Source organism: Shewanella basaltis (assembly GCF_023283885.1).
Lineage (GTDB): Bacteria > Pseudomonadota > Gammaproteobacteria > Enterobacterales > Shewanellaceae > Shewanella > Shewanella basaltis.
In genome coordinates, this window is record NZ_JAKILA010000015.1 from 1 (window position 1) to 57,671 (window position 57,671).

At 42.3% G+C, this 57,671-nt stretch carries 55 protein-coding genes and 1 pseudogene (1 of these 56 running past the window's edge); 34 read left to right on the forward strand and 22 right to left on the reverse strand.

Annotated elements, in window-relative coordinates; translation table 11 throughout:
• Positions 1-323 precede the first annotated feature (323 nt).
• Positions 324-875 carry a gamma carbonic anhydrase family protein gene (locus L2703_RS11625; RefSeq protein ID WP_248971261.1) on the forward strand — a complete coding sequence of 184 codons (552 nt, stop codon included), beginning with the start codon at positions 324-326 and terminating at the stop codon, positions 873-875.
• Positions 876-1,052: 177 nt separating this feature from the next.
• A complete protein-coding gene (locus L2703_RS11630; protein WP_248971262.1) occupies positions 1,053-2,270 on the forward strand; it encodes a sensor domain-containing diguanylate cyclase in 1,218 nt (405 codons plus the stop codon).
• A gap of 15 nt (positions 2,271-2,285) precedes the next feature.
• Here L2703_RS11630 and L2703_RS11635 read toward each other — a convergent pair whose 3' ends face one another.
• The 4 genes from L2703_RS11635 to L2703_RS11650 are packed head-to-tail and all read right to left on the reverse strand — an operon-like array spanning position 2,286 to position 6,042.
• On the reverse strand, positions 2,286-2,543 hold the full coding sequence (locus tag L2703_RS11635) for a DUF1488 family protein (RefSeq protein ID WP_248971263.1): 258 nt from the start codon (positions 2,541-2,543) through the stop codon (positions 2,286-2,288).
• Complete coding sequence (gene aroE / locus L2703_RS11640) at positions 2,543-3,376, reverse strand: shikimate dehydrogenase (protein ID WP_248971264.1); 834 nt, start codon at positions 3,374-3,376, stop codon at positions 2,543-2,545. The genes L2703_RS11635 and aroE overlap by 1 nt, the downstream gene beginning before the upstream one ends.
• A 30-nt stretch (positions 3,377-3,406) precedes the next feature.
• The gene (locus L2703_RS11645) at positions 3,407-4,648 is read right to left on the reverse strand and encodes an amidohydrolase family protein (protein ID WP_248971265.1); all 1,242 of its coding nucleotides are present in this window, start codon (positions 4,646-4,648) and stop codon (positions 3,407-3,409) included.
• An 11-nt stretch (positions 4,649-4,659) separates the two neighbouring features.
• A complete protein-coding gene (locus tag L2703_RS11650) occupies positions 4,660-6,042 on the reverse strand; it encodes an amidohydrolase (protein WP_248971266.1) in 1,383 nt (460 codons plus the stop codon).
• Positions 6,043-6,201: 159 nt separating this feature from the next.
• On the opposite strand from L2703_RS11650, the pseudogene L2703_RS11655 reads away from it, so the two are divergent.
• Positions 6,202-6,620 (forward strand): annotated as a pseudogene (locus L2703_RS11655) (group II truncated hemoglobin).
• A gap of 41 nt (positions 6,621-6,661) precedes the next feature.
• Here L2703_RS11655 and hemF read toward each other — a convergent pair.
• The 6 genes from hemF to L2703_RS11685 all read right to left on the reverse strand — a co-directional run bounded on the left by hemF (position 6,662) and on the right by L2703_RS11685 (position 11,504).
• On the reverse strand, positions 6,662-7,594 hold the full coding sequence (gene hemF, locus L2703_RS11660; protein ID WP_248971267.1) for an oxygen-dependent coproporphyrinogen oxidase: 933 nt from the start codon (positions 7,592-7,594) through the stop codon (positions 6,662-6,664).
• 4 nt (positions 7,595-7,598) lie between these two features.
• Positions 7,599-8,165 carry an L-threonylcarbamoyladenylate synthase type 1 TsaC gene (gene tsaC / locus L2703_RS11665; RefSeq protein ID WP_248971268.1) on the reverse strand — a complete coding sequence of 189 codons (567 nt, stop codon included), beginning with the start codon at positions 8,163-8,165 and terminating at the stop codon, positions 7,599-7,601.
• Between the two features lie 39 nt (positions 8,166-8,204).
• Positions 8,205-8,768: a DNA topoisomerase family protein gene (locus L2703_RS11670; protein WP_248971269.1), complete on the reverse strand. Its 564-nt coding sequence runs from the start codon at positions 8,766-8,768 to the stop codon at positions 8,205-8,207.
• Positions 8,769-8,821: 53 nt separating this feature from the next.
• The gene (locus tag L2703_RS11675; RefSeq protein ID WP_140232873.1) at positions 8,822-9,295 is read right to left on the reverse strand and encodes a DUF494 family protein; all 474 of its coding nucleotides are present in this window, start codon (positions 9,293-9,295) and stop codon (positions 8,822-8,824) included.
• A 2-nt stretch (positions 9,296-9,297) separates the two neighbouring features.
• Positions 9,298-10,314 carry a DNA-processing protein DprA gene (dprA, locus tag L2703_RS11680; protein ID WP_248971270.1) on the reverse strand — a complete coding sequence of 339 codons (1,017 nt, stop codon included), beginning with the start codon at positions 10,312-10,314 and terminating at the stop codon, positions 9,298-9,300.
• 83 nt (positions 10,315-10,397) lie between these two features.
• Positions 10,398-11,504 carry a LysM peptidoglycan-binding domain-containing protein gene (locus L2703_RS11685; RefSeq protein WP_248971271.1) on the reverse strand — a complete coding sequence of 369 codons (1,107 nt, stop codon included), beginning with the start codon at positions 11,502-11,504 and terminating at the stop codon, positions 10,398-10,400.
• Positions 11,505-11,630: 126 nt separating this feature from the next.
• Here L2703_RS11685 and def point away from each other — a divergent pair, with 126 nt between their 5' ends.
• From def to L2703_RS11710, 5 genes are read left to right on the forward strand one after another with little or no spacing between them, the layout of a single operon-like run.
• Entirely contained in the window at positions 11,631-12,137 is a 507-nt protein-coding gene (def, locus tag L2703_RS11690) for a peptide deformylase (protein WP_248971272.1), read from the forward strand.
• A gap of 8 nt (positions 12,138-12,145) precedes the next feature.
• Positions 12,146-13,102 (forward strand): methionyl-tRNA formyltransferase, encoded by a 957-nt coding sequence (fmt, locus tag L2703_RS11695; protein WP_248971273.1) that lies wholly within the window; start codon positions 12,146-12,148, stop codon positions 13,100-13,102.
• Between the two features lies 1 nt (position 13,103).
• Positions 13,104-14,387, forward strand: a complete 1,284-nt coding sequence (gene rsmB / locus L2703_RS11700; RefSeq protein ID WP_248971274.1) for a 16S rRNA (cytosine(967)-C(5))-methyltransferase RsmB — start codon at positions 13,104-13,106, stop codon at positions 14,385-14,387.
• A gap of 16 nt (positions 14,388-14,403) precedes the next feature.
• On the forward strand, positions 14,404-15,813 hold the full coding sequence (gene trkA / locus L2703_RS11705) for a Trk system potassium transporter TrkA (protein WP_248971275.1): 1,410 nt from the start codon (positions 14,404-14,406) through the stop codon (positions 15,811-15,813).
• A 6-nt stretch (positions 15,814-15,819) separates the two neighbouring features.
• Positions 15,820-17,262, forward strand: coding sequence for a TrkH family potassium uptake protein (locus tag L2703_RS11710; protein ID WP_248971276.1), 1,443 nt, complete (start codon positions 15,820-15,822; stop codon positions 17,260-17,262).
• Between the two features lie 5 nt (positions 17,263-17,267).
• Here the strand turns inward: L2703_RS11710 and hemG (L2703_RS11715) are convergent, their stop codons facing one another.
• The gene (hemG, locus tag L2703_RS11715) at positions 17,268-17,810 is read right to left on the reverse strand and encodes a menaquinone-dependent protoporphyrinogen IX dehydrogenase (RefSeq protein WP_248971277.1); all 543 of its coding nucleotides are present in this window, start codon (positions 17,808-17,810) and stop codon (positions 17,268-17,270) included.
• Between the two features lie 194 nt (positions 17,811-18,004).
• On the opposite strand from hemG (L2703_RS11715), the gene L2703_RS11720 reads away from it, so the two are divergent.
• Entirely contained in the window at positions 18,005-18,310 is a 306-nt protein-coding gene (locus L2703_RS11720; RefSeq protein WP_248971278.1) for an ArsR/SmtB family transcription factor, read from the forward strand.
• A 24-nt stretch (positions 18,311-18,334) separates the two neighbouring features.
• Here L2703_RS11720 and hemG (L2703_RS11725) read toward each other — a convergent pair whose 3' ends face one another.
• The 4 genes from hemG (L2703_RS11725) to pepQ all read right to left on the reverse strand — a co-directional run bounded on the left by hemG (L2703_RS11725) (position 18,335) and on the right by pepQ (position 22,325).
• Positions 18,335-18,868, reverse strand: a complete 534-nt coding sequence (hemG, locus tag L2703_RS11725; protein WP_248971279.1) for a menaquinone-dependent protoporphyrinogen IX dehydrogenase — start codon at positions 18,866-18,868, stop codon at positions 18,335-18,337.
• Positions 18,868-20,325 carry a TrkH family potassium uptake protein gene (locus tag L2703_RS11730; RefSeq protein ID WP_248971280.1) on the reverse strand — a complete coding sequence of 486 codons (1,458 nt, stop codon included), beginning with the start codon at positions 20,323-20,325 and terminating at the stop codon, positions 18,868-18,870. Before L2703_RS11730 ends, hemG (L2703_RS11725) begins: the two co-directional genes overlap by 1 nt.
• Before the next feature lie 73 nt (positions 20,326-20,398).
• Complete coding sequence (locus L2703_RS11735) at positions 20,399-21,013, reverse strand: YigZ family protein (RefSeq protein ID WP_248971281.1); 615 nt, start codon at positions 21,011-21,013, stop codon at positions 20,399-20,401.
• On the reverse strand, positions 21,006-22,325 hold the full coding sequence (pepQ, locus tag L2703_RS11740) for a Xaa-Pro dipeptidase (protein ID WP_248971282.1): 1,320 nt from the start codon (positions 22,323-22,325) through the stop codon (positions 21,006-21,008). Before pepQ ends, L2703_RS11735 begins: the two co-directional genes overlap by 8 nt.
• Before the next feature lie 234 nt (positions 22,326-22,559).
• Between pepQ and fadB the strand changes: the two genes are divergently transcribed.
• The 5 genes from fadB to L2703_RS11765 all read left to right on the forward strand — a co-directional run bounded on the left by fadB (position 22,560) and on the right by L2703_RS11765 (position 30,297).
• Positions 22,560-24,710: a fatty acid oxidation complex subunit alpha FadB gene (gene fadB, locus L2703_RS11745; RefSeq protein ID WP_248971283.1), complete on the forward strand. Its 2,151-nt coding sequence runs from the start codon at positions 22,560-22,562 to the stop codon at positions 24,708-24,710.
• Between the two features lie 22 nt (positions 24,711-24,732).
• Positions 24,733-25,896, forward strand: coding sequence for an acetyl-CoA C-acyltransferase FadA (gene fadA, locus L2703_RS11750; RefSeq protein ID WP_248971284.1), 1,164 nt, complete (start codon positions 24,733-24,735; stop codon positions 25,894-25,896).
• A 248-nt stretch (positions 25,897-26,144) separates the two neighbouring features.
• Entirely contained in the window at positions 26,145-26,390 is a 246-nt protein-coding gene (gene tusA, locus L2703_RS11755) for a sulfurtransferase TusA (protein ID WP_248971285.1), read from the forward strand.
• Between the two features lie 3 nt (positions 26,391-26,393).
• Entirely contained in the window at positions 26,394-26,837 is a 444-nt protein-coding gene (locus L2703_RS11760) for an MOSC domain-containing protein (protein WP_248971286.1), read from the forward strand.
• Positions 26,838-27,114: 277 nt separating this feature from the next.
• Positions 27,115-30,297, forward strand: coding sequence for an amidohydrolase family protein (locus L2703_RS11765; RefSeq protein WP_248971287.1), 3,183 nt, complete (start codon positions 27,115-27,117; stop codon positions 30,295-30,297).
• A 65-nt stretch (positions 30,298-30,362) separates the two neighbouring features.
• Here L2703_RS11765 and L2703_RS11770 read toward each other — a convergent pair whose 3' ends face one another.
• On the reverse strand, positions 30,363-30,926 hold the full coding sequence (locus L2703_RS11770) for a DNA-3-methyladenine glycosylase I (RefSeq protein WP_248971288.1): 564 nt from the start codon (positions 30,924-30,926) through the stop codon (positions 30,363-30,365).
• A gap of 112 nt (positions 30,927-31,038) precedes the next feature.
• On the opposite strand from L2703_RS11770, the gene glyQ reads away from it, so the two are divergent.
• Together glyQ and glyS are read left to right on the forward strand one after the other, a co-directional pair.
• The gene (glyQ, locus tag L2703_RS11775; protein WP_248971289.1) at positions 31,039-31,944 is read left to right on the forward strand and encodes a glycine--tRNA ligase subunit alpha; all 906 of its coding nucleotides are present in this window, start codon (positions 31,039-31,041) and stop codon (positions 31,942-31,944) included.
• Between the two features lie 9 nt (positions 31,945-31,953).
• Positions 31,954-34,038, forward strand: a complete 2,085-nt coding sequence (glyS, locus tag L2703_RS11780; RefSeq protein ID WP_248971290.1) for a glycine--tRNA ligase subunit beta — start codon at positions 31,954-31,956, stop codon at positions 34,036-34,038.
• A 218-nt stretch (positions 34,039-34,256) separates the two neighbouring features.
• Here glyS and L2703_RS11785 read toward each other — a convergent pair whose 3' ends face one another.
• The 5 genes from L2703_RS11785 to dnaA form a co-directional block, all read right to left on the reverse strand.
• Positions 34,257-35,309: an HDOD domain-containing protein gene (locus tag L2703_RS11785; protein WP_248971291.1), complete on the reverse strand. Its 1,053-nt coding sequence runs from the start codon at positions 35,307-35,309 to the stop codon at positions 34,257-34,259.
• Between the two features lie 98 nt (positions 35,310-35,407).
• Positions 35,408-37,825 (reverse strand): DNA topoisomerase (ATP-hydrolyzing) subunit B, encoded by a 2,418-nt coding sequence (gene gyrB / locus L2703_RS11790; RefSeq protein ID WP_248971292.1) that lies wholly within the window; start codon positions 37,823-37,825, stop codon positions 35,408-35,410.
• A gap of 15 nt (positions 37,826-37,840) precedes the next feature.
• Positions 37,841-38,923 (reverse strand): DNA replication/repair protein RecF, encoded by a 1,083-nt coding sequence (gene recF, locus L2703_RS11795; RefSeq protein ID WP_248971293.1) that lies wholly within the window; start codon positions 38,921-38,923, stop codon positions 37,841-37,843.
• Between the two features lie 88 nt (positions 38,924-39,011).
• Positions 39,012-40,112, reverse strand: a complete 1,101-nt coding sequence (dnaN, locus tag L2703_RS11800) for a DNA polymerase III subunit beta (protein ID WP_248971294.1) — start codon at positions 40,110-40,112, stop codon at positions 39,012-39,014.
• An 18-nt stretch (positions 40,113-40,130) separates the two neighbouring features.
• On the reverse strand, positions 40,131-41,516 hold the full coding sequence (gene dnaA, locus L2703_RS11805) for a chromosomal replication initiator protein DnaA (RefSeq protein WP_248971295.1): 1,386 nt from the start codon (positions 41,514-41,516) through the stop codon (positions 40,131-40,133).
• Positions 41,517-41,961: 445 nt separating this feature from the next.
• Here dnaA and rpmH point away from each other — a divergent pair, with 445 nt between their 5' ends.
• The 6 genes from rpmH to L2703_RS11835 all read left to right on the forward strand — a co-directional run bounded on the left by rpmH (position 41,962) and on the right by L2703_RS11835 (position 46,426).
• Complete coding sequence (gene rpmH / locus L2703_RS11810) at positions 41,962-42,099, forward strand: 50S ribosomal protein L34 (protein ID WP_011070423.1); 138 nt, start codon at positions 41,962-41,964, stop codon at positions 42,097-42,099.
• A gap of 12 nt (positions 42,100-42,111) precedes the next feature.
• Positions 42,112-42,468 (forward strand): ribonuclease P protein component, encoded by a 357-nt coding sequence (gene rnpA / locus L2703_RS11815; protein WP_248971296.1) that lies wholly within the window; start codon positions 42,112-42,114, stop codon positions 42,466-42,468.
• Positions 42,435-42,689, forward strand: coding sequence for a membrane protein insertion efficiency factor YidD (gene yidD / locus L2703_RS11820; RefSeq protein ID WP_188739966.1), 255 nt, complete (start codon positions 42,435-42,437; stop codon positions 42,687-42,689). The genes rnpA and yidD overlap by 34 nt, the downstream gene beginning before the upstream one ends.
• 3 nt (positions 42,690-42,692) lie before the next feature.
• Positions 42,693-44,321 (forward strand): membrane protein insertase YidC, encoded by a 1,629-nt coding sequence (gene yidC / locus L2703_RS11825; RefSeq protein WP_248971297.1) that lies wholly within the window; start codon positions 42,693-42,695, stop codon positions 44,319-44,321.
• Positions 44,322-44,416: 95 nt separating this feature from the next.
• The gene (mnmE, locus tag L2703_RS11830; protein WP_248971298.1) at positions 44,417-45,778 is read left to right on the forward strand and encodes a tRNA uridine-5-carboxymethylaminomethyl(34) synthesis GTPase MnmE; all 1,362 of its coding nucleotides are present in this window, start codon (positions 44,417-44,419) and stop codon (positions 45,776-45,778) included.
• Positions 45,779-45,805: 27 nt separating this feature from the next.
• Positions 45,806-46,426, forward strand: coding sequence for a 3'-5' exonuclease (locus L2703_RS11835; RefSeq protein WP_248971299.1), 621 nt, complete (start codon positions 45,806-45,808; stop codon positions 46,424-46,426).
• A 1-nt stretch (position 46,427) separates the two neighbouring features.
• On the opposite strand, the gene L2703_RS11840 is transcribed toward L2703_RS11835, so the two are convergent.
• Positions 46,428-47,294 (reverse strand): LysR substrate-binding domain-containing protein, encoded by an 867-nt coding sequence (locus tag L2703_RS11840; protein WP_248971300.1) that lies wholly within the window; start codon positions 47,292-47,294, stop codon positions 46,428-46,430.
• 415 nt (positions 47,295-47,709) lie between these two features.
• On the opposite strand from L2703_RS11840, the gene L2703_RS11845 reads away from it, so the two are divergent.
• The 12 genes from L2703_RS11845 to atpH all read left to right on the forward strand — a co-directional run.
• A complete protein-coding gene (locus tag L2703_RS11845; RefSeq protein ID WP_238107395.1) occupies positions 47,710-48,840 on the forward strand; it encodes an S-(hydroxymethyl)glutathione dehydrogenase/class III alcohol dehydrogenase in 1,131 nt (376 codons plus the stop codon).
• 69 nt (positions 48,841-48,909) lie between these two features.
• Positions 48,910-49,755 (forward strand): S-formylglutathione hydrolase, encoded by an 846-nt coding sequence (gene fghA, locus L2703_RS11850; RefSeq protein WP_248971301.1) that lies wholly within the window; start codon positions 48,910-48,912, stop codon positions 49,753-49,755.
• Positions 49,756-49,966: 211 nt separating this feature from the next.
• Positions 49,967-50,416 carry an FMN-binding protein MioC gene (mioC, locus tag L2703_RS11855; RefSeq protein WP_248971302.1) on the forward strand — a complete coding sequence of 150 codons (450 nt, stop codon included), beginning with the start codon at positions 49,967-49,969 and terminating at the stop codon, positions 50,414-50,416.
• Between the two features lie 461 nt (positions 50,417-50,877).
• On the forward strand, positions 50,878-52,767 hold the full coding sequence (gene mnmG / locus L2703_RS11860) for a tRNA uridine-5-carboxymethylaminomethyl(34) synthesis enzyme MnmG (RefSeq protein WP_248971303.1): 1,890 nt from the start codon (positions 50,878-50,880) through the stop codon (positions 52,765-52,767).
• Positions 52,768-52,878: 111 nt separating this feature from the next.
• A complete protein-coding gene (gene rsmG, locus L2703_RS11865) occupies positions 52,879-53,499 on the forward strand; it encodes a 16S rRNA (guanine(527)-N(7))-methyltransferase RsmG (protein WP_248971304.1) in 621 nt (206 codons plus the stop codon).
• A 62-nt stretch (positions 53,500-53,561) separates the two neighbouring features.
• The gene (locus L2703_RS11870; RefSeq protein ID WP_248971305.1) at positions 53,562-54,350 is read left to right on the forward strand and encodes a ParA family protein; all 789 of its coding nucleotides are present in this window, start codon (positions 53,562-53,564) and stop codon (positions 54,348-54,350) included.
• Between the two features lie 9 nt (positions 54,351-54,359).
• The gene (locus L2703_RS11875) at positions 54,360-55,244 is read left to right on the forward strand and encodes a ParB/RepB/Spo0J family partition protein (protein ID WP_248971306.1); all 885 of its coding nucleotides are present in this window, start codon (positions 54,360-54,362) and stop codon (positions 55,242-55,244) included.
• Between the two features lie 225 nt (positions 55,245-55,469).
• Positions 55,470-55,853, forward strand: coding sequence for an ATP synthase subunit I (locus L2703_RS11880; protein ID WP_346347549.1), 384 nt, complete (start codon positions 55,470-55,472; stop codon positions 55,851-55,853).
• 12 nt (positions 55,854-55,865) lie between these two features.
• Positions 55,866-56,660 (forward strand): F0F1 ATP synthase subunit A, encoded by a 795-nt coding sequence (atpB, locus tag L2703_RS11885; protein WP_188739954.1) that lies wholly within the window; start codon positions 55,866-55,868, stop codon positions 56,658-56,660.
• A gap of 65 nt (positions 56,661-56,725) precedes the next feature.
• Positions 56,726-56,977 carry a F0F1 ATP synthase subunit C gene (gene atpE / locus L2703_RS11890; protein ID WP_011639455.1) on the forward strand — a complete coding sequence of 84 codons (252 nt, stop codon included), beginning with the start codon at positions 56,726-56,728 and terminating at the stop codon, positions 56,975-56,977.
• Positions 56,978-57,014: 37 nt separating this feature from the next.
• Entirely contained in the window at positions 57,015-57,485 is a 471-nt protein-coding gene (gene atpF, locus L2703_RS11895) for a F0F1 ATP synthase subunit B (RefSeq protein ID WP_248971308.1), read from the forward strand.
• Between the two features lie 14 nt (positions 57,486-57,499).
• Positions 57,500-57,671, forward strand: the beginning of a protein-coding gene (gene atpH / locus L2703_RS11900) for a F0F1 ATP synthase subunit delta (RefSeq protein WP_248971309.1). Its footprint extends 362 nt past the window's final position; only the first 172 of its 534 coding nucleotides appear in the window; its start codon is at positions 57,500-57,502; its stop codon lies off the right edge, out of view.

Here is a 57,671-nt window from a genome sequence, read left to right on the forward strand (position 1 = left end):
TGCCGTGTTTCGTGCATCGCCTTTGACGCTAGGTCGTCGGCTTGGGCTGCGTATTCTACGCTTTCCCATCTTCGCGTCAAGTGTTTTTTCAAACTTTCTTTTCGCGCTGAACCTTGTGTTTTGAAGCACTTGGTTCAACTCACTCGGTGACTGCTTTCGCTGTCTGCCGTGTCAGTGGATGCGCATTATAGGCAGCAAAAGATTTAGTGCAACCCCTTTTTTAAGGTTATTTGTAGTTTTTGGCTTGTTTGCAGATAATTTAGCCTGACCAGCTAGTTTTTAAGCATTATACTGTCACAAACCATGAATATATAAGGATTGTTATGTCTACTAATGTGAGAGCTTACCAAGGAATACACCCTGATTTAGCTGATAGTGTCTATGTTGATGAGTCAGCTGTGCTTGTAGGCGATATAAAATTGGACCATGATGCTAGTATTTGGCCACTTGTTGCCGCTCGTGGTGATGTTAATAAAATATGTATTGGTAAGCGTAGTAATGTGCAAGATGGCAGCATATTACATGTCACTCGCAAATCTTTAGCAAATCCAGATGGGCACCCACTGATTATTGGTGATGATGTCACTATTGGTCATAAGGCAATGTTACATGGCTGTAAGATTGGTCATCGTGTTCTTATTGGCATGGGGGCTATTTTACTTGATGGCGCTGTAGTAGAGGATGATGTCATTGTGGGAGCGGGCTCATTAGTCCCGCCTAATAAAGTACTGCAAAGCGGCTTTTTATATGTTGGCAGCCCTTGCAAGCAAGCGAGACCTCTAACTGAAGCAGAACGAGCCTTTTTGCCTCAGTCTGCTGATAATTACGTTCGCTTAAAAAATGAGTATCTGGTTGATTTGCAGCAATCTAGCTAATTGTATTATCTAAATGGGCATGACGCATTATGCCCGTTTTATTTTTTGTTGCGATAAAATGGGTTATAACCCCGAACCAAGACATTTTTGCTTTATTAAGCTAACTTGCTTTATATAATAGTTTATCTTGGATGGATTATTTATTTGATAGCCGATTTTTAAACAAGGATGAATTAGGTGCGCCCAAAGAATCGAGAGTCAAACACAAACAATAGGGATATCAGTGTTAAGCAGCATTTATTATTGCTGGTTATCCCATTGCTATTGATTAGTCTTGTTATCTTTGTGTTAGTTGAGACAGTAAACGCCTACTTGTATTTATCGTTAGTGTGTATCGGCTATATCATCAGTTATCTGCTGACCTATTTTATTCACAAACAAAACATACAGCGCCTTTGGCAACATCTTGATCAGGTGGTGCGAATAAATGACACAACCTATGAGCTAGTTAATTTATCTAGTCAGTATGATTCTGAAAAAACCTTTTTAGATGCTTTACTGCAAAAAGCAGTTAATGCGATTGATGATGCCGAAATGGGCAGCATTATATTAGTGGATCATTCGGCCAACCGATTGGTGTTTGAATCTGTTGTTGGATTAAACATCGATTTGCTTAGAAGCATTCATTTTACTCTTGATGAAACCTTTTTATACCGAAAAACCGAAGGTCGTGTAGACAAGACTGTTCTGATTAATAATATGCGCCTTATCAATTCTAAAACAACACTAACTGATGATGAGCAGTTTGTGTTGTTAAACGCTTCAGAAAAACCGATTTGCTCTACTTTATCAAGCCCAATTAGAATTGATGGCGAGCTATACGGCATGATGAATTTGGATAGCAGCAAAATGGAGGCCTTTGGTGAGTATGATATCAATCTTGTTAATATCCTGACCTCAGAGGCAGCCAATGCGATTTCTTTGTATCAAAAATCTAAAAAAATCGAAGTCATGGCTAGCGTAGACGGTTTAACTGAATTATATAACCGCAAAAAATTTGATGCTGCTATTTCGCAATGGCAGCATGACCCGAATTTAGCGAGCTATGTTGTCATTTTAGATATGGATAATTTAAAACCTCTTAATGATTTACACGGTCATCATGCTGGTGATTCAGCATTAAAAACGTTTGCACAGTCTTTAAAGTCGATGTGGCATCCAGATTATTTGGTTGCTCGATATGGCGGAGATGAATTTGTTGCTTTATGTCTTGGACCTTTAGACAAACTGGAGGCGCAGATAACCCAGTTAGCACAAGATTTAAGTCAATTAACTCCTGCAATTCAGTTTAGTTATGGCATTGCTCAATATCAGCACGATTGGCAAAGTGCATTTAAGTTGGCTGATAGTAATATGTATCATCAGAAGCGACTCAAAAAAGCGGCAGCTAAATAACCTAATCAACCGCTTTTAATAGAGTTCAATATCTCCATTATCATTAAACGATTCTTGGCCAATTAACGCTTCAGCTTTGTCTTCTATATCGAAGCGACAGAGCTCGAATACGTCAGCCGCATTAGACTGATTAATACCTTGTTGTTCACAAAATTGGCCCATCGCCGTAAAGCTCACATAACAATTAATATTCACCCCTTGTTGTTGAGCAATAAACCTTACTCTATCTTGTTCAATAAATAACTGATCGGTAAAAATAATACTTTGATTCATTAATCCACAGCCTTTTTTGCGAGTAACTCACGAAGTTTACGCATTACAGGACCTTGATCTGGTGTAACGCCTCGCCATAAATGAAAACTAGCGGCCGCTTGCCCTACTAACATACCCAAACCGTCTGCCGTTTTGCGCGCGCCCTGTGCTTGAGCCCACTGATTAAATGGCGTGGTTTGTTGGCTATAAGTCATGTCGTAAGTATCGGTTGTTCCATCAACTATTGTGTCAGGTAGTGCAATCAGTTGTCCTGTTAATCCGGCTGATGTTGAGTTAATCACCAAATCAAATGGCGAACTCAGCTCCGAAATGGGTTTAGCAAAAAAGTTACCATACTCATTAAACCGCCTTTGCAATTGCTCGGCTTTGTCATGTGTACGATTACAAATAACCAATTGCGCGACGTTTTGCTGCAATATAGGTAATATGCAGCCTCTTGCCGCGCCACCAGCGCCCACGAGTAAAACACGTTTACTCTTTAGTGGACCAAACAGCCTTTCGACATCATTGACCAAACCAACACCATCAGTGTTATCGCCAGCAATTTTGCCATTAGGTAAATTAACCAACGTGTTAACTGCTCCTGCTAATTTAGCCATTTCGCTTAGTTCATCGCACATGGCAAAGGCTTGCTCTTTAAATGGCGCAGTAACATTGGCGCCTTGCCCACCATTGGCAAAGAAGGCAGTTAATGAAGAAGAGAATTGATCAACCGGCGCTAATATGGCCTCGTAACTCATATCTTGGTCAGTCTGTAATGCAAACTCGCTATGAATTAAGGGCGACTTGCTTTGTGCGATAGGGTTACCAAAAACAGCATATTTATCGGTCATCAAAACTCTCTTCATTTATATTAATTACGTCTAGCGATAGGCTGCAGGCATATCTGTTTTTTTCAAATAACGATCTCGCAACTCATCTTGACGACTTTGTAAGCCTTGTTCATCGCCTGCAATCCACATCATCTGAACTTTAGAGCGATATTCAAACGGGTCACCGCTCCATAATACTAAGTCAGCAGGTTGACCTACGGCAATACGTCCACCTTCTAGATGAAAAATATCTGCAATGTTAGCCGTTATTGCCGCCAGTGCATCGTGATAATCCATACCATTAGCCACCGCATTACCGGCACTGTATCGCAATGCATATACCCCATGGCTGTCGCCTGGTAAGGCTATCGCCACTTTTACTCCCGCGCTTGCCAGTTTAGCGGCGTTATCAAGCGAGTTATGAAGCGCATCAAAGCTTTCTGGTAGGTTGCGCATAACATCAATGACAACCGGAATATTTGCCTTTGCCAATTGCTCTGCAACCAAAACCGCATCTGCTGCGTTAACAATAACCAGATCCAAATTAAACTTCTGTTTAAGGTTAACCATATGCAAAATATCGCTTGCACGGTCAACTGCAACAATCAATGGTTTTTTGCCTGCTAAAACCGATGCGATGACGGTATCCTCACGGCTTACTTCATCATCTTTATCTTTTGATTTTTTCCCCTCAGATAAGGCTTTTTTAACATCATCTAATTTATGGATGAGTTGTTGCATACCAATAGCTCGAGACCCTTCATCAGCGGCGCCTAATTGAACAAATAACCCGGTATTGGTGGCCAGCACACTATCAAAATCACCGGTTAAATTGACAACAAATGTTTCTCCAGCAAATACACTCTCACCACCATCTGATGTAACGATATTACGGGTTATTCCCCCCTTACGCGCAAACGGGATAGTGGTAGCTTTAGGATTAAATGCAAGGCTTGGATCAAAGATAATATCGGCTTCTTTATCGCTTGCATCTCGAGATGTTGCCACGGCACCAACCTCAACTAATCCCATATCATTCATCGCGGCAATAAAGCCTGGCGTCAAGGTTGCACCTTTAGCATCAACGACACGATCAAATGACATATTTTGTGGATTGATTGCTGAAATAATACCGTTTTCGAATACTACTGTTGCTTGGTTTAATACGCCTTGTTCGGTGGCTGTATGTACCGTGGCATTAATGATGGCAACACTTTCAGCTTTTACAGCACAACTTAATAACAGGCCGACCGATAAACTTAAAGCAAGTAAAGATTTGTTAAATAGCGTCATTGTCTTGCTCCTTATTGTTGACCTAACATAAAGTCACTTTGTGCTTGATAGGCGGCATCGTGGCGGTCAAAAACTTTGGCGCCATCAATAAACACTTTTTCAGCCTGGGCGTATACACTAAACGGATTCGTATTCCAAATAACCACATCTGCATTTTTACCCACTTCAAGCGAGCCAGTTTTATCACTTATGCCTAATGATTTAGCCGCATTAGCGGTAATCCAAGCAATGGCATGTTGTTCTGTTATCTCAAAACCGTTGTCGTTTGCCGCATGCATAATTTTGGCGGTTTCTTGATTAAGGCGCTGAATAGTCACCCCAGAATCAGAGTGCACAATGGCACATGAATTTTTCACTGCATCAACCATGGCAACATTTTCAAGTACCATGTCGTAAGCTTCAAGCTTAAAACCCCACCAATCTGGCCACATCGCGGCACAGTTGCCATTTTCTGCCAATAAATCTGCAATTTTGTAAGCTTCGACGGCATGGTGAAATGTTCCAGCGTGATAACCAAACTCTTTGCCTAAGTCGATCATCATTGCCATTTCTTCAGCTTTGTAGCAGTGATTATGAATCAAAATATCGCCTTCAAGCACACCTTTAAGTGTATCTTTCATTAAGTCACGCTCTGGGGCTATTGGGTTTTTACCTGCTGCGTAATCGGCATTGTATTTGTCCCAGGCACGCTTATATTCTGTGGCCTGGATAAATGCGGTACGGTAACCTGCCATATTTCCCATACGGGTCATGGGTAATTCATTACGACCTCCGTAAAGGTTTTTGGGGTTTTCCCCACAGGCCATTTTTAATCCATAAGGGGCTTGGGGGAACTTCATCGCTTGCATTGTCGTGGCAGGAATGTTTTTTAACGTAACCCCACGGCCACCAATTAAATTGGCTGAACCTGGCAAAATTTGTAACGTCGTAATCCCGCCTTCACGTGCACGATTAAAGCCTGGGTCTTGCGGCCATACGCTGTGTTCTGCCCAAACCTCAGCGGTAACGGGATTCGTCATTTCGTTACCGTCATTATGAGATTCCGCATTAGGGCTAGGATAGACCCCTAAATGCGAGTGCACATCAATAATACCTGGAGTAATCCATTTCCCTTTCGCATCAATAACCACAGCGCCCTCTGCAGGCAGTTGTTGACCAACAGCACTAATTTTACCGTCTTTTATCAACACATCAGCGTTATCAACTCGCTCACCAGTACCCGTTAATACGATGGCATTTTTAAGTAGCGTTGTGGCATTAGGTAACGCATGGTAGGTACTTGGGTATGGGTTGGTGTTGATGATAACTTGCGGATCTTGTTGTTCTGCAGGGTTGCAACCTGACAGCGCAATACATAATGCAACAGCAACCAAAGAAGGCGTGAGTTTTACCATTGATTGAGTTCTCCTTTCTTATTTTGCGCCCAATCTACCCCAAGTTAGCGACTGAAATACAGCGCAATCGTTAATTAATTGGTATCAAAACGTTAATAATACAATGCTCTTATGCAATAATGGGATTGATAAATATCCACAACCCCTTCGATGAGCACTATGCACTGGTTACGAAAATTATTTGCTAAACAACCTCAAGATGACAGAGACGCCTCTCAATCAAACGCCTACGACATTATTGGTGGGGATGAAGTAATCAGATTAATTGCGCATGATTTTTATCAACAAATGCAAACTCGCCCTGAAACTCAGGCTTTATTGGCAATACACAGAGCGCCAATTGCTGACTCTGAACAAAAGTTATATGAATTTTTAAGTGGCTGGCTTGGCGGTCCACAGCTCTATCAACAAAAATATGGTCACCCGGCGCTTAGAGCAAGACACATGCCTTTTTCGATTGATGAATCGATGCGTGATCAATGGTTAATTTGCATGCGCGCTGCCATTATCAACTCAATAAAAAAGCCTGAACATCACAGGCTATTTCGACGTTAGCCGACAATATGCGTAACCGATAATCGCTAACGCAATGTCGCTAATTCATGTTACTCACTCACAGTTAAGCCTGTGCTAACCAATCTTGAGGCTTGAGATACACATCATACAACTCAGCCTCTGGCGTGCCTTCTTCTGGGGTAAATGAATATTCCCAGCGGACTAATGGCGGCATTGACATGAGTATTGACTCAGTACGCCCACCGGTTTGTAAACCAAACAAGGTGCCTCTGTCATAAACTAAGTTAAATTCAACATAACGACCACGGCGATATAGCTGGAATTGGCGCTCATCATCGCCATATTCTAACGCTTTATTGCGCTCAACGATTGGTGCATAAGCTTCAATAAACCCATTACCGACCGCTTGCATAAACGCAAAGCTACGCTCAAAACCAGGCTGGTTCAAATCATCAAAAAATAGCCCACCTACACCACGGGTTTCATTGCGATGTGGTAAGAAAAAGTATTCATCACACCACTTTTTGTATTTAGGGTAAACCTCTTCACCAAATGGGTCGCAAATATCTTTAGCCGTTTGATGCCAGCTAATCACATCTTCTTTAAATGGATAATAGGGCGTTAAATCAAAACCACCACCAAACCACCAAACCGGATCGGCGCCTTCTTTACGGGCAATAAAAAAACGCACATTTGCATGGGTTGTGGGTACATAGGGATTATTAGGATGGATAACTAACGACACCCCCATCGCTTCAAAACTACGGCCAGCCAATTCTGGTCGATGCGCGGTAGCAGATGCAGGCATAGCAGCTCCCATCACATGCGAAAAATTGACTCCGGCTTGTTCAAAAACATGACCTTTTGTCATCACACGGCTAGTGCCACCACCGCCTTCTTCTCGTGTCCATGAATCGGCTTTGAAGCTCGCTTTTCCATCGAGTTGTTCTAAACGTTGACAAATATTTTGCTGTAGCGCTAACAAAAAAGACTTAACCTGTTGTGCATCGGGCACCGTTGATTGGGTATTAGGCATATAATTAGCTTCCACTTCGAAGAATCTGGCCACTGCGAGCATCAATAATGGTCGATGGCTGACGTTGTTCACCGAGTTGACCTATGATTAACGCCTCAATTTTATCGCTAAAATCAGTGATAATTTGTTGTGCATCCACTACAGGAGGCTCACCGGCTAAATTAGCACTGGTGGACACTAATGGTTTATTGAGTGTGTCGCACAATTCCCGCACGACCGGATGAGCAGACACTCTCACGGCAATTGAATCAAAATCACCACACAATAACTTTGAAACCTGTGGTTTTACAGGCATCACAAAGGTGAATGGTCCCGGCCATTTAGAATGAGCAAATTGCAATTGAGATTCTGTTAATTGCTGCAAATCTAGATAGGGTAATAATTGCTCAAATGAACTGGCCACTAAAATAAGGCCTTTTTGCCACGGACGCTGTTTAACCATCAGCAATTTTTCAATGGCTTTATCATTATCAGGATCACACCCTAAACCAAATACGGCTTCGGTTGGATAAGCTATAACGCCACCTTGTTGTATCGTGGTAGCGACAGCCGAAGGCTGCAATTGCAACATTGGATTTCCTTTCATCTAATTAATGGTGGTAACAACAAATTACTTTGCTCGCTTATATTTACAGCTTTTTTGCGGGCACTCAAGACGGCTACCCGCGGCCCCTTTGCGTTCGACTAAAATACCAAACCCGCAATCGGGACAAGCTTCATTATAAGGTGGATAGTTTACGATAAACTTGCATTTTGGGTAGGCGCTGCAAGCATAAAAAACCTTACCATAGCGGCTGGTTCGCGATTCTAGATGACCATTGCGACAATGGGGACATGTTATTTGTGCGAGTGCGTTGCTGTGATCGTGTTTTTCAATGTGAGTGCACTGCGGATAATGCGTACACCCAATAAAAATACCAAAACGCCCTGATTTTACCGCTAATTCGTTACCGCATTCAGGACATTCAGAACCCGTTATCACTTGCGTTTCTATTGACTCGTGCTGAACCAATGGTCGAGTATAGTCGCAAGCAGGATAATTGTTACAGCCAATAAAACTGCCATGCTTACTGTGCTTAACCGACAGCTCAGAGCCACAAACAGGACAAAGCTCAAACTCTTTTTCCAATGCATGTTCATGAACAGTAAACAGCTGCTGATCAATTTTAGACATGGTGCTCTCAAATAATCTATAGATCTAAAAAAGGAGGCTATGCCTCCTTTCTGTTATGAATGTAAGCGCCCTTCTGGCTGCTCAAAGATTAAATCTTCCATTTGCTCGTAGGCTGATTCATTACCGGGCACATTAAATAGTACCATTAATACCACCCATTTGAGATCTTCAAGCACCAATGTTGGTTCGTCTAATTCCATGACACGGTCAATCACCATTTCACGGGTTTCAACACTGAGCACTTGGATTTGCTCTAAGAACAGTAAAAAACCACGGCTCTCAACATCTAACTTAGCCATTTCCGCTTTAGTATAAATACGGAATGAGTGCTGAGCATGATTGCACAAGTATGGTTTATCGCTTTCTTGTAGATCAGCTAAGTGCTCTAACCAAGAAAGGGCTTTGATAATATCAACTTGATGAAAACCCGCTCGAGTTAACTCTTTGGTGAGCTCATCTTCATCAACTAATAGTTCAATTTCACTATGAACATAATTTTCAAATAAATACATGAGGATATCAAACATGGCTAACTCCTCTTTAGTCTGACGTAACCACCGGGCACAGCTGCAACCCACCCTTGTAATTCAAGTTCAAGCATTTGTACTAACACCAGATCTATTGGCTTCCCACTATCCTCAACCACAGCATCAATCGAAGTGGTTTCATATCCTACACTAGCTAACAGCGAGGGAAATGGCAAATCACAACTGTCATTATCCTGTATATGGTGCCTTTGATGCAATTGTTCAAGGTGATATTCCGATAAACACCCTAACTCTTCTATTATATCGGCAGCAGACTCAACAAGTTTTGCCCCATTTTTAATTAAATCGTGACAACCTTGGCTATAGCCACCTAAAACAGACCCTGGCACAGCGAACACTTCACGATTTTGTTCAACGGCTAATCGAGCACTGATTAATGATCCGCTTTTACGACTGGCCTCCACCACCACAGTCCCTAAACTTAAGCCACTGACAATACGATTGCGTTTAGGAAAATTACCCGCGTAGGGCCCAATATGCGGCCAATACTCGCTCATAACACAACCAGAATGAACAATATCGTGATACAAACAGTGATGTCGTTTTGGGTAAATGCGCTCAACACCTGTACCTAATACCGCTACAGTTGTTCCATTGGCGGCCAACGTGGCCTTGTGTGCAGCGCCATCAATGCCACTTGCCATTCCACTGGTAATGGCAAAACCTTGGGAGGCGAGGTTATAAGCCAATTCGGCAGCCGTGTCTAACCCACCACGTGATGCATTACGACTTCCAACAATGGCAATACTCGGTATCACTAACGACTCAATCGCGCCTTTAACAAATAACACAAGGGGAGCATCGCTAATTTGCAGCAATAATGGTGGGTATAAGGGATCTGATGGGGTTAAAATATAATGATTGGGTTGTAACTCTTGCCACGCTAAGGCCTGCTCCACCTTTTCAACATCAATATGGCACTTTGCCAGCAAGCTTGCCGATAGCGGCAAACTCTCTGGTTCAAACTCAAGACGTTGACGAAGTTCTTCAACGTCCATCTGAGTTAATAATTGTTGAATCCGAGTCGGTCCTAACCCAGATACTGCACAAACAACTAGCCAGTCGACCAGTTTATCCGAAATTAGTCACCCTTTAAGGTTAACGGCTCTGGCTTAACTAACTTATCACCCACGCGAGCAGGCCGTTCATTAAACATGATTAAACCTAAACTGGTTTTATCGAACACTTTGAAAACTAATAAATTACCATGAAATATATCAGGCATTTTATGTATCGTGTCTTCAGAGAAATGAGCCAATACTTTATCATAAGAAGAACGGTCTAAAGTCCGAACCGGCATGCCATCATTATCAATCGTAATGTCTTCACCATCGCGATACATTGAGAATACATGACCAGTTTTAACACCGTCTTCGCTACCTCTATCAAGGTAAACCACATCTAATTTACCAGCCTCACGAATATTACCATTAATGGCAATAATCGCAGCAGGTACAGCAAGGTCAGCGGCTTTAGGCACAAAGTAAGCCGACATTAAGGCTTCATCTTCTACCGGCGCGACTTTAAACCCGCCTTTAGTTTCACGTAAGCTACTTAACAACTCTACTTTTGATATAGGACCAGACTCAATAACGCGGCCACTAGAGGTTAAAATCATTTCTTGGCCCAATAACGCGTCACGCTCTAGCGAGAAAAACTCACGGCCAGTTTCATACATTGCTACCTTAAGCCCAAGTTCAAGTTGCGCATTGACATAAATAATATCACTCACAACATGGTGAAGAGACGGACTCTCGCCACTCATAACGATAGGTAAAGCAGCAAAAACAGCAGGGTCAACCACCCTATTTTGTGTCAAATAAGGCTGAATAAGTGATAAATCTACCGCTGGGATTGGGCCATCTTTTGATGCTATCCGGCCTTCAGGGCTTTTTTTAATGTGCTGTTTTACCACTAAACGAGGTTGACCGTCGATAAAGACTAATGTCAATCTATCGCCGGGATAAATTAAATGTGGATTAGCGATTTGTGGGTTAACGCCCCACAATTTAGGCCAACGCCATGGATCATTTAAAAAGTAACCCGAGATATCCCACAAGGTATCGCCTTTTTTAACGACGTACGTTTCAGGATGCCCAGCCTTTAATGTTAACGTATCAGCGTTAACACTAAATAAATTTAAAGATAAAAAAGCAAGTAAAAGTAAGCGTTTCATGGTGTAGTCCATGTTGTTTAGCTCTTTATTAGAGCTTTTTACTGTTATTGATAAGCGGTAAGGATTAAAATTACACTAATCGCAACAGCCAGTATAGCTAACTGGCTGAAATTTGACAGACTTGTTAAGAGTTTATATATGCCAATATTAAATGTTTTACGATTTCCAGATGAACGTCTACGCACTATTGCTGAGCCAGTAACGGATTTTGGCCCAGAATTACAGACTCAAATAGATAACATGTTAGAAACAATGTACGAGGAAAAAGGCATTGGTCTTGCTGCAACCCAAGTCAATTTCCACAAACAGCTCATCGTAATGGATTTACAAGATGATGTTGAACGCCCAACCGTATTCATCAATCCACAAATCATTAAAAGCAGTGGCGACTTTACTAACGAAGAAGGCTGTTTGTCTGTGCCTGGTGTATATGCAAAAGTGGATCGCTCAGAATTTGTGACGTTAAAAGCATTGGACCGTCATGGTAAAGAATTTACCGTAGAAGCGGACGAGCTGTTTTCAATTTGTATTCAACACGAAATGGATCACCTGCAAGGTAAGCTGTTTGTTGATTACTTGTCACCACTTAAACGCCAACGCATAAAAACCAAACTCGAAAAAGAAGCGCGTTTAGCCGCTAAATAGGACACGATTTGAAACCGTTAAAAATTATCTTTGCCGGTACTCCGGATTTTGCCGCCAGACATTTACAGGCACTGATAGACTCTCAACATGAAGTCATTGCCGTATACTCCCAACCAGACCGACCGGCTGGTCGTGGAAAAAAACTGACAGCGAGCCCGGTTAAAGTTCTGGCTCAAGAGCATAATATTGCGGTTTTTCAACCTGCATCCTTGCGCAATGAAGATGCCCAGGCCGAATTAGCCAGCCTCAATGCCGACATTATGGTCGTGGTCGCTTACGGACTGATTTTACCAAAGATAGTACTTGATACACCAAGATTGGGCTGTATTAATGTTCACGGTTCTATATTGCCTCGCTGGCGTGGAGCTGCGCCAATCCAGCGTGCCCTATGGGCGGGGGACACCGAAACTGGCGTCACTATAATGCAAATGGATGTTGGCCTTGATACGGGTGACATGCTGCTAAAAACACACTTACCCATAGAAGCGAGCGACACCTCTGCCAGCCTATATGAAAAATTAGCGATACAAGGCCCTCTAGCATTAGTTGAAGCTCTAACAGGCTTAAGTGATGGTAGCCTTAAAGCACAAACACAAGATGAAACCTTAGCAAACTACGCAGAAAAGCTAACCAAAGAAGAGGCTCGCCTTGATTGGCACAAAAGTGCCAAGCAGTTATGGCAAGAGATCCGCGCATTTAACCCCTGGCCCGTTAGCTACTTTGAACACCAACAAAGCGTAATTAAAGTATGGCAGGCAACCTATGACCCTAAACCTTGTGCAAAAGCACCAGGTACAGTGATTGCAGCAACCAAACAGGGGATTGAAGTAGCAACCGCTGATGGCACGTTAATCATTGAAACAATGCAATTGCCAAACAAGAAGCCACTGGATGTGGCAGATATTCTCAATGCACGTAGTGATTGGTTTGCCCCTGGTGTGTGTTTAAACCAAGAGGCTAACTAGCATGAATGTGCGAGCGCTTGCAGCTAAAGCGATATATGAAGTACTTGAAAAAGGCATGTCACTGTCGGTTGCCCTGCCAGAACAACAGCAACACCTGCAAAGCGGTAAAGACAAAGCCTTATTGGCCGAGCTCTGCTATGGTGTTATGCGTCAATTGCCGCAACTAGACAAATGCGTAAGCGACTGTTTAGCCAAACCGTTTAAAGGAAAACAACGGATACTACACCAGCTATTAATCGTTGGCTGTTATCAACTCTACTTTACTCGAATACCAGCCCATGCAGCGATTTCTGAAACAGCAGAAGCCTGTCGGCAACTGCGATTTGACGGGCTAGTCAAAGTCGTAAATGGCGTATTACGCAATATTCAACGCCAAGAAGCAGCACTTAATACCGATTCAGACACGTTACGTTTCAATACCCCGGCCTGGTTTATTAAGCGCTTACAACAAGCCTACCCAAGTAACTGGCAAGCCATTATTGAACAAAGCCACCAGCGCCCACCTATGTGGCTACGTAATAATCGTTTATCACAATCACGAGAAGATTATTTAAACGCATTAGCAGCAAAAGACATTGATGCCGAAGCGGGCCCAAGCCCAGATTCAATTTTGCTTGAAAGCCCTAAAGATGTCGCCAACTTGCCAGAATTTATGCAAGGCGCAGCATCAGTACAAGATGGTGCCGCTCAATGGGCTGCCACATTGCTCGCCCCAACAGCAAATGAGCTGGTGTTAGATGCCTGCGCAGCTCCTGGTGGTAAAAGCTGCCATTTAATCGAACTTGCGCCAAGTATTAACCTTGTGGCGGTCGATTTTGATGAAAAACGCCTTGCACGAGTGCAACAAAATCTGGACAGACTGCATTTAAAAGCGCAAGTTATTCACGGCGATGCCGCCAACATAGACTCATGGTGGCAAGGGCAGCAATTTGACCGTATTTTACTGGACGCACCCTGCTCTGCAACGGGTGTTATACGCCGTCATCCAGACATCAAATGGCTGCGTAAAAACAACGACATTGAAGAGCTAGCAAGGTTACAGCAACAAATTTTAGACCATTGCTGGCAGTGGCTTAAACCAGGCGGCACATTGTTATATGCAACCTGCTCTATTTTACCGCAAGAAAATAGCCAGCAAGTTGAACAGTTTTTAGCACGTACGCCAGGCGCCAAATTAGTGCCCATCGCACAACAGTCACATCCCGATGACATTGGCTGGCAAATATTACCAGGCCAAAACAATATGGATGGCTTTTATTACGCGCGCCTAGTTAAAGCAATTTAAGGATGTACCCAGAGCCATGAAAATTATTATTTTAGGAGCAGGACAAGTTGGTGGCACGCTTGCCGAAAACTTGGTCGGTGAAAATAATGACATAACCTTAGTCGACAGCGACCGAGCACGATTAAGGCTACTACAAGATAAATTCGATTTACGCGTGGTAGTCGGTCATGGCGCACACCCTAGCGTACTAAAAGAAGCCGGTGCAGAAGATGCCGACATGCTTATTGCCGTCACCAACAGTGATGAATGTAATATGTCGGCATGCCAAATAGCTTATAGCTTATTTGGTACACCGACCAAAATTGCCCGCATTCGCTCCGAAGCCTACCTGGATTTGCAGGATAAACTGTTTATTAGCAGCGAAATAAAAACCAGTGACGCGAAACCGCGTGGTGGCTTTATTATCGATGAGCTCATTGCACCTGAACAGTTAGTAACCACTTACATACAAAGACTGGTTGAATACCCAGGCGCTTTGCAAGTTCTTGAATTTGCTAAAGGTAAATTAAGTTTAGTAGCTGTTAAAGCATACTATGGCGGCCCATTAGTTGGTAATGCCTTAGCCACACTGCGTGAGCACATGCCCAACATTGATACCCGAGTTGCGGCGATTTTTAGGCAAGGTAGGCCGATTATGCCGCGAGGCACCACCATTATTGAAGCTGATGATGAAGTATTTTTCGTTGCAGACAGTCGCCATATTCGCGCGGTAATGAGTGAAATGCAAAAACTCGATAACTCATACCGCAATATTATGATTGCCGGTGGCGGTAACATTGGTTTTGGCCTCGCGCAAAAATTGCAACGTACCCACTCAGTAAAATTAATTGAACATCGCCAAGAACGCGCCGAACAACTGTCAGAAAAACTCGAAAAAACCACGGTTTTTTGTGGCGATGCATCCGATCAAGAATTACTTCTTGAAGAACACATTGACCAAACCGATGTGTTTATTGCCGTTACCAATGATGACGAAGCCAACATTATGTCGGCATTACTGGCAAAACGTATGGGCGCCAAAAAAGTCATGGTGCTGATCCAACGCGAAGCCTATGTCGACATTGTGCAAGAAGCCAATATCGACATTGCCATTTCACCACAACAAGCCACCATTTCGGCACTACTGACGCATATCCGTCAAGGCGATATATGTAATGTTTACTCACTGCGTCGCGGTGCCGCTGAGGCCATAGAAGCTATCGCTCATGGCGACTCAAGCACCTCAAAAGTGGTTGGTAAGCAAATCGGTGAAATCAAACTCCCACCTGGCACAACCATTGGTGCGATTGTGCGCAATGATGAAGTGCTCATGGGTCATGACAAAACGGTTATCGAGCAAGGCGACCATGTGATTTTATTTTTAGTGAATAAAAAGTTTATTGGCGATGTAGAAAAACTGTTCCAACCGAGTGCATTTTTCTTTTAGGTTTTTATGTTTAACATAAAACAACTTATCTTTATTCTGGGTATTTTTCTCTCAATACTCACCGGGTTTATGTTGGTGCCAATGGCATTTGCGCTATTTTATAGCGAAGAAACCATTGGCGATTTTATGATTTCGGGCCTATTCACTGGCCTAATAGCTATACTTTGCCTGCAAAATGGTCGGAACCATCAGTTTACCCTCAACATCCGTGACATGTTCATGTTAACCAGTGCCACCTGGTTTATCGTCAGTCTATTTGCAGCATTACCATTCACCTTGTATCACGGCATCAACTATACCGATGCTTTTTTTGAAACCATGTCAGGTATCACCACTACAGGCTCGACCGTATTAAGCGGCTTAGACACCATGGACCACAGTATTTTAGTGTGGCGCTCACTGCTGCAATGGTTAGGCGGTATTGGCTTTATTGTAATGGCGGTAGCGGTATTACCGTTTCTTAACGTCGGTGGTATGCGGTTATTTAGAACAGAATCATCCGACTGGAGCGACAAAACCATGCCGCGCACCCAGCACATGGCCAAACACTTATTTCAGGTTTATTGCGTACTCACATTGCTGTGTGCACTTGCCTACCACTTAGCAGGAATGCACTGGTTTGAAGCCATCAACCACGCAATGACAACCTTATCAACTGGCGGTTACTCAACATCAGACCGCTCCATGGCGGCATTCTCACCACAAGCCCATTGGGTTGGTATCGTATTTATGCTGGCTGGAGGTCTGCCGTTAATGATGTTTGTCCAATCAGTCCAACAACGTAGTATACGTGTATGGCATGATCAGCAAGTAAAAGGCTTTTTATTGTTTGTATTGCTGGTGTCTTGTTCATTAGCATTTTGGTTATGGCAACATCAGCACATGGACTTTATGGATGCTCTGAGGCTATCTAGCTTTAACGTGATATCAGTAATTACAACAACAGGATACGGGTTAACAGATTACCAATCCTGGGGTGCCGTCGCCAGCGTAGCGTTTTTATTCTTAATGTTTATTGGCAGCTGTTCAGGTTCGACATCTGGCGGGATTAAAATTTTTCGCTTTCAAATCGCCTTTTCTATTATGCGTCAGCAAATAAAGCAACAATTTCATCCAAATGGTGTGTTTAAAGAAAAATACAACGGCCACCGAATTAAAGATGACATTGTCCGCTCTATTATGGCGTTTTTTATGTTGATGTTTATTGTGATTATTGGGTTGTCGCTTATTTTAGTGCTAACAGGATTAGACCCAATGACCAGTTTTACGGGTGCTATTACAGCCGTCACAAACGTCGGCCCAGGGCTTGGGCCAATTATTGGCCCTGCGGGTAACTTTGCCCCCTTACCCGATATTGCCAAATGGGCCCTAGCAATTGGAATGCTATTAGGCCGTCTTGAAATCCTGACTATAGCAGTATTATTTCATCCTAAATTTTGGCGCTTTTAGCTCAACTAAACCTTCGCTAAACAGGCAATATGATCACCATAAGCTTTTACATCTTGCCAATCTGTGTAGTCAATAATGGCGGTGGGATCTGTGGGTCCGTTAGTCATCTTCATGATCAATCTAATCATTAAACTGTCGTACCAAGGCCAGGATGGGTAATCTACTTTTCCGGCAATGATCTTAACATCTTGAGGTTTCCAAGCCGACAAGGTTAAAAACTTCTGTAAGTATTTATTGTTTTCTGGGATGCGCTTTTCAGGATTACGTGCCACCACATTGACACAAAAAAAGCTATTTGGCATGTTCGCTAACGCCTGTTGATGCTGCTGAATAAACTCAAACACAGACTTATGATATGAACCATAAAGTACACAGGCCCCCAACGCAACAGCATGGTATTTTGACCAGTCTATGGGGTGTTGTTTACTGTCATGAATGCTCATCACATCACACTGATCACCATTAGCAAGTATTTGTTTAGCGATGGCATCGCTAATTAGAGCGGTATGACCGCCCCGAGAATAGTAAAGGACTAATATATTGGCCATAAAACGCTCTCAGTGCTGTTAAATTGGCCTCAGTGTGGCAAAAATGCGCTTTATAAACCTCTGCAATGATCACAAATTAGAAATAGCTCATATATTTAATAGTTAAAATTGAGATCTGCAAAGCGCGGCAGTATGATGACTTTAGATAGGCAGTTATGATTAAACTGACCCACGTTCAACAGATAGGAACACACATGCAACAAGATATCGATGTCGCGACCATGCTTACCAATGCAGAGACAGCCGCGCAATGGCTCAAAGCGATTGCTAACCCTTATCGATTAATGATTTTGTGTTTGTTGCTGGAAAAAGAACACAGTGTCACTGAGTTAAATGAAACGGTTCCACTCAGTCAGTCGGCCTTGTCACAACATTTAGCAGTACTGCGCACACAAGACTTAGTAAATACACGCAAAAGCTCACAGGTGGTGTATTACACCCTTAAAAATGAGCAAGTCACCGAGGTGATATCCATTCTTCATCGTCGTTATTGCGCCTAGCCATGCTTATAGGCGCAATTTTTGTTAACATTTTTGCGCTGCGACCTGCTTAGCAAAGTCGTCAACCTTAGCCCAATCGGTAAATTCAAAAGTGCCACTGGTATCTGTCGGCCCCTTCGTCATCCACATAATAAAACGGATCATAACCTTGTCGAAAAAACGGTAACGTGGATAGTCAATCTTACCTGCAAAAACCCCTAACATCTTTGGCGTCCACGCCGACAGCGTTAAAAACTTTTGCATATAAGGATTAGTTTCTGGGGTGTTTTTAAGGGCTTTTCTCGCCACAACATTGACGGTAAAAAAACTGGTTAACTTACTATCTAGTAAGTCCTTATGTTGTTCTACAAACTTAAATAATTCGGGTCGGTGTTTGCCGTAACGAATACTGGCGCCAATCACTACTTTATCTACATCAACTAACTGTTCAGGCGTCATGCTCGCAAGATTAACCAAGCTAGTTTGTTCGCCACTTTCTGCGAGTACTTGCCCAATGCGTTGACAAATAGCTTGGGTTTGCCCATCAACCGTCGAATATAAGATGACTGTTTTTAACATTAATTTTTCCAAAATGTCGGTGTGAATAACACCAATAAGGTAAACACTTCTAAACGGCCAAACAGCATGGCAACAACCAATACCCATTTTGCACCATCAGACACATTGGCGTAATTTGATGCAACATCCCCTAAGCCAGGACCAAGGTTATTTAAACTTGCTGCGGTGGCACTAAATGCTGTAATCGCATCCATATCCATTGCCATTAAAATGACCATACAGACAACAAACACTAAAGCATAAGCAGAAAAGAAGCCCCATACCGCATCAATAATCCTGTCTGGTAGTGCGTTAGAGCCAATTCGAATTGAGTACATGGCCTTGGGGTGTATTAAACGCTTTAACTCGCGAGAGCCCTGTAAAACCAGCAAAATTAAACGAATAACCTTCATCCCGCCACCAGTAGAACCCGCACAACCACCAATAAAGCTCGAAAAGATAAGTAAAATAGGCAAGAACAATGGCCAGGAATGGAAGCTTTCAGTACCAAACCCCGCTGTTGTCGAAATAGAAACCACTTGGAAAAAAGCATAATCTAGGGTTTGTTCTGCAGAGTCGTAAATACCTGACTGATATAGGGTAATAAAACATATGGCCGTTAATACCAATTGCACCGCAATCAGCACTTTAAATTCGGCATCCCTGAAATAGATTTTAAAGTTAATGCCACGCCAACTAAATGCGGCAAAATGCAGACTAAAATTCACAGCTGCTATCAGCAAAAAGACCGCACAAATCACATTAATTAATGGGCTGTCAAAATAACCTAAACTGGCATCATGGGTAGAAAACCCACCAATAGCAATCGTAGAAAATGAGTGGCAAATAGCATCAAAAGCATCCATACCTGCAAAATAAAATGCTAATGCACACGCCGTTGTTAACATAAAGTAGATATACCACAATGCTTTAGCTGTTTCGGCTATTCGTGGTGTGACCTTGGTATCTTTTACCGGTCCGGGCACTTCAGCTTTATACAGCTGCATGCCACCAATCCCTAACAGTGGTAAAATAGCCACCGCCAGTACAATGATACCCATACCGCCCATCCACTGCAGTAAATGGCGATAAAACAAAATGGATTTAGGCAGGTCGTCTAGGCCAACAATCACGGTCGCGCCCGTGGTTGTCAGGGCAGAGAATGATTCAAAAAAACTGTCAGTCCAGCTCAGATCAGGCTCATTGGCAAATATAAATGGCAACGCCCCTATGGAACCCAGAACCGTCCAAAACAGCACGACGATTAGAAAGCCTTCTCGAGTGCGTAAATCACCTTTTTGATGACGATTGGGGTACCATAATAAAAAACCCAAAAAGATACTGACAAAAAAGGCCTGAATAAACGCAGTACCACCACCATCTTTATATAAGATAGCCACTAATGCTGACGGCAGCATGGTGATTGAAAATAATCCCATCAGCAAACCGGTGATTCTAATAATTGTTTTATATTGCATTAAGGATTCTGTTTAGGTTGTACAACGTCGAATTTAACAATTGAATGACATTTTGGCATAAGTTAGTCATAGCTCAAACTGTAAACTTCACTTGTAAGTTACCCTGAGTCAATGTCGCAAGTGCCTGGTTGAACACATCATGGTGTGATTTAGCCAACGCAAAATGTATTTCAACCCTATCCGTAAACAGTTTATCTAACACTTCACCGTCATATTGAGCAATTAAGTATTCGACATCCGTCAGTTGAGCATAGTGACATATTAACCGTGCTGGGTACCTTAAATGCTTAATCTGAGTCTGTAATTTCGTCAGTCCTTGCTTGATACCCGAAGTATAAGCTCTCACTAAGCCGCCAACACCTAGCTTAGTGCCGCCAAAATAGCGCACAACAACCGCACCAAGCTCACCTACATTGGCGCCTTGTAAACACGCCAGCATAGGTTTACCAGCACTGCCAGCAGGTTCGCCATCATCGCTTGCGCCCATATCTATCGTATTTTCGGGGCTACCGGCTACAAAAGCATAACAATAATGACTGGCTCCAGGATATTGCAGCTTTATGTCAGTAAGTACTAACTTCATTGTTTGTTGATCTGGGCAATGAAACAACAAAGAGATAAAGCGGCTGTGCTTTATCTCTTCTTCTATCAATACGTTAGATTGTGGAATTAAATAAGACTCAATCAATTAAACCACACTCTCTTGTCATGTTTTCCACACGGTCATGGTGCACAATAACGTTATCTTCAATGCGGATCCCACCAAATGGTCTTAACTCATCAACCGTAGTCCAATTAATAAGCCCTTTAGCCGTTGGCGTTAATTGCTCAAGTAAGGTGTCAATAATATACAGACCAGGCTCAATCGTCAGCACTTGATTTGCTGCTAGCATTCTTGTGCAACGTAAAAAAGGATGTGCTTCTGGTGCTGCGATATGTGTGCCACGTTCATCATGGGAGTACCCGCCCATATCATGAACTTGCAACCCCAACATGTGCCCTAACCCATGCGGGAAAAATGCACTTGTGACGCCATCAGCAACTAACTGCTCGACAGTGCCACTGGCTAACTCAAAATCAATTAATAATTGGCCAATATAATGATGGGTTGCGATATGGAGATCGACATATTTAACACCTGGTTTCATTTGCCCAATAATCGTCTGCTGCACTTTATCTAACGCAACAATGAGCTCATAAAACCGGTTTTTTTCGAATGAATATGTGCGCGTAATGTCGGCCGCATAGCCGTGAAAATTTGCACCGGCATCAATCAAAAACGATAACCGCTGTGCGGGTTTTGTATGCTCTAATGCCGTGTAATGTAAAATTGCCGCATTTTGATTTAACGCAATAATATTACTGTATGGTACTTCATTTTCGCCCTGGCCAATTTCAAGTAAATAGCGCTGCTGAATGTCGAACTCACTGGCACCATTATAAAACGCATTTTTCGCCGCCAAATGACCTTTTACGGCAATCTGGTTAGCTCGGCGCATACATTCGAGTTCGTACTGAGTCTTATCGGCCCGATGATAATGCAAGTAATTCATTACCGCATCAGGATTACGAGCAGAAAAACCCAGTACATCAGCAACGTCTAAATGCTCGCCAATGTAAGCCCATGACTCAATATTTTTTGGTAAATAATCGGCAATTCGATCAGGCTTGGTCAATAATTGAATATTAAAATGTTCAGTCCAAAATGCGTGGGGGACATCGTTCACTTTATGCCAAAAATCAACAGGACGATAAAACACCAATGTGGGTTTATCTTGGCCATTTGCAATCACCCAGCAGTTGGGTGTATCTAAAATGGGTAACCAAGCTTTAAATTGTGGATTAACTTTAAAGGGATAATTTAAATCATCTAAAAACTGTCGATGTGGCTGGCCAGAGTGAATCACCAAACCAGAAAGATTTTCACGCAGACAAATATCGGCAACACGACGATTTAACTCTGTCATGTGCGCATGATATAGATAAGCTAACTGTTCCATTGACTATCCCTTCCATAAGTTTTAACCCAATAAGTCTATCACAAACAGAAAAACTCATCGCTAGATGATAAAAAATTAAACGGCCGTTTAAATTGGGTGTTGTAATTTTTCTCATTTAGTCGCACACTGACAATTAGCTGGTCAATAGATGGCCGAAACTGCTGTGATTCAAGCTTGATAACTGCACAGTAAATAAGATGTGGAAGTCGCTTTTAAGCAATAAGGAAGCAAGCAATGATCTACCAAAGCCCTACCATTCAGGTTGAGTTACTTGAAGATAATATTGCCAAACTGTGCTTTAACGCACAGGGTTCGGTAAACAAGTTCGATAGAGAAACTCTAGCCTCGTTAGATGCTGCATTAGACAGCATAAAACAAAACACTAACATTAAAGCGTTATTGCTGACATCAGCAAAAAGCACTTTTATTGTTGGCGCTGATATTACTGAATTTTTGAGTCTATTCCAGCAAGATGATGCAACGTTACTCGCATGGGTTGAGCAGGCTAACGCGGTATTTAACAAGCTTGAAGACTTACCATTCCCAACTGCTTCTGCGGTCAATGGTTTTGCATTAGGCGGTGGTTGCGAAACCATTTTAGCCACCGATTTACGTATTGCAGACACTAATGCGCGCATTGGACTACCAGAAACCAAGCTAGGTATTATCCCAGGCTTTGGTGGCACAGTACGTTTACCACGTGTTATTGGTGCAGATAATGCCCTTGAGTGGATAACCACCGCAAAAGATCAACGTCCAGAAGATGCATTAAAAGTCGGCGCTATTGATGCCGTGGTTGCACCAGAACATTTAGAAGCGACAGCATTACAAATGCTGCATGATGCACTTAATGGCAATATTGACTGGCAAGCTCGCCGCACCAAAAAACAATCAGCACTACAGTTACCAAAACTAGAAGCCATGATGTCTTTTGCTACAGCTAAAGGCATGGTGTTCTCTGTGGCTGGTAAACATTACCCAGCGCCAATGGCGGCCGTGAATGTTGTTGAACAAGCAGCGGGATTAGACCGTGATGGCGCGTTAAAAGTAGAAGCTCAAGCGTTTATTAAACTTGCGAAAACTGATGTTGCTCAAGCATTAATTGGTATTTTCTTAAACGACCAGTTCGTTAAAGGCAAAGCTAAAAAAGCCAGCAAATTAGCAACAGATGTAAACCAAGCAGCGGTATTAGGTGCAGGTATTATGGGCGGTGGTATTGCTTACCAAAGCGCCAGTAAAGGCACGCCTATTGTGATGAAAGACATCGCTCAGCCTGCCTTAGATTTAGGCTTAAACGAAGCGGCTAAAATTCTTACCACACAAGTGTCTCGTGGTCGTTCTACGCCAGAGAAAATGGCGAAAGTATTAAACAATATTACGCCGTCGTTGGACTATGCCGCGATTAAAGGCAGTGACATCGTTGTTGAAGCGGTTGTTGAACATCCAAAAGTGAAAGCAACGGTATTGGCTGAAGTTGAAGATTATGTGTCTGAAAACGCTATTATTGCATCGAACACTTCAACTATCTCAATCAACTTACTTGCAAAAAGCCTCAAAAAGCCAGAACGTTTCTGCGGTATGCATTTCTTTAACCCAGTGCATAAAATGCCATTAGTTGAAGTTATCCGTGGCGAGCACAGCTCAGATGAAACCATTGCTTCAGTTGTAGCTTACGCAAGCAAAATGGGTAAAACCCCAATCGTAGTAAACGACTGCCCAGGCTTCTTCGTTAACCGCGTGCTGTTCCCATACTTTGCTGGCTTCAGCGGTTTACTTGCTGAAGGCGCAGACTTTGCTGCCGTTGATAAAGTCATGGAAAAACAGTTTGGTTGGCCAATGGGCCCAGCTTACTTACTTGACGTTGTAGGCTTAGACACCGGCCATCACGCTCAGGCTGTAATGGCAGAAGGCTTCCCAGATCGTATGGGTAAAAATGGCAAAGATGCTATTGATATTATGTTTGAAAACAAGCGCCTAGGCCAAAAGAATACCAAAGGCTTTTATGCTTATTCAGTTGACAGTCGCGGTAAACCGAAAAAAGACATTGATCCAACAAGCTACGAACTACTCAGTACAGAGTTTGGCGCATTAAAGGCATTTGAGTCAGACGAAATCATCGCTCGTTGCATGATCCCAATGATCATCGAAACGGTTCGTTGTTTAGAAGAAGGCATTATTGCATCACCTGCTGAAGGCGATATGGGTCTAGTTTACGGTATTGGTTTCCCTCCATTCCGTGGCGGTGTATTCCGTTATTTAGACACAATGGGCGTAGCAAACTTTGTTGCCCTAGCAGACAAATACGCACACCTTGGCGGCTTATATCAAGTCACCGATGCAATGCGTGAACTTGCAGCCAACAACGGTAGTTACTACCAAGCCTAATCAGTGGGAAAGGAATTAAATCATGAAACAAGCTGTTATCGTAGACTGCATTCGTACCCCAATGGGCCGTTCTAAGGCTGGGGTATTTAGAAATGTACGTGCAGAAACATTGTCTGCAGAACTAATGAAAGCACTGCTAGTGCGTAATCCGCAACTAGACCCAAACGACATTGAAGATGTTATTTGGGGTTGTGTACAACAAACACTAGAGCAAGGTTTTAACATTGCCCGTAACGCATCATTATTAGCAGGTATTCCTAAAACGGCTGGTGCTGTAACGGTAAACCGTTTATGTGGTTCATCAATGGATGCCCTTCACCAAGCGGCTCGCGCCATTATGACAGGTCAAGGCGACACCTTTATTATTGGTGGTGTTGAGCACATGGGTCATGTACCAATGAACCATGGCGTAGACTTTCATCCAGGCCTAGCAAATCGCGTTGCTAAAGCATCTGGCATGATGGGCTTAACCGCTGAAATGTTAGGTAAAATGCACGGTATTACTCGTGAGCAACAAGATGCGTTTGCAGTACGTTCACATCAGCGTGCCCATGCAGCCACCATCGAAGGTCGCTTTGCTAAAGAAATTTGGGGCGTTGAAGGCCACGATGCCAACGGTGCGTTAATTAAAGTCATGACTGACGAAGTAATCCGCCCAGAAACATCATTAGAGTCTTTAGCCGGCTTACGCCCAGCATTTGACCCAGCCAATGGTACGGTCACTGCTGGTACATCATCGGCGTTATCAGACGGTGCTTCTGCAATGTTAGTGATGGAAGAATCTAAAGCGCGTGCTTTAGGGCTAACCATCCGTGCCCGTATTCGCTCAATGGCGGTTGCCGGTTGTGACGCAGCAATTATGGGTTATGGTCCAGTACCTGCAACCAAAAAAGCACTCGCGCGTGCTGGTCTGTCTATTGCCGATTTAGATCTTGTTGAATTAAACGAAGCATTTGCCGCACAGTCTTTACCTTGTGTTAAAGATCTTGGCTTGCAAGATGTTGTCGACGAAAAAGTTAACCTTAACGGTGGTGCAATTGCATTAGGCCATCCACTGGGTTGTTCTGGTGCTCGTATTTCAACGACACTAATCAACCTAATGGAAGAGAAAGATGCAACGCTTGGTCTTGCCACTATGTGTATTGGTTTAGGTCAAGGTATCGCGACAGTATTTGAGCGCGTGTAAAAACCATTTTATTTGTCAACTGAGCCAAACTCAGTTGACAAATAAACACGAAAACGAGCCATTTGGGCTCGTTTTTTTTATTTTTGAATTTTTCTGCTTTGGCTAATGTTCCACGTGAAACATCTTTTATAAAAATTAAAAACGATTAACAATAACAAAAACGCATTACTGGCTCAGCAAACTTGGCAAGTTTACATGACAAGAGTAACATTAGCGCTAATGAGATCCGCTAATATAGATTGACTGTAATGACTAATATTTACGCTCAAGCACAACACCAACTCGATGCACTTGGTTTACGCTGCCCAGAACCTGTAATGATGATCCGTAAAACCGTTCGCAAAATGGCTGAAGGTGAAACCTTATTAATCATTGCAGATGATCCAGCCACCACTAGAGATATTCCAAGTTTTTGTGAATTCATGGACCATACCCTAGTTGCCAGTGATACGAGCAAAACGCCATACCATTATTTATTAAAGAAAGGACTGTAATTGATGAACATCACATTGGAAGCGATTGCGTATAAAACAGCAAAACGCGGCGTAATGAAACCGACATTTTGTGCCAATGTGACATTAGAGCGCGGAGTCGAAAACGATATTTTTGGTCGACCTGGAAAACGACAAGTGACCGTCATGTCAAAACAGCAATGGCAAAAAGCCTGTCAACAAGTTAATGCTGATTTAGATTGGTTAACACGAAGAGCAAATCTATTAATTGATGGTTATGAATTTAGTGCTGATGATGTGGGTAAAACGATTTCAATTGGTACAGAGTTAAAACTTGAAATCACAGGAGAGACCGATCCATGTAAAAAAATGGAAATGGCTCATACAGGACTAGAACAAGCATTAACACCAGACTGGCGTGGTGGTGTGACTTGTCGTGTAATTCAAGCGGGAATAATACAACCTAATGACATCATCACCATCGACTAGCATTACGACCTCATCACATTTTTTGTACTAAACTCTACCAGCCATAACTTAATGCCTGTTAATCACTAATAGGCATTTTTGTTAACCTCTGTCATCAATTGAAACAGATTTGTTGTACACCTCATCGACGAATTATGCGATAAAGGGTCATTCTAAAAAAAACACTCGCAATAAAGCCATATACGAATGGTCTAATTCTATTGTACATCATAAAATTAGACGAGTATTGAGCTTGATTAAATCCACAAAAGTAAAACGACAACGGATAATCTACGCCATGTTAACGCAAAAAATAACTCCACTTTATACAGCTGTGGCCCTTTCTCTGGGGCTTTCTAATATTGCCTTTGCCGAAGACGAAAAAGCCAAATGGCAAGTCAATGCACCAGAAAAAGCACCACTAACTCAAATTGACATCAATGTGACGGAAGGCACATGGATGAATGTTAACGTATCGCCAGACGGTAAACATATCGTATTTGACCTACTAGGTGATATTTATCAAATGCCAATCTCGGGCGGCGAAGCCAAACCATTAGCGCAGGGAATCGCCTGGCAAATGCAGCCTGTTTACAGCCCTGATGGAAAATACATTGCCTTCACAAGTGATGAAGATGGTGGCGATAATATTTGGGTTATGAACGCAGATGGCTCAAATCCACATCCAGTCACTAAAGAAACCTTCAGATTACTGAATAGCCCAGCTTGGAGCCCAGATTCTCAGTACCTAGTGGCACGTAAACATTTTACTGGCACACGCAGCTTAGGTGCTGGTGAAGTTTGGATGTATCACGTGGCTGGCGGTGAAGGTGTTAAATTAACCGAGCGCCCAAACGAACAAAAGGATTTAGGTGAGCCGGCCTACTCACCAGACGGCCGCTACATTTACTTTAGCCAGGACGCAACGCCAGGTAAAACCTTTCACTACTCAAAAGACTCAGTAAAAGGCATCTACAAAATTAAGCGTTATGACACCCAAACTGGCGATATCGAAGTATTGATTGAAGGTACCGGTGGTGCAATCCGCCCAACGCCAAGTCCAGACGGTAAAACCATGGCTTACATTAAACGCGATGGTTTTCAGTCGACACTGTATTCACTTGATTTAAAGTCTGGTGAAGAAACAAAACTCTATGACAAACTTGATCGGGATATGCAAGAAACATGGGCAATTCATGGTGTGTACCCAACCATGTCGTGGACCAAAGACAACAAGCACATAATATTTTGGGCCAAAGGCAAAATTAATCAGCTTGATGTTAACAGTAAGCAAATTACAGACATTCCCTTTAGCATCAAAACGCAACGCGACATTCAACCTGCTGTGCGCTTTACACAAAACCTTGATCAGGATGATTTTGATGTAAAAATGTTACGTATGGCACAAGTATCACCTGACGGTGAAAAAGTGGTATTTGAAGCCTTAGGTAAAATTTGGATCCGCGATATCAAAGACGGTAAACATAAGCGCCTTACTCGTTTAGATGATGATATTAATGAGCTATTTCCGCAGTGGTCACGCGACGGTAAAGACATTGTATTTACAACCTGGAATGACCAACAACAAGGTAGCGTGAGTGTGATCAGTGCACGAGGCGGTAAAGCCAAAGTATTAACCAGTGAGCCAGGTAAATACGTTGAGCCAACCTTCTCTCCTAATGGCGACTATATTGTTTATCGTAAAGCACGTGGCGGTTATATGACACCACGCACCTGGTCACAAGAGCCGGGTTTATACAAAGTCGATATCAAAGGTAAAAAAACTACCAAGCTAACCGCCAGCGGTCACCAACCACAATTTGGTGCAGATTCAGACCGAGTGTACTTTATGGACTTTGGTAAAACGCCTGAGTTTGCTTCAATCGGCATGAATGGTTTTGAAAAGCGTACCCACTACACTAGCGACCACGCCACAGAGTTTCGTTTATCACCTAATGGGGAGCATCTCGCATTCGCAGAACGCTTTAGAGTATATGTCACTCCGTTTGCTAAGCACGGCGAAACCATCGCCATTGGACCTAAAGCAACAAACTTACCTATCACTCAGTTAAGTGCTCGTGCGGGAGAAAGTATTAGCTGGAACGGTAAAAATAATCAACTGTACTGGACATTAGGCCCTGAACTATATCAAGCCGATGTAGACACTCAATATACTAAATCTGATACAAAAGTTGATCCTCAAATAACGCCAATAGGGTTTAAAGATAAAGCTGATGTTCCACGTGGAACAGTGGCGTTTACCGGTGGTAAAGTTATCACCATGGAAAACGATCAGGTGATTGATAATGGTGTCGTTATCGTAAAAGACAACAAGATTGTCAGTGTTGGAGACTCAAATACCGCAATTCCTGAAAATGCCCAAGTAATCGATATTAGTGGCAAAACCATTATGCCTGGCTTATTTGATGCACATGCCCATGGTGGTCAAGCAGACGATGAAATTATCCCGCAGCAAAACTGGGCTTTATATTCTGGCTTATCCCTTGGGGTTACTTCTATTCATGACCCATCAAATGATACTACCGAAATTTTTGCCGCGTCTGAGCAACAAAAAGCGGGCAAAATTGTTGGCCCACGTATTTTCTCCACCGGTACCATTTTGTATGGTGCAAACCTACCCGGTTACACCTCGCATGTTGATTCATTAGACGATGCCAAGTTTCACCTAGAGCGTCTTAAAAAAGTCGGCGCATTCAGTGTTAAAAGCTACAACCAACCTCGTCGAGATCAACGTCAGCAAATTATTGCCGCTGCGCGAGAACTTGAAATGATGGTAGTACCTGAGGGTGGTAGTTTATTACAGCACAACTTGTCAATGGCGGCTGATGGACACACCACCTTAGAACACTCATTACCTGTGGCATCTATTTACAGTGACATTAAGCAATTTTGGAGCCAGACCAAAGTTAACTACACGCCAACACTTGTTGTGTCTTATGGGGGCATATCGGGTGAACATTACTGGTACGACAAAACCGATGTCTGGGCTCATCCACGTTTAAGCATGTACGTACCACATGACATTTTAGATGCACGCTCAATGCGCAGAACCACCGCACCAGATGAACACTATAACCATTTTAATGTTGCCAGAGTTGCAAACGAGCTTAATGATTTAGGTGTGAAAGTAAATATTGGTGCTCATGGACAGCGTGAAGGTTTAGCGGCTCATTGGGAAATGTGGATGTTTGCACAAGGCGGCATGACTAATATGGACGTACTGAAAACGGCAACCATAAATCCAGCAACCACCTTTGGCATGGACCATCAATTAGGATCGATTAAAGTAGGTAAGCTTGCTGATTTAATCGTGATAGATGGTAATCCATTAGCCGATATCCGCAGTACCGACAAAGTGACATACACCATGATTAACGGTAAGTTATTTGATTCAGAAACAATGAATCAACTTAATGGTGATAAACATAAACGTAAGCCATTTTTCTTTGAAAAAAACTAACGGTTAATCTCTACACAAAAAAAGGGTGTTCCACGTGGAACACCCTTTTTAATTGGTATAATAAACTAATACTGGCCGTGACAATGACAGTCTGTAGTATGATCGTTTACCATCCCAACAGCCTGCATAAAGGCATAACAAATTGTGGGACCAACAAAGTTAAAACCAAGTTTTTTTAACGCCTTAGACATCGCCTCAGACTCTGGGGTTTGTGCCGGTACCTGGCTTAATGAGGTAAACTGATTCACCTTCGGAGCACCACCCACAAAGCTCCATAAAAAAGCCGAAAAATCATTCCCCTGTTCAACAAATGCCAAATACGCTTTAGCGTTTTTGATGATCGAGTTTATTTTTAATCGGTTACGCACAATCCCAGGCTCTAGCATTAATGCTTCAACTCTGTCTTGGTCAAACTCAGCAATCAAACTAGGCTCAAAACCAGCAAACAATAGCTCATAGTTTTGCTGTTTTTTTAAAATGGTAATCCACGACAAACCGGCTTGCTGACCATCCAAACATAGCTTGGCAAACAACTGCTTGGCATCGTATTCAGGCCGGCCCCAAACCTTATCGTGATAATCTTGATATAAAGGATCTTCACTTACCCAGCCACATCGGTTAACTTGCATGGTATGGTTCCATTAACGTTTTTATTCATACGTTAAAAAATAACCTACATCTGCCTTGCTCTACAAGGTATAATCATTACCATTTTCTATTAATAGCCTGATAGCAGTAGACATGACGACGAAACACGACGTAAAGACATTTCAGGGTTTCATCCTAACCCTTCAGGAATATTGGGCGCAGCAAGGTTGCGCAATTGTCCAGCCTCTAGATATGGAAGTTGGCGCAGGGACTTTCCACCCACAGACGTTCTTACGCTCATTAGGCCCAGAGCCAATGAGTAGCGCATACGTGCAACCGTCTCGCCGTCCAACCGATGGCCGCTACGGTGAAAACCCAAACCGCTTACAACATTACTACCAGTTCCAAGTAGTACTAAAGCCATCACCAGATAACATTCAAGAGCTTTATTTAGGCTCACTAGAAGCCTTAGGTATCGATACTAAAATACACGATATTCGCTTTGTAGAAGATAACTGGGAATCTCCAACATTAGGTGCTTGGGGTTTAGGTTGGGAAGTGTGGCTTAACGGTATGGAAGTAACGCAGTTTACTTACTTCCAGCAAGTCGGTGGTCTTGAATGCAGTCCTGTCACCGGCGAAATCACTTATGGCCTTGAGCGTTTAGCCATGTACATACAAGAAGTCGACAGTGTATACGATCTTGTTTGGACCGATGGCCCACTTGGACGAGTGACCTATGGTGACATATTCCATCAAAATGAAGTCGAGCAATCGACATATAACTTCGAACATGCCGATGTAGACTTTATGTTTACCCTGTTCGATCAATGCGAAAAAATGTGCCAGCACTTATTATCGCTAGAAAAACCTCTACCACTACCTGCTTACGAGCAAGTCATGAAGGCGTCGCACGCTTTCAACTTACTTGATGCTCGCCACGCCATTTCGGTCACTGAACGTCAACGCTATATTTTGCGTGTACGTACCATGGCCAAAGGTGTAGCAGAATCTTATTATCAAGCACGTGAAGCACTTGGCTTCCCTATGTGTAAGTAGAGGTAACCAATGAAATTTGAAAACTTACTCATTGAGGTGGGTACCGAAGAGTTACCGCCAAAGTCACTACGTACTTTGGCCGAATCTTTTTTAGCAAACTTTACCGATGAACTCACCAAAGCAGACTTACCTTTTGACTCTGCTCTTTGGTATGCAGCACCTCGCCGTTTAGCCATTAACATTATTGGCTTAGCTCAAGCGCAAGCAGATAAAGTCGTTGAAAAACGTGGTCCAGCAGTGAGTTCGGCATTTGATGCAGACGGCAACCCAACAAAAGCGGCACAAGGTTGGGCACGTGGTAACGGTATTACCGTTGACCAAGCTGAACGCCTAGTCACCGACAAAGGCGAATGGCTAGTTCATCAGGCAAAAATTGTTGGTGTAGACACAAAAAGCCTGATTGCAGACATGGCACAACGTGCACTTGATAAACTGCCTATCCCCAAGCCAATGCGCTGGGGCAGTAATAAAACCCAATTTATTCGCCCAGTACACACAATAACCATGTTACTAGGCAGCGAGTTAGTTGATGGTGAATTACTCGGCATTAAGTCAGATAGAGTTATTCGTGGTCATCGCTTTATGGGCCAAGCCACGTTTGAGCTAGACCATGCCGACAACTATTTAGCTGCACTAAAAGAGCAAGGAAAAGTACTAGCTGACTTCCATTTACGTAAATCAATAATCAAAGCAGATGCAGAAGCCGCAGCGGCTAAGATTGGTGGCGTAGCCGATATACAAGAAGACTTACTTGAAGAAGTGGCCTCATTGGTTGAATGGCCAATTGTGTTAACCGCTCACTTTGAAGAAAAGTTTTTAGCCGTACCTTCTGAAGCACTGGTTTACACCATGAAAGGCGATCAGAAATACTTCCCAGTATTTGATAACACTGGCAAGTTATTACCTAACTTTATCTTTGTCACCAATATAGAATCTAAAGATCCACAACAGATTATTGCTGGTAACGAAAAGGTCGTTCGTCCTCGCCTAGCCGATGCTGAATTCTTCTTTAATACAGATAAAAAACACACTCTAGAGTCACGTTTAACTAGCCTAGAAACCGTGGTGTTTCAAAAACAACTTGGTACCTTAAAAGCGCGAGTTGAACGTATTTCTGAATTAGCAGGGTTTATTGCTACCGAGCTTAATAGCCAAGGTGTAAACACCAACAGTGCTGATGCAAGCCGCGCCGGCCTATTGTCTAAAACCGACTTAATGACCAACATGGTGATGGAGTTTACTGACACCCAAGGCACCATGGGAATGCATTATGCTCGCCTAGACGGTGAAACAGATGCCGTTGCTATTGCTTTAGAAGAGCAATACAAACCCAAGTTTTCTGGCGACACGGTACCAACGGCAAGCGTGTCATGCGCGGTTGCCTTGGCTGAAAAGCTAGATACCTTAGTGGGAATCTTTGGTATTGGCCAAGCCCCTAAAGGTGCTGCAGATCCTTTCGCACTTCGCCGTGCTGCTATTGGTATTTTACGTATTATTGTTGAAAACAACTTACCACTGGATTTAGTCGACTTAATTGCTAAAGCACAAGCGTTACACGGTGAGAATGTTAGCAATGTAAGTACTGCCGAAGACGTGCTTGAGTTTTTAATGGCGCGTTTCCGTAGCTGGTATCAAGACAAAGGCATTCAAGTTGATGTGATTTTAGCAGTATTGGCTCGTCGCCCAACCCGTCCTGCAGATTTTGACAGTCGCGTTAAAGCAGTTTCACATTTCCGCGGATTAGAGGCCTCTACAGCACTAGCTGCGGCCAATAAGCGTGTGTCTAACATCTTGGCCAAAGTTGAAGGCGAATTGCCGGCAAACATCAACCAAGCACTATTGGCTGAAACCGCTGAAAAAGCGTTAGCTGATAAACTCGCGCAGTTACAACCCCAGTTGGCACCGTTATTTGCCAATGCGGATTACCAGCAAGCATTAACATTATTGGCCGATTTACGTGAAAGCGTGGATTTGTTCTTTGAAGATGTAATGGTAATGGCTGACGATGAAGCATTAAAAAATAACCGCCTTGCGTTATTAACGAATCTTCGTGAGCAGTTTTTACATGTCGCGGATATTTCACTGCTACAATAAGGTGAAATGTCTGCAATAAAAAGCGCCGAAAGGCGCTTTTTTATTGCTTATCTAAAATAATTAATACCAATCAAGAATAAATAAGTGATCAGCGATTGCGTAGCAAAAATCGCTTAAAACAAGGAATAAAGTTGTTCTAGCGTCAACATTTATAACAAAGTGATAAACGATGTTAGCCAGTAAGCATGATCACATTTTGTGCAGATTGGTATAACACACTAAAATTTTATTAATTTTTGGTGTAACTCAGAAAACTCTTCTTCAGTTAATTCTACTTGCGCTAATAAAACCACTAACGCAGAGTGAGGTAATTTATCAAACTGCAGCAACATAGAACATTCGCTAATAATATTCGCTTTCCAAATAATTAACGCAATATCGTCGCTAGGCTTAACATGGGTATTAGCTAACACATTTAAAGGGGTTTCAAAGTGCGATGGAAGCTGCCAATAACGCGCTAATAATGCACTTAAGGTAAGTGATTTGGTGGTCATTACCTGCTTAAACAACGCAGAGTTTGGCTGCTCACCAGGTTCTGCCTGATAAAAGGCGTCTAGCAATAATTTGAATATGGCAATTTTGCCTACATCATGCAGTAGCCCTAATATAAAAATACTATCGCGCTGCTCTTTAGGAGCCAGCTCACTCGCTAAAAATGCGACCTGCATTGAATGTCGCCACACTTCAGCACCAAATCGTCTAAAATAAATTGGCTTAATATCGATTAATTCACGTGCCAAACACGTTGTAATAAATTGCCGCAACTGCACTCGTCCTACAAGCACTAAAGCTTGCTGAATACTTGTTACATCGTTTTCTGCTCTTTTAAAAGCAGGTGAATTACATAACTTAAGTACTTCGACACACAGCAGTGGATCTTGCTCGATAAGCAGAATTAACTCTTGAATATCTATCTCATCGTCAGCAAGTTTTTTATCTAGTTCCAGAATTTTATTAGGCAGCTTTAATACATTTTCAGCAATATCTTGAGGCGAGCTTAACGCCAACTCAATACTTTGCATTACATTACGCTCAAGGTTATTGGCAATACCCTCTGAGCCTGTGTGATTAGTCGTAAACAATAAACTGTAAAACAATGCAGATAAATCAAGCTGCGATTCTGCAGCTAATTTAGGACTGACCTCAATAACCGGGCTAAACTTTTTCTGACTTGTTTGCTGACGTTTTTCACCAGACGTTTTGCCCGTAAATTTAACTTGTTCGGTGCGGTCACGAATATTGAATAATTTTTTAAATAAACCAGTAACCACAGAAACGAACCTTATAAGCAATTAAATAAACACTATTATAACCATAGCAATAAATACAAAAAAGGGTGCCATTTGGCACCCTTTTTCACTAAAAAAATTTACACATCTAAGTTAGCAACGTTCAATGCGTTAGTTTCAATAAACTCTCGACGAGGCTCAACTTGGTCACCCATTAGGCAGGTAAACAATTGATCTGCCGCTACCGCATCTTCAATAGTAACGCGTAACATACGGCGAGATTCAGGATCCATTGTCGTTTCCCACAATTGCTCTGGGTTCATTTCACCCAATCCTTTATAACGCTGTATGTATAAGCCTCGTTTGGCTTCACTCATGGTCCAGTCTAACGCTTCTAAGAAGCTTTCGACTTCTTTAACCCGCTCACCACGCTGAACGTAACCACCCTCTTCAATCATACCGTTAAGTGCAGCGCCCAATTTGGCAATTCGCACATAATCAGTTGAAGTAAAAAAGTCGTAACCAAATAAGAAGCTGGTATCAATGCCATGCTTACGAATCGTCACATTTGGGATATACACTTTACGCTCTGGATCTAAAATCACGTTAGCAGAAAAAATAATACCACTACTTTCACGCTCAACGAGATCGTCAATAAAGGCTTTACACCATGCCGTCATTTGCGCTTCATCGCCTAGCATCGCTAACGTCACTTCTGGGTGATATAACATGCGATCGGTTAAGTTCATCGGGAAACGTTTTTCTAGACGTTTAACGATTTTTTCAACTTCACGATACTGATTAACCAAACGCTCTAAAGGCTCACCGCTCATCCCGGGCGCACCTTGGCTTGGGTAAATATGAGTGCCTTCCAACGCTTGTGTTGTTAGGTATTCAGTCAGCGCAAGTTCATCTTTTAAGTATTGTTCTTGTTTGCCTTTTTTCACTTTATACAGTGGTGGCTGGGCAATATACACATACCCACGTTCAATCAATTCAGGCATTTGACGGAAAAAGAAGGTCAACAGCAAAGTACGAATGTGCGAGCCGTCGACGTCAGCATCGGTCATGATAACGATGTTATGGTAACGAGTTTTATCTGGGTTGTATTCGTCGCGACCAATACCACAACCTAATGCAGTAATTAAGGTGGCCACCTCTTGTGACGATAACATTTTGTCAAAACGCGCTTTTTCAACGTTTAAGATTTTACCTTTTAGAGGCAAAATTGCTTGGTTTTTACGGTTACGTCCCTGCTTGGCTGAACCGCCAGCAGAGTCACCTTCCACTATGTATATTTCAGAAAGACCTGGGTCTTTCTCTTGGCAGTCAGCCAGTTTGCCCGGCAGGCCGCCTAAATCTAATGCGCCTTTACGACGAGTCATTTCACGCGCTTTACGAGCAGCTTCGCGTGCGCGAGCAGCATCAACAATTTTACCAACAATTAATTTAGCATCGGCAGGATTTTCTAATAGGTAATCATTCAACTGCTCACCCATGGTTTGCTCAACAGCGCTTTTCACTTCGCTAGACACTAATTTGTCTTTAGTCTGTGAGCTAAACTTAGGATCCGGCACTTTTACCGATATAACCGCAGTTAAGCCTTCACGTGCATCGTCACCGGTTGCATTCGTTTTGCCTTTTTTGTTGTACCCTTCACGTTCCATGTAAGTGTTTAGGTTACGGGTCAACGCACCGCGAAAACCCGCTAAGTGAGTACCACCGTCACGCTGTGGAATGTTATTGGTAAAACAGAAAATGTTTTCTTGATAACCATCGTTCCATTGCATTGCGACTTCAACGGTAATGCCGTCTTCACGCTCTTGTGAGAAATGGAACACATCTTTATTTACTGGAGTCTTATTGCGGTTGAGGTAATGCACAAATGCACTAATACCGCCTTCGTATTTAAAGAACTCATCTTTGTTATCGCGCTCGTCAACTAAACGAATACCAACACCTGAGTTTAAAAAAGACAACTCACGTACACGCTTAGCTAAAATATCAAAGTGAAACTCAACATCCGAAAAGGTTTGAGCACTTGGCCAAAAACGAATTTCGGTACCGGTTTTAACGGCATCGCCAATTTCTTTAATCGGTTCGTTCGGTACACCATGAGTATAAAATTGCTCGTAAATTTTACCGGCACGACGAATCGTTAGCTGTAATTTTTCTGATAAGGCGTTAACAACCGACACACCCACGCCGTGAAGACCACCCGATACTTTATACGAGTTATCATCAAATTTACCGCCAGCATGTAATACCGTCATGATAACTTCAGCAGCAGATACACCTTCTTCTTCATGAATAGAGACAGGAATACCACGACCATCATCTTTTACAGAAACAGAACCGTCTGAGTGAATAGTAATGGTGATATCGCTACAATGGCCGGCTAAAGCTTCATCGATAGAGTTATCGACCACTTCGAATACCATGTGATGAAGACCCGTGCCGTCATCAGTATCACCAATGTACATACCAGGTCTCTTACGGACTGCATCAAGGCCTTTTAATACCTTGATACTCGAAGAATCGTAACTATTCTCTGACATATTTCTCTCTCGTTGTTATTCAATAACCGTTACCTGCCCATGCTCCACATGAAACATCCTGTTGGGAGGGCGAGATAACGAATCGACTATTGCTAGCGGATCAATTGCGGTGACAAAAATTTGCGCACCGGTTTCGGTTAACTGCTGAAGCAATAGCTGCCTATGCTGTGCATCCAACTCTGACGGTAAATCGTCTACTAAATAAATACTGTTTTTATTTAGTTGTTGTTTGAGCAACTTTCCCTGTGCAATACGCAGTGCACAGACTAATAATTTTAATTGTCCACGGGATAGCGCATCTTGAACAGGCAAATTACCCACTCGCAAACGTAAGTCTGCTTTATGAGGCCCGCTCCCCGTGTTACCTGCGGCAATATCTCGCGAATATTGATTTTCAAGTAATTGCGAAAAATCCGTTTTGCTGTCCCATCCTCGGGTAAAAGAAACCTTAATATCAACCTGAGGTAAAAACCTTCCGATTATACCCTTAAGTAGCTCATTTAACGAGTCTACATATTGATTTCGTATGTCGGTAACTTGTTCAGCATACCGCACCAGCTCCTTATCCCAAAATTGTATTTGGCTATAAGGTGATTGATTTCTAAGCAACTGATTGCGTTGCTTTAATACCTTGCGAACATTCACCCATGCTTGATAAAAATGCGGGTCAGAATGAAATGCCCCCCAATCAATAAATTGCCTACGGGCTTTTGGCCCTTCAAACAATAGAGAAAAACTTTCTGGAGTAATAACTTGAATAGGTAAGGTTTCTGCCAATGTAGATAAGCGTTTTACTTTCTCGCCATTAATTTTAACTTCAATGTCGCCACTTCTATGCCGTCTAAGGCCTATTTTACAGTCATTTTCGTCTTGAATAAGGTTGGCAAACAGGGTGAGTTTGTCGTCATCATTATTAATGACCCGTTGCGATAAATGGCTACGAAACGAACGCCCCATCCCTAAAAAGTAAATCGCCTCTAAAACACTGGTTTTACCGCTGCCATTTTGACCATAGATCAAATTTAATCCGTCACTAGGATTAAGTGTTGCGGTGGTAATGTTTCGAAATGAACCAATGGTAATACGCGATAAACTCATGAACACCTATTGTGATAGCCAAATAAAGCGGTAGAGACAAAGAAGGTGCTTAACAGCACCTTTCATTTAGTTTATACCCAATAACGTATTACAAACGCATTGGCATCACCACATACATAGAATCTTCTTCTTTGTGGTTCTCAATTAACGCACTCGAATTACCATCAATCAGGGTGATACGCACATCATCACTGGCCAAATTATTGAGTACATCGAGCAAATAACTCACATTAAAACCAATCTCAAGCTTGTCTGAATCGTATTCAATATCAATAATTTCTTCGGCTTCTTCTTGCTCAGGGTTATTGGCGGTAATCTTTAATAAACCAGGTTCAAGCTGTATACGCACACCGCGGAATTTTTCATTCGATAAAATAGAGGCACGGGTTAACGCTTGTTTTAATTGATTACGGCTGGCAATAACCACCTTGTTGCCACCTTTTGGTAACACCCGACGATAATCAGGAAAACGGCCGTCAACCAACTTACTGGTAAAGACTGCAGAACTGGTAATCGCGCGAATCGCGTTGTCGCCAATAGCAATGGTAATGTCCTGGTCGTCGCTTTCAAGCAAACGGGCCATTTCAACAACCCCTTTACGAGGCACAATCACTTGTTTTTCGGGCAGTGTGACATCAACATTACGATGGCTCAATGCTAGACGGTGCCCATCGGTAGCAATCGCTCGCAACACGTTACCTTCGGTTTCAAACAATAAACCATTGAGGTAATAACGCACATCTTGGTTAGCCATTGAAAACTGGGTTGAATCGATAATTGACTTCAGCACACCTTGCTTGAGGCTAAATTCAATATCTGCTTGGAATGCTTCAACATTAGGGTAGTCTTCAGCCGGTAGTGTTGCCAATGAGAAACGACTGCGACCAGAGCGTAGTAACCATTTATTATCTTGCTGCTCAACTTTTAGCTCGCTTTGTTCAGGTAGCGACTTAACAATGTCGAGCAGTTTTTTAGCTGGCACAGTTGTGCGGCCAATCTCTATTTCGCCATGAATTGCCGCCTGACCGACTAACTCAACTTCTAAATCTGTTCCTGTCAGCTTAAGTGAGTCTTCACTAACCTCTACTAGCAAGTTGGCTAAAATGGGTAGATTATGTCTGCGTTCTACCGCTCCACACACCAGTTGCAGCGGTTTTAATAGGGCATCCCTATCAATTGAAAATTTCATCGTTCTACATTCCCTGAATTAAGAAGACAAAGTTCTAATCAAGTTAGCGTAATCTTCTTTAATGTCATGACTTTCTTCACGCAGTTGCGCAATTTTACGACAAGCATGTAATACCGTCGTATGATCACGACCACCAAAAGCATCGCCAATTTCAGGCAGACTTTGGTTAGTGAGTTCTTTAGATAGCGCCATCGCCACTTGTCGTGGCCTTGCCACACTACGTGAACGACGTTTAGATAGCATATCTGCCATTTTAATTTTGTAATATTCAGCAACGGTTTTCTGAATATTGTCTATAGTGACTAATTTTTCTTGCAGTGCCAAGAGATCACGTAATGCTTCGCGAACAAAATCAATGGTAATTGGCCGACCAGTGAAGTTAGCGTTAGCTATAACACGATTTAATGCGCCTTCAAGTTCGCGTACGTTTGAACGTAAACGCTTAGCAATAAAGAAAGCCACTTCATCAGGCAAGTTAATGCCACTCTCCTGAGCTTTACGCATTAAAATCGCCACGCGGGTTTCTAATTCTGGTGGCTCAATGGCAACCGTTAACCCCCAACCAAAGCGAGACTTTAAGCGATCTTCTACCCCGTCGATCTCTTTAGGATAACGGTCTGAAGTTAAAATAATTTGGTGATTACCTTCCAATAACGCATTAAAGGTATGAAAAAACTCTTCTTGAGAGCGATCTTTGTTAGCAAAAAATTGAATATCGTCGATAAACAAAGCATCGACACTACGGTAATACCGTTTAAATTCTTCAATGGCGTTATTTTGTAAGGCTTTGACCATGTCCTGTACAAAACGCTCAGAATGCATATACACCACTTTAGCATTGGGATTATTTTTAATGATCCCGTTACCGACGGCATGCAATAAATGAGTTTTACCTAAACCTGTGCCGCCATATAAAAACAATGGGTTATACGCACCACCAGGGTTTTCAGAAACTTGTAATGCGGCCGCTTTACCAAGTTGGTTTGATTTACCCTCAACGAAGTTATCAAACTGATAGGTCGGATTAATGTTACTGCGGTGATTAGCATTAACGATGGGTTCAGCCTGAGTATTAAATGATGTCGTACCAACTTGTGCTCTTGTTTGGTTACTCACAGGCTTAGCGGCAATTGGGGCTTGAGCGACAGGGCGTGCAGACGGACGACTACCAATATCAAAACGCAACTTAGGTGCATCACTGCCCATTTGTTCAGTGAAAAATTGATTTATGATATTAATGTACTTATCGCGTACCCAGTCCAGCACGAAACGATTTGGCGCATACAACACCAACGTATCACCATCCATTTCAGCTTGTAACGGACGGATCCACATACTGAACTGCTGAGCTGATAATTCGTCTTGCAGTCTGCCGATACATTGTTGCCAAAGTGAAACCGCCACTTATTTATCCCCAAATATCTTTAGTCAAAGGAAGTGTATTCTATAGTGAGATCACAATGATCGCTATCCTTAAAAACAGAATTATCCCCAGCAAGATCATTCTGTGTGTATAAAAAGGATCCCAGTGGATCAAATTTGATCCATTTATTATGAATATCATGCAAATCCAGCTTTATTAACGGATCCACATTGATCTATAATACGCCAGCTTTGATCTGCTGTAACAAGTATAAATCCACAATATATAGTGTCTGTACACAGACTTATCCACATATTGTTGTGCTTTTTTATTTACAGAGTCAAAGAAAGATTGGCAGAAATTCATCATATAACCACTTTCGTTATTGACGATAGTAATTAAAGTGATTACAATTCGGCCTCTTTTTTGCCCTTACCTCTAATGTTGGAGTTAAGGTAAATTCACTAACAAAGACGGATTGCCATCATGAGTAAACGTACTTTTCAACCTAGCAACCTGAAGCGCAAGCGTTCTCACGGCTTCCGCGCTCGTATGGCTACAGCAGGTGGCCGTAAGGTGCTTGCACGTCGTCGTGCGAAAGGTCGCGCTCGTTTATCTGCGTAAGTAGATAACTAGGTGACTAGCTATACCTTTACGCGGGAGTTACGTTTGTTAACTCCCGCGCAATTTAAATCTGTATTCTCCAATCCAATCAAAGCATCCTCTGCTGAAATAACTCTGCTCGCTATTCCAAATTCTGAGCTACATCCTCGCTTAGGGTTAACTGTGGCCAAACGTTTTGTTAAACGTGCTAACCAACGTAACCGTATTAAGCGCGTGATTAGAGATAGTTTTCGTTTACATCAACACGATATTCCTAATATCGACATCGTAGTATTAGTCAGAAATGGCGTGATGGAAATGGAAAATGCAGAACTACACAAATTGATAGAAAAGCTATGGCGAAAACTCAGTCGCCGTTACAATGGCTAGCAACCACGGTTATCCGTGGTTATCAAATTTTTATAAGCCCTTTACTGGGACCGAAGTGTCGGTTCGATCCAACTTGTTCTTATTATGCAATTGAAGCAATAAAAACGCATGGAACAGTGAAAGGTAGTTGGTTTGCAATCAAACGCATATTAAAATGTCACCCTTTACATCCCGGCGGTAGCGATCCCGTCCCCCCTAAAAATGACAGGTGTAATAAATAGGCTATGGAATCTCAACGCAATATATTGCTAATCGGCTTGCTGTTTGTCAGCTTTTTAATGTGGCAACAATGGCAAACAGATAAAGCACCTAAACCGGTAGCACAACAAACTGTTACCCAAACAAACACTGCAACCATTAACGGTGCAGATGTTCCAGAAGCAGACTCGACTGGTATGCCAGTGGATATGCCAGCGACAAAAAATTTAATTACCGTTAGCACTGATCAGCTCGATATTAAAATCAGCCCAGTCGGTGGTGACATTGTTTATGCCGCACTTGTTACGCACAAAGTTGAAATTGATAAGGATGATCCTTTTATCATTCTTGAACAAACCAATAATCATACTTATATAGCACAAAGTGGCTTAATTGGTCGTAACGGTATTGATAGTAGTGCCAAAGGCCGTGCCGCCTTTACCGCGCAACAAACCAATTACACTTTAGCTGACGGTCAAGACACACTGTCTGTACCATTAACCTATACAGCTGAAGACGGTGTCACATACGTTAAGACCTTTACTTTTACCCGTGGTCAGTATGATGTAGGCGTTGATTACAGTATTAACAACACTTCAGATACAGCATTACAAGTGCAAATGTATGGTCAAATTAAACAGACCATTAGAGAATCTGAAAGCAGCATGATGATGCCAACCTATCGTGGTGCAGCGTTCTCAACGCAAGATACTCGCTACGAAAAGTATAGTTTTGAAGACATGGCAGACAAAAACCTAGGCAAAGCAACACTAGGTGGTTGGGCTGCAATGTTACAGCACTACTTTGTATCAGCCTGGATCCCACCGGCGACTGATTCAAACACCATCTTCTCAAGTGTAAGTGCTGGTGGCTTAGCTAACATCGGTTTCCGTGGCGCGGTATATGATATTGCACCAGGCACAACACAAAAAATTAGTTCACAATTTTATGTTGGCCCTAAAAACCAAAAAGCCCTTTCTGCTATTTCTGAAACCTTAAACCTAGTGGTTGATTATGGCTTCTTGTGGTGGCTAGCTGTACCTATTCATTGGTTATTGATGTTCTACCAATCGTTTGTGGGTAACTGGGGTATGGCGATTATTTTAATCACCTTAACCGTACGTGGTTTGTTATATCCATTAACCAAAGCACAATACAGCTCAATGGCTAAAATGCGTAATCTACAGCCCAAATTGGCGGAGATGAAAGAACGCTTTGGTGATGACCGTCAAAAGATGGGTCAGGCCATGATGGAACTGTACAAAAAAGAAAAAGTAAACCCAATGGGTGGCTGCTTACCTATTTTGTTACAGATGCCAATCTTCATCGCATTATACTGGGTATTACTCGAAAGCTATGAACTGCGTCATGCACCCTTCATGTTATGGATAGATGACTTATCAGTACAAGATCCATACTATGTATTACCATTATTAATGGGTGTATCAATGTGGCTGATGCAAAAAATGCAGCCAATGGCACCAACAATGGATCCAATGCAAGTGAAAATGATGCAATGGATGCCAGTCATCTTTACTGTGTTCTTCCTATGGTTCCCAGCAGGTCTAGTACTTTACTGGCTAGTGGGTAACTTAGTCGCAATTACTCAGCAAAAGATTATTTATGCAGGTCTTGAGAAAAAAGGCTTAAAATAAGCCCAAGCTCAACAGTTAACTCATTCAGTAGTTAAATGAATAAAAAGGCGGCTTATAAGCCGCCTTTTCCTTTAATGATTTAGCAGGTATTTACCGTGACAACAGACACTATCGTAGCGCAAGCCACAGCACCAGGTCGTGGTGGAGTGGGTATTATTCGTGTATCTGGCGACTTAGCTGCCAATGTAGCCAACGCCATTATTGGTCATGTACCTAAAACCCGTTATGCCGAATATTGTGATTTTAATAGCCACGATGGCCAGGTGATAGACCAGGGGATAGCGCTATTTTTTAAAGGTCCAAATTCGTTTACTGGCGAAGATGTATTAGAGCTACAAGGTCATGGTGGCCAAATCGTACTCGACATGCTAATTAAACGCGTATTAGAGATTGATGGTATTCGTATTGCTAAACCTGGCGAGTTTAGTGAGCAAGCGTTTATGAATGACAAACTCGATTTAACTCAAGCAGAAGCCATTGCCGATTTAATTGATGCCACCAGTGAGCAAGCGGCAAAAAGTGCATTGCAATCACTACAAGGTGAGTTTTCAAAAGAGGTACATGAACTGGTTGAGCAAGTCACTAACCTGCGTTTATATGTAGAAGCTGCGATTGATTTTCCCGATGAAGAAGTCGACTTTTTATCAGACGGTAAAATTGCCAGTGCCTTATATCGAATTATCGACAAACTCACTACTGTCCAAGCCAGTGCAAAGCAAGGTTCAATTATACGTGAAGGCATGAAAGTCGTCATTGCTGGGCGTCCAAATGCCGGCAAATCAAGTTTACTTAATGCCCTTGCAGGTAAAGAGTCAGCCATTGTGACTGAAATAGCCGGCACCACCCGAGACGTACTACGAGAGCATATCCATCTTGATGGCATGCCACTGCATATTATCGACACCGCAGGATTACGCGACACCACAGATACCGTTGAGCAAATTGGTATTGAGCGAGCGTGGGCAGAAATAGCGAGCGCAGATAGAGTGTTGTTTATGGTTGATGGCACCACCACTGATGCGGTTGACCCACATCATATATGGCCTGATTTTATTGACCGTTTACCCTCAAGATTAGGTGTTACCGTTGTGCGTAACAAAGCAGATTTAACCGGCGAAACACTCGAAATGTCACAAGAGCAAGGATACGATGTTTACCGTATCTCTGCCAAAACGGGCCTTGGGGTTGACGAGTTAAAACAGCACCTTAAAACACTTATGGGCTATCAAAGTAATTTAGAAGGCGGCTTTATTGCCCGCCGTCGTCACTTAGAAGCGTTAGAGTTAGCCGCAAGCCACCTACAACTGGGTAAAGAACAACTTGAAGTGTATCTTGCTGGTGAACTGCTGGCCGAAGAGTTACGCATGTGCCAAATGGCACTATCAGAAATTACCGGTAAATTCACGTCAGATGACTTGCTCGGTAAAATCTTTAGCTCCTTCTGTATTGGTAAATAGTGTATTGGTAAACAAAGGAAAAAACACATGACATTGGCCAATCAAGTTGTGGTACTCGACTTTGAAACCACAGGTTTATCACCCGACAATGGTGACAGAGCCATTGAAATTGGTGCGGTAAAACTGGTTGATGGCCAAATAGTGGACACCTTTCAAGAACTCATAAACCCAGGTAAGCGCGTTAATAGCTTTATTGAACAATACACAGGCATAAGCAACAACATGCTTAAAAATGCCCCTACATCTAAAGTAGTTATGGGGCAATTTGCCAAGTTCATTGATGGATTTAATTTAGTGGCACACAACGCCAGCTTTGATAAAAAATTCTTAGATGCCGAATTTAAGCATAATAAGCTGCACTACACTGGCCAGTTTGCCTGCTCATTATTGTTATCACGCCGAATAAGCCAAGATGCGCCGAATCATCAGCTCGGCACCTTAGTGAATTATCACCAACTGCCTAACGATGGTGTGTTTCACCGCGCCTTAGCCGACGCCACCATGACCAGCCATCTTTGGTTACATCAACTTAGCCTACTACAGCAGCAATTGCCGAAGCATCTGATTACCCTGGATATCATCAATAAAATATCGAGCTTGCCCAAAGCACAAATAAACCGCTACTACCAAACAATGACACACCAATAAGCTAAAGCTCTTGTGATAACTTATCCACTAACAAGCGCACTTTAGGTGACAAATGACGGTTATGTGGGTATAACGCCCAAATCCCTTCTTTGGGTTGTTGATATGGGGCGAGTAACACCACTAATTGCCCAACAGCAATAGCATCGTTAACGTAATAACCGGGCAACTGCACAATCCCCAACCCCTTAATAGCGGCAGATAATAAGCTTAACCCACTACTGCAACTTAACGACCCACTGACTTTAATGGCCTTAGGTTTGCCTTGATCAATAAAATTCCAATGCGAGTGACTGCCAATTAAACAATTATGTTGACTGAGTTCGGATAAAGTATAAGGCGTCCCAAATTGAGCAATATAACTTGGTGCTGCACACACATATTGGCTGCGATTAGTTAAGCGCTTAGCCATCATTGACGAATTAGTTAACCGCCCTAACCTAATGGCTAAATCAAAACCACCTTCAACAAGATCAAGCTGACGGTTGGTTAATTCGCACACCACTTCAATATCGCGATACTGCTGCATAAAATCGATAACAATCGGCATAACAAACTTTTCACCGTAGGTTACCGGTGCGGTCATGCGTATTAAACCTTGAGGTTTATCTTTTAAGCTCGAAATGGCTCGCTCAGCTTCATCAAGACTGTCTAATACCTGGCGACAATGCTGATAATAAACCGAGCCCTCTTCTGTTAACGATACTTTGCGTGTGGTGCGATAAAACAATTTAGTGTTTAAACGGTTTTCAAGTTGGCTTACTTGGCGACTCACTTGCGCCGTCGAAATACTTAAACGTTTACCCGCTGCAGTAAAACTGTCGGTTTCGGCCACGGCAACAAACTCAAAAATCCCTTCCCACTGCATCATTATTACATTCTCGTAAAAGTCATTTACAAAACTAGCTGATTATCATTTGATGATAAACAAATACAATGGATAAATACACTACACACTAGGGCCTGTTGACCTTTGCTGGTTGAATTTTGTTCGAGTTAAAAACGTTTTAATCGAGGCGAATGGATTGAAGCCTAGCCACCTAAGCAAAATCTATTCAACAAAGAGTAAAACGTTTTTAGCCGAACCCTGTGGGCAGCGTTTGTTGGTCATTTTTACTGCGTTATCGACTTTTTATGTAGAATAACTACACTTCAAAGTCTCTGCCGCGCACTTGTATATGAGTAATGGCCAACAATTCGCTGCAAAAACAACCATGAAAGGTCAACAGGCCCTAGTAATGTTGATCATCCATATTTCATGGTGTTTACGTTTAAGGAAGCTATTTATGTCAGCACAATTTATTAAATCAAAAGCCGCCATTGCTTGGGGACCCGGTCAGCCATTATCGGTTGAAGAAGTCGATGTTATGTACCCAAAAGCCGGTGAAGTCATGGTGCGTATCGTGGCGTCAGGTGTATGCCATACAGATGCATTTACCTTGTCGGGCGATGATCCTGAAGGCGTATTTCCAGCAATTCTTGGCCATGAAGGCGGCGGGATTGTTCATATGGTTGGCGAAGGTGTCACCAGCGTAAAAGTGGGCGACCATGTTATTCCACTGTACACAGCTGAATGCGGTGAATGTAAATTCTGTACATCTGGCAAAACCAACCTTTGCAGCGCTGTGCGTGCCACACAAGGTAAAGGCTTAATGCCAGATGGCACGACACGCTTTTTTAAAGATGGCGAGCCTATTTTTCACTATATGGGCTGTTCAACTTTTTCTGAATACACAGTATTACCAGAAATTTCATTAGCTAAAGTAAACCCAACAGCACCACTTGAAGAAGTGTGTTTACTCGGTTGCGGCGTAACAACAGGTATGGGCGCAGTACTAAAAACAGCAAAAGTACAAAAAGGCGATACCGTAGCTATTTTTGGCCTAGGCGGCATTGGTTTATCAGCCATTATTGGCGCAACCATGGCGGGCGCGAGCCGAATTATTGGTGTTGATATAAACGAATCTAAATTTGAACTGGCTAAAAAGTTAGGTGCTACAGACTGCATAAACCCTAAAGAGTTTGATAAACCAATCCAAGATGTGATTGTTGAAATGACCGATGGTGGCGTTGATTTTTCATTTGAATGTATCGGTAACGTTAACGTGATGCGCAGTGCGTTAGAATGCTGCCACAAAGGTTGGGGCGAATCAGTGATTATTGGTGTTGCGGGTGCCGGCCAAGAAATTTCAACCCGTCCATTCCAATTAGTGACCGGACGAGTATGGCGTGGTAGCGCATTTGGTGGCGTTAAAGGGCGCAGTGAATTACCCGGTATTGTCGAGCAATACTTAGCTGGTGAATTTAAATTAGACCACTTTATTACTCACACAATGGGCCTTGAAGGGATTAACGATGCATTTGATTTAATGCATAAAGGCGAAAGTATTCGTAGCGTTATTCACTTTAATAAATAAGCTGATCTTAAAGAGAAAAACAATGCAGTTAATTTTTAATTAGCTGCATTTATTTTATGAGGATCCACCATGACCATTGAAAATATCAGCAACACCAAAGCATTTGGTGGCTGGCATAAACAATATACTCATTTTTCAACAGCACTAAATTGCACAATGCGATTTGCTATTTACTTACCGCCACAAGCTGAACAACAAAATGTACCCGTATTGTATTGGTTATCAGGGCTTACCTGCACTGACGAAAACTTTATGCAAAAAGCAGGTGCACAGCGCATTGCCGCTGAACTAGGTATAGCGATTGTTGCACCAGACACCAGCCCACGTGGTAATAACGTTGCCGACGACAAAGACGGTGCTTATGATTTTGGTTTAGGCGCAGGGTTTTACCTCAATGCCACTAAACCACCTTTTGATCAGCATTATAAAATGTATGATTATGTGGTGTCAGAGTTGCCAGCAATCATTGAAGCGCATTTTCCGGTAACTAACCAACGTAGCATTAGTGGCCATTCAATGGGCGGCCATGGCGCCTTAACAATTGCATTAAAAAATCCAAACCTATTTGCGAGTGTGTCAGCCTTTAGCCCAATTTGTAATCCAATGGATTGCCCTTGGGGAATTAAAGCATTCCGTGGTTATTTGGGCGATGATCAACAGCAATGGCAACAATATGATAGCTGTGAATTAATGCAAAATAGCCAACAATTTGTGCCTGCGCTGGTGGATCAAGGTAGCAATGACAACTTTTTAGATGAGCAATTAAAACCTCACGCATTAGAAAAAGTCGCCCAACAAAAGGGCTATCCTCTCGAGTTACGAATGCAGCCAGGATATGACCATAGCTACTACTTTATAGCGACCTTTATTGAAGAACACCTGCGATTCCATGCAAAATATTTAAAGATCAACTAACACTAATTAGGTGTTAACACTCACTCAAAACGAGCCTTTAGGGCTCGTTTTTTTATCGCTACAAAGTATAAAACGGCCAAATAAACAGGTTATTTAGGCGTAAAAAGTGTAAATAAGCCAACATCGAGCGCAATTGAGCGAGTAAAATAACCGTAAAGCACATTAAAACGGGCTGTTAAACAAGCAGTTTAAGCAACAATTCGGAGTAAAAATGGCAAAAATAGCATTATTAGTGGGTACCACATTGGGAAGTTCAGAATATGTCGCCGATGAAATGGCAGAACAATTAACCCAATTAAACCACCAAACAGAGGTATTTATTGACCCACAATGGGATCAATTAAGCGACTTTTCAGTATGGATCGTCGTTAGTTCTACCCATGGCGCAGGCGATCTACCCGACAACATAGTGCCTTTTTATAAACAATTAATGCTCAATATGCCGGATCTAACATCGGTTCAACATGCATTATGCGCCATTGGCGATTCGAGCTACGACACATTTTGCCAAGGGCCTGAAAAAATAATCGATCTGCTTTTACAGTGTGGATCAACTCCAATTGTGGATAAGATCCAAATTGATGTTCAACAAGATCCCGTACCTGAAGAACCAGCGCTGGCGTGGTTATCGCAATGGCAGCAAAAAATAAACCAGGCATAATTAACGATCTTATTTTGTATAAACCAACAACAACTCACAATTTAGATCTGGTTTATCCACAAATTACTATTTTTAATAATAAGTTTGTGGATAAGCTATTATTTTTAGCGATCATAACTCTGTACTATTCACAACCCGATCTGCTTAAAGATCCCCCTTGTGGATAACTACCCGATCTATCCCCACCTTATATTGAGTTTGATCGCGATCAGATCACAGGTTTAATGAACTGCTACTAACTGATTTTAATAGAAAAATAGAGTTACTAACAGAAAACAACGATCTTAATAGTAAACATAATAAAAAGATCTATATAAAGATTTTAAGATCTATTAAGCAAAGCCATCTTGATCAATCTATGAAAAATGATCATTCACGTTAAGACAAGCAAGTGCTAAAATGTCCTGCTTGAATCATGTTTCAAACAGAATTTAACTTTCTTAGCAATAAAAGGTCGCATAATGCATTTTCATGAACGGTTTGATGTAATTGTCGTTGGTGGTGGTCATGCCGGTACAGAGGCAGCCCTAGCCGCTGCAAGAATGGGATCAAAAACATTATTGTTAACCCATAACATCGACACATTAGGTCAAATGTCTTGTAATCCCGCCATTGGTGGTATTGGTAAAGGACATTTGGTTAAAGAGATCGATGCATTAGGCGGCGCAATGGCTACAGCCACTGATTTTGCCGGTATTCAATTTAGAACGTTAAACTCAAGTAAAGGTCCGGCTGTACGTGCAACTCGTGCTCAAGCCGACCGAGCACTGTATCGTCAAAAGATTCAGCATATTTTACAAAACCAAGCAAACTTACGTATTTTTCAACAAGCAGTTGACGACTTAGTTGTTGAAAATAATAAAGTTATTGGTGTTGTTACTCAAATGGGATTAGCCTTTGAAGCCCCCGCGGTTGTGTTAACGACAGGTACTTTTTTAAGTGGTAAAATCCACATTGGTTTACAAAATTACAGTGGTGGCCGTGCAGGCGATCCGCCAGCAATAGCATTAGCTAATCGTTTACGTGAATTACCTATTCGTGTAGGTCGTTTAAAAACAGGCACCCCGCCACGTATTGATGCCAACACCATTGATTTTTCACAAATGACAGAACAAAAAGGTGATACGCCATTACCTGTTATGTCATTTCTTGGTGATGTGAGTCAGCATCCAAAACAAATTTCATGTTTTATTACTCACACTAATGAAAAAACCCACGATATTATTCGTGGTGGCTTAGACAGAAGCCCTATGTATTCAGGTGTTATCGAAGGTATTGGGCCTCGTTACTGCCCATCAATTGAAGATAAGATCCACCGCTTTGCTGATAAGTCATCGCATCAGATCTTTATCGAGCCAGAAGGGTTAACTACCAATGAGATCTACCCTAATGGTATTTCAACAAGCTTACCTTTTGATGTACAACTTAATTTAGTGCGTTCGATCAAAGGCATGGAAAATGCTGAAATCGTTCGTCCAGGTTACGCTATCGAATATGATTATTTTGATCCACGCGATCTTAAAAATTCATTAGAAACCAAAACCATTGAAGGTTTATTCTTTGCAGGCCAAATTAACGGCACTACTGGCTACGAAGAAGCCGCTGCACAAGGGTTATTAGCGGGTATGAATGCATCACTTCAGGTGCAAGGTAAAGAGACTTGGTGCCCACGCCGCGATGAAGCTTACCTTGGGGTATTAGTTGATGATCTATCAACCCTTGGTACCAAAGAACCCTACCGCATGTTCACCAGCCGTGCCGAGTATCGTTTACTGCTGCGTGAAGACAACGCCGATTTACGCTTAACCGAAAAAGGCCGTGAACTTGGTTTGGTTGACGATAATCGTTGGGAATTATTCAGTAAGAAAAAAGAATCGATCGAGCTGGAATTACAGCGTTTACGTAGCCAATGGGTACACCCTAATTCACCGCTATTAGATGTATTAAACCCTCAATTAAATACACCTATTTCGCGTGAAGCATCATTTGAAGATTTGCTGCGTCGCCCTGAAATGGATTACAGTAAATTAATGCAGTTAGAAGGGTTTGGTCCAGGTCTTGACGATCCACAAGCTGCTGAGCAGGTGCAAATTCAAGTAAAATATTCTGGTTATATACAACGTCAACAAGACGAAATTGATAAAGCCATTCGCCATGAAAATTCACTATTGCCTCTTGATCTTGATTATCAAGAAGTACCAGGACTTTCAAATGAAGTGATCGCTAAACTCAACAATCACAAACCAGAAACCGTAGGACAGGCATCGCGCATATCTGGAATTACTCCGGCAGCGATATCTATTTTGCTAGTTCACTTGAAAAAACGTGGTTTATTGAGAAAAAGCGCCTAAATAGCAATATTTTTTCGACTCAATAACACAAGGGAAGCCATAAGGCTTCCCTTAGTGCTTTTACGGCTTCATAATAACTGCCGTCTGTTCATGCAATTTACGAGGCTTTCTGTGTTATCTGCGCAACTTCAAACCTATTTAGCTGAAATGAAAATATCGGCCACCGAACTACAACAAAAACAATTAGTCGGTTTTGTTGAAATGCTCGCTAAATGGAATAAAGCCTATAACCTCACCTCGGTTCGCGATCCTGAGCAAATGTTAATCCGCCATATTATGGACAGTTTAGCCGTTTCTCCTTATCTTGATGGGCAGCGCTTTATCGATGTGGGGACAGGTCCTGGTTTACCAGGGATCCCATTAGCGATTATGAATCCGGAAAAACAATTTGTATTATTAGACAGCTTAGGCAAACGGATCCGTTTTCAGAAACAGGTACAGTTTGAGTTAAAAATTAATAATATTACTTCAGTAGAAAGTCGGGTTGAAGCGTATCAGCCAGATGATAAATTTGATGGCGTATTAAGCCGAGCGTTTGCTTCGATACAAGATATGCTCAGTTGGTGTCATCATTTGCCAACTGAAAAAGGGATATATTACGCCTTAAAAGGCCAGTTAAACGAACAAGAATTACAGCAAATGCCAGCAGGATTTTCGCTGGTTGAAACCATTGTATTGCATGTACCAAAGCTAGATGAACAGCGACATTTATTAAAAATTGCTAAGCAATAAAGTGCATTTCTTTCGCTAATTAATCTAACCGGACATCAATAATTTAAAGACAGGATGACATTGTGGGTAAAATCATTGCCGTAGCTAACCAAAAAGGTGGCGTAGGAAAAACAACAACTTGCGTAAATTTAGCCGCATCACTTGCCGCCACAAAGCGCAAAGTGTTGTTGATCGATTTAGATCCTCAAGGCAATGCGACCATGGGTAGCGGCGTTGATAAATACGATGTTGAAAATACCGCTTATGAGCTTCTTGTAGAAGAAAAACCCTTTGCTAACATAGTGATCAAAAATACCATAGGTAAGTTTGATTTGATTGCCGGAAATGGCGATGTAACAGCGGCAGAAATTAAATTAATGGAGTTTTTTGCGCGCGAAATCCGCTTACGTAACGCGCTTGCACCGATCAAAGATGACTACGATTATATTTTTATCGACTGCCCTCCTTCTTTGAATATGCTAACGGTCAATGCAATGTCTGCTGCTGATTCTGTTTTAGTACCGATGCAATGTGAATATTATGCATTAGAAGGGCTAACAGCGTTAATCGATACCATTACCAAACTCGGTGCGATGGTCAATCCAACATTAACCATCGAAGGTATATTGCGCACCATGTACGATCCGCGCAATCGCTTATCAAATGACGTATCTGATCAACTAAAACAACATTTTGGTGATAAGGTATACCGTACAGTCATCCCGCGAAATATCCGTTTAGCGGAAGCCCCTAGTTTTGGCGCCCCAGCGATGTACTACGACAAATCGAGTGCCGGAGCCAAAGCTTACTTAGCCCTTGCGGGTGAAATTATTCGTCGTGCAGAGCAACAAACACAACCCAAACAGGCGTAGGATATAAAAATGACGTTAAAAAAACGCGGTTTAGGTAAAGGCCTGGATGCCTTATTAAGCCATAGCAATGCTGCGAGTCGTAAAAGTGAACAACCAGAAGAAACATTACCGTTAACGACAGCTGGTGATTTAATTCATCTTGATCTTGATAAGCTGCAACCTGGCAAGTATCAACCTCGTAAAGATATGTCACCAGAGGCATTAGAAGAACTGGCAGAGTCAATCCGTTCACAAGGTGTTATTCAGCCAATTGTGGTTCGTAAAGTAGCTAACGGTCATTATGAAATTATTGCAGGTGAACGTCGTTGGCGAGCAGCGCAACTTGCTAAACTCGATAAAGTCCCTTGTATCGTTAAGCAGGTGGCCGACGAAGCTGCGGTTGCTATCGCGCTAATTGAGAATATTCAACGTGAAGATCTCAATGCAATGGAAGAAGCGATAGCCTTACAGCGTTTATTAGAAGAATTTGAATTAACTCATCAACAAGTTGCTGATGCGGTTGGTAAATCAAGAGCAAGTGTGTCTAATTTATTGCGCTTAAACAGCCTCAACGAACCTGTTAAACGTTTGTTAGAATATGGTGACATTGACATGGGGCATGCCCGTGCTTTATTGGCAATTGAGGGTGATGAACAGACTAATTTAGCTCGATTAGTCGCATCAAAGGAAATGACTGTTCGAGAAACTGAACGATTAGTTAATAAAGCCTTAAATCCGGCTAAAGTCGCCGAAACACCAGCTAAAGATCATGATGTTAGCCGTTTAGAACAAGAGTTAATTGAAAGACTCGGTGCAAAAGTTGCCATCAACCATGGTACTAAAGGCAAAGGTAAAATTGTAATAAACTACCAAAATCTCGCTGAATTAGACGGTATTTTAAGTAAAATCCGCTAAAAAGCCGACTAAACCATTTTCATCAGTAATTTTGTGACGTAGCGCTAATTTTTACTTTTGTATATTTAGCGCTAATTCACCCATTAAATCGTTGTTTTCCTATCATCAAAGTTGCAAACAAAGCGCGAAAAGGTATACTTTGCAGGCTTTTTGTATCTTAAGGCTAGTTTAATATATTAAATTTAACATTAGGACCGCGAAAGGCATTAATGCGGAGATATGAAGTTGGGTAATGTTTTAGCGCGTCGTGGTAGGTTAGCAGCCTATAAATTAGTGCTGGTACAAGCGATAGTCGCGGGTATTATTTCAATACTATTTTTCGTAATGTGGGGAGCACAATATGGTCAGTCTGCATTAGCAGGCGCGACAATAGCTGTACTTCCTAATTTTGTATTCGCAACCCTAGCTTTCTCACATAGTGGGGCAAGCTCAGCAGCAAAAGTGGTTAAAAGCTTTTACTGGGGGGAAGCGATAAAGATGCTGTTGACCATTGCATTGTTTACGTTAGTGTTTATTAACATGAAAGTTGGATTTATGCCGCTTTTCACGTGTTACTCACTTGCGTTAGTAGTGCACTGGATAGCACCTTTATATTTCAAGCAAAGTTAAGTGGGATGAATCATGGCTGCAACTGGTGAAGCGTTAACACCGCAGGGCTATATCCAACATCACCTTACCAACTTAAGTGTTGGTGAAGGGTTTTGGACGTGGCACATTGATTCGTTGCTCTTTTCGGTTGGGCTTGGTGTGTTGTTCTTATGGCTGTTTTACAGTGCTGGCAAAAAAGCGACGACAGGCGTTCCTGGCAAATTTCAATGTTTTGTCGAGATGATTGTTGAGTTTGTTGATAGTAGTGTGAAAGAAACCTTTCACGGCCGCAATCCTGTTATTGCGCCTTTAGCTCTGACTATTTTTGTGTGGATTTTCATGATGAACTTCATGGATATGATCCCTGTAGATTGGTTGCCTTGGGCAGCAAGTCTTGCAGGCGTGCCATACCTTAAAGTAGTTCCGACTACAGACGTTAACATTACTTTTAGCTTAGCTATTGGTGTGTTTGTGCTGATTATTTATTACAGCATTAAAGTCAAAGGTGTTTCAGGTTTTGTTAAAGAACTAACATTTCAGCCTTTTAACCATTGGGCAATGATACCCGTCAACTTATTATTAGAAACAGTAACCTTAGTAGCAAAGCCTATCTCATTGGCTCTACGACTATTTGGTAACTTGTATGCTGGTGAGTTGATTTTTATCCTTATTGCATTGATGTATGGTTCTAACGTGGCGTTATCTGCTCTAGGTGTAGGATTACAACTAGGTTGGTTAATTTTCCATATTTTAGTTATTACTTTACAAGCATTTATCTTTATGATGTTGACCATTGTTTATTTAAGCATGGCGCATGAAGATCACTAAGGGTAACCGAAAATTTTTTTGACCTAAATCATTAATAACAACGATTTAGAATATTGGAGATAGATATGGAAACTGTATTAGGAATGACGGCTATTGCTGTTGCTCTACTTATTGGTATGGGTGCATTAGGAACAGCTATCGGTTTCGGCCTTTTAGGTGGAAAGTTTTTGGAAGGTGCAGCTCGTCAGCCAGAAATGGCGCCTATGTTACAAGTTAAAATGTTCATCGTAGCGGGTCTACTAGATGCCGTAACTATGATTGGTGTAGGTATTGCGCTATTTATGCTATTTACTAACCCATTGGGTGCAATGCTTTAATTAACGCTTCTGTCTTTAATCTAACTAGGAGGCTGTTGTGAATTTCAACGCTACCCTATTCGGTCAGACGGTTGCCTTTATTCTCTTCGTGTGGTTTTGCATGAAGTTTGTATGGCCTCCGTTGATGAATGCCATCGAAGAACGCCAGAAGAAAATTGCTGATGGTCTGGCAGATGCCGGCCGTGCAGCAAAAGATCTAGAGTTAGCGCAAATTAAAGCTACTGAGCAACTAAAAGAAGCAAAAGTAACTGCCAACGAGATCATTGAGCAAGCTAACAAGCGTAAAGCTCAAATCGTTGAAGAAGCTAAAGCTGAAGCACAAATTGAGCGTGCTAAAATCATCGCTCAAGGTAATGCAGAAATTGAAAACGAACGTAATCGCGTAAAAGATGACTTGCGTAAGCAAGTTGCTACTCTAGCCGTTATCGGCGCAGAGAAGATTCTTGAGCGTTCGATTGACCCAGCCGCCCACAGTGACATTGTTAATAAACTTGTTGCTGAAATTTGATAAGGAGTTGAGTTATGGCTGAATTAACCACCATCGCTCGCCCTTACGCAAAGGCAGCTTTTGATTTTGCTGTTGAACACAAAGCAGTTGATAGCTGGACAGAAATGTTAGCTTTCGCCTCATTGGTAAGTGAAAACGATTCAATGAAACCACTGCTTAACGGTACTCTCGCGAGTACAGAGCTTG

Coding starts and splice junctions, on each gene's coding strand:
- atpB (WP_188739954.1), top strand. CDS start 55,866: ATGGCTGCAACTGGTGAAGCGTTAACACCGCAGGGCTATATCCAACAT.
- L2703_RS11710 (WP_248971276.1), top strand. CDS start 15,820: ATGTTTAACATAAAACAACTTATCTTTATTCTGGGTATTTTTCTCTCA.
- dprA (WP_248971270.1), bottom strand. CDS start 10,314: ATGGACGTTGAAGAACTTCGTCAACGTCTTGAGTTTGAACCAGAGAGT.
- fadB (WP_248971283.1), top strand. CDS start 22,560: ATGATCTACCAAAGCCCTACCATTCAGGTTGAGTTACTTGAAGATAAT.
- atpE (WP_011639455.1), top strand. CDS start 56,726: ATGGAAACTGTATTAGGAATGACGGCTATTGCTGTTGCTCTACTTATT.
- rsmB (WP_248971274.1), top strand. CDS start 13,104: ATGAATGTGCGAGCGCTTGCAGCTAAAGCGATATATGAAGTACTTGAA.
- L2703_RS11685 (WP_248971271.1), bottom strand. CDS start 11,504: ATGGACTACACCATGAAACGCTTACTTTTACTTGCTTTTTTATCTTTA.
- L2703_RS11760 (WP_248971286.1), top strand. CDS start 26,394: ATGAACATCACATTGGAAGCGATTGCGTATAAAACAGCAAAACGCGGC.
- tsaC (WP_248971268.1), bottom strand. CDS start 8,165: ATGTTGCAATTGCAGCCTTCGGCTGTCGCTACCACGATACAACAAGGT.
- tusA (WP_248971285.1), top strand. CDS start 26,145: ATGACTAATATTTACGCTCAAGCACAACACCAACTCGATGCACTTGGT.
- L2703_RS11765 (WP_248971287.1), top strand. CDS start 27,115: ATGTTAACGCAAAAAATAACTCCACTTTATACAGCTGTGGCCCTTTCT.
- def (WP_248971272.1), top strand. CDS start 11,631: ATGCCAATATTAAATGTTTTACGATTTCCAGATGAACGTCTACGCACT.
- fghA (WP_248971301.1), top strand. CDS start 48,910: ATGACCATTGAAAATATCAGCAACACCAAAGCATTTGGTGGCTGGCAT.
- mioC (WP_248971302.1), top strand. CDS start 49,967: ATGGCAAAAATAGCATTATTAGTGGGTACCACATTGGGAAGTTCAGAA.
- yidD (WP_188739966.1), top strand. CDS start 42,435: ATGGCGAAAACTCAGTCGCCGTTACAATGGCTAGCAACCACGGTTATC.
- hemF (WP_248971267.1), bottom strand. CDS start 7,594: ATGCCTAATACCCAATCAACGGTGCCCGATGCACAACAGGTTAAGTCT.
- trkA (WP_248971275.1), top strand. CDS start 14,404: ATGAAAATTATTATTTTAGGAGCAGGACAAGTTGGTGGCACGCTTGCC.
- L2703_RS11625 (WP_248971261.1), top strand. CDS start 324: ATGTCTACTAATGTGAGAGCTTACCAAGGAATACACCCTGATTTAGCT.
- aroE (WP_248971264.1), bottom strand. CDS start 3,376: ATGACCGATAAATATGCTGTTTTTGGTAACCCTATCGCACAAAGCAAG.
- L2703_RS11635 (WP_248971263.1), bottom strand. CDS start 2,543: ATGAATCAAAGTATTATTTTTACCGATCAGTTATTTATTGAACAAGAT.
- L2703_RS11730 (WP_248971280.1), bottom strand. CDS start 20,325: ATGCAATATAAAACAATTATTAGAATCACCGGTTTGCTGATGGGATTA.
- recF (WP_248971293.1), bottom strand. CDS start 38,923: ATGAGTTTATCGCGTATTACCATTGGTTCATTTCGAAACATTACCACC.
- L2703_RS11675 (WP_140232873.1), bottom strand. CDS start 9,295: ATGTTTGATATCCTCATGTATTTATTTGAAAATTATGTTCATAGTGAA.
- yidC (WP_248971297.1), top strand. CDS start 42,693: ATGGAATCTCAACGCAATATATTGCTAATCGGCTTGCTGTTTGTCAGC.
- hemG (WP_248971279.1), bottom strand. CDS start 18,868: ATGTTAAAAACAGTCATCTTATATTCGACGGTTGATGGGCAAACCCAA.
- L2703_RS11650 (WP_248971266.1), bottom strand. CDS start 6,042: ATGGTAAAACTCACGCCTTCTTTGGTTGCTGTTGCATTATGTATTGCG.
- pepQ (WP_248971282.1), bottom strand. CDS start 22,325: ATGGAACAGTTAGCTTATCTATATCATGCGCACATGACAGAGTTAAAT.
- dnaN (WP_248971294.1), bottom strand. CDS start 40,112: ATGAAATTTTCAATTGATAGGGATGCCCTATTAAAACCGCTGCAACTG.
- mnmG (WP_248971303.1), top strand. CDS start 50,878: ATGCATTTTCATGAACGGTTTGATGTAATTGTCGTTGGTGGTGGTCAT.
- L2703_RS11840 (WP_248971300.1), bottom strand. CDS start 47,294: ATGATGCAGTGGGAAGGGATTTTTGAGTTTGTTGCCGTGGCCGAAACC.
- glyS (WP_248971290.1), top strand. CDS start 31,954: ATGAAATTTGAAAACTTACTCATTGAGGTGGGTACCGAAGAGTTACCG.
- fadA (WP_248971284.1), top strand. CDS start 24,733: ATGAAACAAGCTGTTATCGTAGACTGCATTCGTACCCCAATGGGCCGT.
- L2703_RS11720 (WP_248971278.1), top strand. CDS start 18,005: ATGCAACAAGATATCGATGTCGCGACCATGCTTACCAATGCAGAGACA.
- L2703_RS11845 (WP_238107395.1), top strand. CDS start 47,710: ATGTCAGCACAATTTATTAAATCAAAAGCCGCCATTGCTTGGGGACCC.
- L2703_RS11670 (WP_248971269.1), bottom strand. CDS start 8,768: ATGTCTAAAATTGATCAGCAGCTGTTTACTGTTCATGAACATGCATTG.
- L2703_RS11770 (WP_248971288.1), bottom strand. CDS start 30,926: ATGCAAGTTAACCGATGTGGCTGGGTAAGTGAAGATCCTTTATATCAA.
- glyQ (WP_248971289.1), top strand. CDS start 31,039: ATGACGACGAAACACGACGTAAAGACATTTCAGGGTTTCATCCTAACC.
- gyrB (WP_248971292.1), bottom strand. CDS start 37,825: ATGTCAGAGAATAGTTACGATTCTTCGAGTATCAAGGTATTAAAAGGC.
- L2703_RS11875 (WP_248971306.1), top strand. CDS start 54,360: ATGACGTTAAAAAAACGCGGTTTAGGTAAAGGCCTGGATGCCTTATTA.
- L2703_RS11835 (WP_248971299.1), top strand. CDS start 45,806: ATGACATTGGCCAATCAAGTTGTGGTACTCGACTTTGAAACCACAGGT.
- hemG (WP_248971277.1), bottom strand. CDS start 17,810: ATGGCCAATATATTAGTCCTTTACTATTCTCGGGGCGGTCATACCGCT.
- rpmH (WP_011070423.1), top strand. CDS start 41,962: ATGAGTAAACGTACTTTTCAACCTAGCAACCTGAAGCGCAAGCGTTCT.
- L2703_RS11645 (WP_248971265.1), bottom strand. CDS start 4,648: ATGACGCTATTTAACAAATCTTTACTTGCTTTAAGTTTATCGGTCGGC.